Source organism: Neopusillimonas maritima (genome assembly GCF_003576595.1).
Lineage (GTDB): Bacteria > Pseudomonadota > Gammaproteobacteria > Burkholderiales > Burkholderiaceae_B > Neopusillimonas > Neopusillimonas maritima.
On record NZ_NQOU01000001.1, the window covers coordinates 414,693 to 472,363 of the forward strand.

Below are 57,671 nucleotides of genomic sequence, written 5' to 3' on the forward strand. Positions count from 1 at the left end.
CACTTGCCCGGGCCCTTCTGCAATCAATACGTTATAGCCACGACTCAACGCATCGGCGGCCGACTGAAAATACAGCTCTTCCCCGGTACCGTCGAACCCCGTCATGATAATGACGGTTCTGCCGTCGGCGGAGCCTGATACCGGCTGCATAAAGTAACCCGGCAAGTCATGCCCTTCGAACGGAATATCCACAGCCACAATATGATGCGCCAACATACCAGCAGCCCGAATAAAGGCATTACGGGACTCTTGCCCGAAGCGCAGCGCCGCATCACCGTAGGGATCGGAATAATATTCCGACGAACGATAATAATTGGCGGCCCGCAGCAAAGCGGATGCCGCCGCCGGCAAATGCCCTTGTTTCACGTTTTGATCGGCCATTTTGACCAAACGATCGGCCAAGGAGGAAAATGCACCGGGCCATTCGCGCGGGTCGTTGTTAACCATGTGTGCCCTGGCGGCAAACACCTCTCCTGCCGTACTGCCGCCGGTGCCGGCCGCTCCCAGCAAGCGCATCAGTTGGAAGTCCATTTCCGCTGATTTGAAACCGGTAATGCGTGTTGCTGTCCGCTCTACTCCAGCCATGATTTTCCTCTTAAGAAAGGCTCTTGCAACACAGGTTAACCCTGCTTAACCCTATGGCACTGAACCCACATAATATTGTTGCCACTTTTCACGCGTGTTGTTCGGCACTTCCTGAGGGTAATCCCCCTGAACAATCGCCTGCAAAATAGCCTCTCGTTCAGGCGTGATACGCGTTGCAAAACTGGCCGATTTGGTCACACCGCTAAGCACGCCCTGAACATAGTAGCGCTGCTGATTATCATCGTAAACCAGTACAGGCGACCCACTTTGCCCTTTGGTGGCAAAACATTCCGTACGATACAAAATACGTGCAAAAAGCCGAATGCGGCAGTCGGACTGGATATAGGCACCGTATAGTTCTTTATCGTTCGGATAACCCAGAGTAGTCATCACACCGGGTGTAGATCCATGGGCGGCGCGAAACGGAACAACGCCGGCCGCCTCGCTTATACGCTGACCCTTTCGATTCAAACCCACTTCAACCAAGGCAAGGTCATAGCGTAAATTACCGGCTGTTTTGCGGTCAAGCTGGTATTGAACCGGGCGATAGTAGCGTAAGACAGGAAAGGAACCAAAAGGCTCACCGTTATTGGCTCGCGCCCCAGGAAAAAAATCAATTTTCCCATAGGGCTCACCCAAATCGTTGAACAGGCAATGCACCACGGTTAGCACAAACTGAGGCGCCACTGCCGTTCCGGTGCAATGCCGGGTGCGGTCGACCCCCGTAGCCCGGATTTGCCCGACGGCTTTTTCATAATCTTTGACCGCTTCTGAAGTCAGCGCTCGCCGATTGTCGGTACGAGCGTCTGCGACAGGCGGACGCGCCAAAGCGGTTGAAAAAGCCAACAAAAATACAAGCGCTACTGCGGGTTTCGAAACTTGATAGGGCATAGTTCAACGCCGTGTTATACGATACCCGTCGCGACCGGCCTCTTTGGTTTCATACAAAGCCTCATCTGCGTAACGCAACAACGTTTTTGCCCGTTCAGCATGATCCGGATAAAGTGCAATTCCAATGCTGCAGCCTATTTCGACGGTGACGTCATTTAAGGCAAAAGGTTCGCGCAGGGCATCGACCACTTTTTGAGCGACACACTCAACCTGAGCGAGGCCGTCGATATCTTCCAGTACCAACACAAACTCATCCCCCCCAAAACGGGCCACAAAATCGCTCTTACGCAGCGTTCGCACCAGGCGAACCGCAATCTGCTTCAATAACTGATCGCCTGTTTCGTGCCCATACGTATCATTTACCGGCTTGAAGTGATCCAGATCCATAAAACACACGGCCAACTTCAACTGACGCCGGCTGGCGCGCTCGATTGCTTTTTCCAAATGATCAAGCAATAAAAAACGGTTCGGCAACGCCGTTAGCGGGTCGTACAACGCACGCCGTCGCAACCTTTCTTCTTGATCTTTCTGATCTGAAATGTCGTTGAACACGCCGACATAATGCGTGATTTGGTTGGCGGCGTTGCGAATGACACTAATACTCAATAGCTCGGGAAATTGCTCACCGTTCTTGCGCTGGGCCCAAACCTCGCCTTCCCAGTGACCGCTCATTAATAAACGGCCGGTTAATGCACGAAAGAAAGAGCCATCATGCTTACCGGTGGGCCAGTGGAGCAAGGCCGACATGCTTTTGCCCCTCACTTCTTCTTTGTTGTAGCCGGTAATTCGGGTGAAGGCGGGGTTTACCGACACAATATTGCCTTGCTGGTCCAAAATGACCATTGCCTCGGCCGCCTGCTCAACCGCCGCTGCGGTAAGCCTTAATTCCTGCTCGAGTGCGGCACGTTCGGTAATATCCTGCACCATGCCGATAATTTTCTTCAGGCGACCATGCCGGTCGGTACGCGCTTTCGCTCTTAAAACCAATAAACGCACCCCATCCTGGCTTGCAAAAGTATGCTCGAGCTCAATTTCATCTACGTCCAGATTCTGAACCGACGACAGCGTTTCTTGCAAACGCGTACGATCAGGCTCAGGCACGAAAGCAAGATAGGCCTGACAGTTCCTGGGCGTTTGTGAGGCGGGCAACCCAAGCGCCATAAGCGTTCCGTCATTTGTCCTGAGGCGGTCATCAGAGGGGCGCCATTCCCACACCCCCATCCGGGCAATCAGCTGTGCTTGTGCCAGCCGCGCATTCTTCTTCTCAAGCTCTTCCTCGTATCGCACCGACTCAATAAACCGGGCAATGTCGCGCCCCAGAATACGCAACAGCCCTTTCAGATCTTCCTCAAGGGGTTCACAATCGCGACGAACCAGCTCAATCACACCCAGCAACTTCTGGCCATGTTGCAAGGGAAACGCCACGGCGTTGCACCATCCGGTCTGCGTTGAAATTGCATGGCGGCTATGGCTCGTTTCAGTCCTGATGTCGGGCACCCAGACAATATCTTTCGCGCCCAACACCTGAGCCGGCAGATCATCTACCTGCTCCAGCGCCAATTCACGCGAAGCATCAATGTAATCGGATACGTCTTCATCAATCTCCGACCATTCATACAAATTAATTTGTTCATCGTCGAAAACCCACGCAAGCGCAAGATCCCAGCTTTTGTTACGTGCTATAGCCTGTAGCACCTGCGGCAGAGCTTCCTCCTCGGACTCGGACTCGGCAAGAATCGCGGACACGTCGTATTGCAAATACAATCGACGAACCAGGGCCGTCGAGTGCGCAAGCCGCGCCTCGAGCTCTTGCACAGAGGTCGGAACCGTCTTTACCACAATAAATATAAATACCTGAAACAGACCTGATCCGGTCTTTGAGTGCAATGCTACGCGGGCAAAAAAATCGGCCCGCCATTTAGACAGGCCGACTTATTTTAGCGCATGCTCAATCAGGATTGTGGTTTTTCTTCTTCAGGCTCTTCCATCTTCCACGGCAGAATACCCGGCGACACATGCAGGAAATGCATATACTTTTCGAACTGATCGAGAATATCGCTGATGATATCCTGACTGTCGTATCCGTATACATCGTAAGCCTGCCCACCCCTGCGCAAAAACACTTCCGCACGGTAGTAATGTTTATCGCCATCGACATCGCGCGACATTTCCGGGTAGGCGAAATCAGGCATCGCATAAGCACGCAAACGCACTTCGTAAACGAATTCAAGTTGCCCTTTCTTGAATACCTCGAAGCGGGCACGATATTGTTCCTGATCGAAAGCAACCGTTGCCTCCCAGCCTTGTTGCTCCAGCTCTTGCTCTACCCGCTGCATGCTGGGGTAAACCGTATTTGCAATAAACCGTGAGACGTCGGCCTTTGCCGGAAAATCCACCAGGTTGGCCAAACGCTTTTTCCAGAAACCCGGGCCTTCCTTGTGATGGCGACCTTGCATGGACTGTTGCAGGCTTACTTCATGATGACTTTCAATAACAAGGGCGCGCCACATACCCACCGCAGCAATCAGCATAATAATGGCAAACGGCAAAGCACTAACAATGGAAGCGGTTTGCAAGGCACTCAGCCCACCTGCAACGAGTAAGGTAATAGCTACAAGACCCGACAGCGAAGCCCAAAATACCCGCTGCCACACCGGGCTTTTCGCTGCACCACCCGACGCCAGCGAGTCGACCACCAGTGCGCCCGAATCAGCCGAAGTCACAAAGAAGGTGGAAATCAACACAACAGCCAAAAAAGAAACAATACCCGACAAGGGCAGCCTTTCAAGTAGTTGGAACAGCGCCACGGCATGATCGGCCTGTACCTGGTCGATAAGACTTGTGTAGCCTTCCACCATGATCATATGCAGAGCGGTGTCGCCAAAAACCGAAAACCACAAGAAGGTAAAGATAGTTGGCACGAACATGACGCCCACCACGAACTGGCGAATCGTGCGGCCACGGCTGATTTTCGCTATAAACAGCCCAACAAACGGCGCCCAGGCGATTGTCCAGGCAAAAATAAACAGCGTCCAGTTGCCGATCCAGCCGCTGGACGTATACGCTTGCAGGTTAAAAGTACGCTCGACAATGTTGCTGAGGTAACTGCCCGTGTTCTGCATGAACGTATTCAAGATGAAAACCGTGGGGCCGGTGACAAACACGAACAGCATTAATGACACCGCCAAAATCATGTTCAGCAGCGACAAACGTTTAATGCCTTTGTCCATCCCCGCCACCACCGAAATGGTAGCCAACGCCGTAATAACAATAATGCACGTTACCTGCACCCAGGTTGCAACAGGAATAGTCGGCCAAAGGTAATTCAAACCGGCATTAATTTGCGCCACTGACAAACCCAGTGTGGTGGCCAGGCCGAACGTGGTACCCAAAATGGCAAAGGTATCAACCGCATGCCCTGCCGGGCCGTAAATTTTGTCGCCGATAAGAGGGTAAAGCGTTGAACGCATGGAGAGTGGCAGGCCGTGGCGAAATGCAAAATACGCCAGTACGAGCCCGACCAGACCGTAAATGGCCCAAATATGAAAACCCCAGTGGAAAAAAGCAATTTGCATGGCCTGCTTGGCCGCATCCACCGTAAGTGCCGGGCCTTCCGGCGGCAAAGCATAATGCAACACTGGCTCGGCCACACCAAAAAACAGAAGCGCAATACCGTACCCCGCCGAAAACAACATGGCAAACCACGATGGAAAACTATATTCCGGTTCGGCGTGATCAGGCCCGAGCTTGATTAGCCCCCATTGCGTAAAACAGATGGAAACAATAAATACCAAAAAAATGGCAACGGCCAGCATGTAAAACCAGCCAAAATTCTGCGTAATATACGTTAGCGTGACGGAAAATAACTCGCCGGCTAAAGTTGGGTTGCTGATGGTACCGATGACCATCAAACCAATCACAATAACGGCGGGTATAAACACGGGGATCAACACCGTTGATCCGCGCAGAATTTGATTGTTGTTCTGCATAAATGGTTACCTTTGGCTATGGAGCAATTAGGGTAACATCATGCTACGCAGGTAGTGCAACCCGGTATTGCCCCCGGTTGCAACCCTTACGCGTTCACTGTAACGTGAAGTGCGTCCAATTGGCTGCGGCATCTTGCTCCATGGGCCGCGCGATATGAAAGCCCTGCGCGAAATTACAGCCAATTTCACGCAGGAACTGCAAAGTTTGCGCGTCTTCAACCCCTTCCGCCGTCGACTGGATCCCCAGGCTTTGCCCCAGGCTCACAATAGCCTGAATCACCTGACGCGACTCCGACGACGAAGCCGCTGTAATCACGAACGATTTATCCACCTTAAGCTCCGAAAATGGTAAACGAACCAGTTGCAGCAAAGAGGAGAAGCCCGTTCCCAAATCATCAATCGAAAGATGAAAGCCTTTCATGCGCATCCGGGTTAAGAGGTCAAGCGATGCAACCGGATCCTCCATGGCACTGGTTTCGGTTAACTCAAAAATGAGCTGGTCGGCCGGCACCCCCGCTTCAGTGCAGCGTGCCAGTAATTTGTCAACGAATGCATCATCGAGCCGTGAACGCGCCGACAAATTAATAGACAAACGCACCGACGAACGGGCATAGCGAGGTGCAAACCAACTGAGGCTAATATCCAGCATGCGCTCGGTCAGCGCATCGATCATGCCGGTGTTTTCAGCTGACGCGATAAACCGGTCGGGAGGAATAAAACCATGCTGAGAATGATTCCACCGCATCAGTGCCTCGAACCCCACCAGGTCGCCGCTAAAACAGGAAATTTTCGGTTGATACATGGCGAAAAACTGGTCTTGATCCAAAGCCGACTGCAAATCAGCGGCGTCGGGCGAATAAACCTGTGTACCCGCTCCACCCTTGCGTCCGCCCGTGGCGGTGATCACTAACGGTTCACTTAAGTCGAACAGCTTGCGCAATGCAGAGGGCATGAACGGCTTGGGCAACACCCCCACAATATTCAAGCCTCGCTCCGTGGCCGATCTTCCGGCGGCATCCAGTACCCGGTGATCCACGCCGCTGGTCACGATAATCCGTGCGTCGCACTGACGTTGAGCCAACCTGGCAAGCACTTCCACGCCATCCATTTCAGGCATGATCAAATCAATGGCTATGTGATCAGGCCGCCACTCGTCGACACCTTGAAAAAAATCGTCCGGGCTCGAGGTGAACCGGGTTTCAAACCCACTGGCACGAGCGATAAGCTCGATAGTTTGACCCACTCCCGGATCATCATCGAGGATCAACAAGCGACGCGTATTATTGGACATATCAGGGCTCCTGACCCGTTGGTTCACTTAAGGCCTGCCAAACTTTCTCAGCAAGCTCCACCCGACGATAAGGTTTATTCAGTAGTAGTACCCCGGCGTCCAACCGACCATGATGCACAATTGCATTCTCAGTGTAGCCGGAGGTATAGAGCACTTTTAGACCAGGCCGCAACAGCCTGGCCTGATCCGCCAATTGCCGGCCGCTTAGCCCCCCCGGCATGACCACATCGGTAAACAGCAAATCGCAGCGGGCGTCGGAACGAAGAATGTCCAACGCCCGTTTTCCATCTTCGGCGCACACCACGTTATAACCCAAGCCAAGTAATTGCGAGCGGGCATATTCACGCACCAAATGATCATCCTCGACCAGCAAGATGGTTTGCCCGCCGCCACGAGTGCTTTCAACCTCGGCGGCAATTGGTTCAACCCATTGCTCGGTGGTTCTGGGCAGATACATTTTTACGGTGGTTCCCTGACCAGGTTCGGAATAAACCGTCATGTGACCACCCGACTGTTTGAGAAAGCCGAATATCATGGGCAAACCCAAGCCTGTCCCTTGACCACGAGGCTTAGTCGTGAAAAAAGGCTCGAAGAGACGTTTCATGTTTTCAGGGGGTATCCCACAACCGGTATCGGAGACTGCAATCATGACATACTGGCCGGGGCTGAGGTCGGGGTGTTCACGGGCATAATCGCTGCTAAACCAAACGTTTCCGGTCTCAATGGTAAGGCGCCCTCCGCTCATCATGGCATCGCGTGCGTTAATGGCCAGGTTCAGCAGTGCGTCCTCCAACTGGGAGGGGTCGGCCATAGCAGACCACAAACCGGCCCCCATCACAAACTCCAGCTCAATGTGTTCGCCCAGGGTGCGTATCAACAGACTTTGCATGTCGGTGACCACCCGGCTTACATTCAGTGCCCGGGGCTCAAGCGGCTGACGACGTGCAAATGCCAGCAAACGCTTGGTGAGCTCGGCGCCTTTCGACCCCGCCTGTGCAATCATTTTGGCCGATGTTGACAGTTCCGGCCGGTCATCCAGACTTTCCACCAGCAATTCGGCATTACCGACCATGACTGTCAGCAAGTTATTAAAGTCATGCGCAACCCCGCCGGTTAACTGCCCGATTGCATCCATGCGTTGCAAATGACGCACACGATCCTCCAGCAACTTTCTTTCACTGATATCTCGCTCAACCGCGACCCAATGGGTATACCAACCGGTATCGTCGGCCATGGGCACGATGTCAATCTCAATCCAGTACTCGTCGCCTGCCTTGGTGTAGTTCAGCAATTCGGCTCGCACAGGGCGCCAATTTTGTATCGCCTGGCGAATGCGATCAAGCTCGGCCCTCGAGGTACCCGAACCCTGCAATATGCGGGGTGACTTGCCAATGACTTCCTCCCGGCTGTACCCCGTTCGACGAACAAATGCGTCGTTAACATAGACAATGCGCGGCCCAGGGTCATTAATCGGCTCGGCTTCGGTAATAATGACCACGTCGTTAAGGCGCGACACGGCCGTTTCAAGCAAACGCAAATGGGCCAGCGCATTATGACTGCTGGTCATGTCCTGAAAGTAAACAGCCAACCCTTCCTGGGAAGGATAGGCGTGAACCTGAAACCAGGTTTCAAGCGGCGGATAGAACTGCTCGAACACGACGGGCTGCCCCGTTTTCATCGCGCGACGATATTCCACTTCGAACGTCGTTCCCCGGGCCGGTGCAAACTCAACCCATATATTGCGGCCGATCAGTTCGTCGCGGTCGCGCTTGAGCAGTTTCTCGGCTTGCCCGTTCAAATAAGTAAAATTCCACTCGGTATCCACCGTAAAAAACGCATCGGTAATACTTTCCAATGTGTTAAACAACCGTGTGGCCAAATCGCGTGCTTGCTGCGCCACCCTGCGTTGCTCGTGGACCTCGGTCAGGGAGCCGAACCATTTAAGCGTGCCGTCGACTTGATCGCGAACCCGGACGGCCCGCGCCAAATGCCAGCGGTATTCGCCGTCGGCGCGGCGCAAACGCATTTCAACCTCATACGGTTCCCCAGTTTGCAAGGCACGTTGCCACACCTCAAGCACAAACGGCATATCGTCGGGGTGGACATAATGTTGCCATTGATCTTTCTCAAGACGCCGATGGGCAACGTTCGCATACTCAAAAAACAAGGGGGTGACATACTCGATATCGCCATTTTCAGCGGCCGTCCAGACAGTAATAGGCATGGATTCCGCCAATTGCTGGAAGCGCTGCAAGCTGACCCTTGAAGCCTGCTCTGCGATTTTTCTTGCCGTGATGTCCTGCAACGCGCCTTCGATTTTGACAACGTCGCCGTCGGCGTTCATAGCCGCCCGGCCTGATGCGTGAACCCATACGGTTTGGCCGTCTGACAAAACAATGCACGATTCAACGTTGAAGGGCTCTTTTGTGCTGAGGGTTCTTTGAACTGTGCTGCGTAAATACGCTTGCTCACTTTCCGCATAATACGAAAACGCTTCGTCAAGTGAAGCCGGGTTATAGCCGGGGGCCTTACCGTGTATGCGCGCCACCTCGTCAGACCAACTCACCACCCCCGTTTGCAAATCGACAGACCACCCCCCCAACCCGCCGGCTGAGGCCGCCACCTCAAGCAAATGACGTTGGTCGGAAAGGGTTTGTCGGGCATCGACCAATGCCTTGTGTGAGTCTGTTAACGCTTGCGTTGCCCGAACACGCACAACAGCCAGCCAGCCGGTAACCAAAATGGCTGCAATCGACATGATTCGGTTCAACCAGGCGAACTCTTGCGGATATCCCTCAACCACAGGAGGCGAAAACCACGCCCCCAGCAGAACCAGTAAGGCAGCCACCAGCGTGACCGCGAGGGTAAAACCGACCCGCCTGACCTGTATCGTGAATAACACGACCGGCGCATATAAAACACCCACTGTCAGGCCCAAATGCGTTATGGAATCCAGCCATAAAATGGCTGCCATCAGCACGGCGATCACAACCGCTGAAGTATTTTTTATTATCATCGATATTCTTTTTCAAACAGGCCTAACGCATTTTTGCCACGTGTGTCCGTCTAAAAAACCGACGGGTAATCCATTTTTCGAGTTCCGCAATAAAAAACACCATCACTCCTACGCATAACACCTTGAGCCAGTCTACCCAGGTTAAGGCCACCGAAGAAAACACAGTATGCATCAATGGTACATAGGTAAATACCATTTGCAACAAAATACAAAACAAAATGGCGACCAGGCAATGAGGACTTCCCAGTAGTCCATCGCGATTCAATACTGAAGAGTCGATGCGGCGGCTATTAATGAGATGGAACATTTCGCTAAATACCACGGCATTTACCGCCAGCGTGCGGGCTGTCATGATTCAGGCCCCCGTCAGAACCCGCAGTGTCTTGTTGGCGATGACCCACTCCTCATTCGTCGGCACAACCAAAACAGAAACGGCGGACTCGCCGGTCGCAATGCTTGAAGCGTTGCGTTGATTGGCCTGCCCATCGAGCGTCAGCCCCAACCACTCAAGATGCCGGCAAACCCGCGCTCTTATCTCCGGGCAGTTTTCACCAATACCGGCAGTGAATACAAGCGTCTCCAATCCGCCCAGCGCAACGCACAACCCGGCAATGCTTTCCGCTGTCCGATAAGCAAAGTAAGCCAGGGCCAACTCCGCCTGCGGCTGATCGCTTGCCAACAACTCGCGCATATCGGTTAGCCCCGATAACCCTTTCAAACCCGACTCATAATAAAGAACATGCTGTATGTCCTCATGGGTCATCCCCTGTTCCATCATCCAAAGCACAACCCCGGCATCCAGACGCCCGGGCCGTGTGCACATGGGCAAACCATCGAGCGCGGTAAAACCCATGGTTGTCTCAACGCTCAAGCCCGCCTTCATTGCGCAAGCCGAAGCACCCGACCCCAAATGCGCCACGATCACCCGTCCGTCAGCCTCTTGCGGATAATGCCGCTTCAAGTGGCCGGCAATGTATTCATAGGAAAGACCATGAAACCCATACCGGCGCACACCTCGTTGGAAAAAATGCTCAGGAATGGCGAAGCGCTCGACTACGTCGCGATGTCCGCGATGAAACGCGGTATCGAAACAAGCCACTTGCGGCAATAACGGGTGGCGTTGGCCAATAACATGTACCGGATGCAAATTATTGCGTTGATGCAAAGGTGCCAACGATGCAAGCCCCTCCAACTCCTGAAGCACCGCAGGCGTAACCAGAACGCTGTCGTGATAGTTTGGGCCGCCGTGCACAATGCGATGGCCGACTGCATCGGGGTCGCGCTTCAGGTTCTGTGTCAACCAGTCGGAGACCAAAGCCTGCGCCTGGTCGAGTGAAGACACCTCGTGCGTGTCAAGCTCCCGATCTACCAGTCGGGGACGATCAGAACTACGAACGCGAAAATGAGGCGTGGTCGAACCGATACCGGTAACCTGCCCCGAGTATGTCAAATCCAACATCTTGTTGCCGTCGCTCTCATAAACGCCAAATTTCAAACTGGAGCTACCGGCATTAACAACAAGTAATAGCGGATTCATGGCGTTATAAACCTGTTAAGTGGCGGGCAATTTCCTGCCCGACAACCAACGTGCGTAACACACCGCAACCGCGCACGAGGCCAACCGTGTTTGTTCGGAATCCGCCCGACTGGTGAGAATAATGGGCACCCGTGCGCCCACCACCACACCGGCGGCCAAGGCACCGGATAAGAAAGTCAGGTTTTTGGCCAGCATATTACCGGCTTCAAGATCGGGCACGACCAAAATCTGGGCATACCCTGCAACTTTGGAGTGAATGCCTTTGATACGCGCGGCATCAGGACTGATGGCATTATCAAGCGCCAAGGGGCCATCGATTACGCCCCCCTCAATTTGCCCCCGGTCGGCCATCTTGCACAGAGCGGCGGCATCAATTGTGCTGGGCATCCTGGGATTAATTTGCTCAACAGCCGCCAGAATCGCAACTTTGGGCCTGCCCAACCCCAGCGCATGATGCAGCTCAATGGCATTGCGCACAATATCGGCTTTGGTCTCAAGATCGGGAAAAATGTTAATGGCGGCATCGGTAATAAACAGCAATTCAGTGTGACCGGGCACATCCATCATGAACACATGGCTAAGCTTTCGGTTTGTGCGCAACCCGCTTTGTATTCCCAACACCGCATGCATCAATTCGTCGGTGTGCAAGCTGCCTTTCATGAGCAGCGCCGCCTGTCCCGATTTAACCAAATCAACAGCCACATCAGCCGACGCATGGCTATGGGGGGTGTCGCGCACCTGAAACTGGTCCAGGTCGAGACCAAGCCTCTTCGCTGCTTTGGCCAGACGGATTCTAGGCCCCACCAAAATCGGCTCAAAAATTCCCTGCTGTTTTGCTGAGGCCGCTGACGCCAAAGACACATCATCGCAAGGGTGCGCTACGGCACAAACCAGCGTGGTTCCTTCTGATACAGCACGATCTATAAAAACCTGATAACGGGAATTGCCTTGCTGCATCTGAGACCTTTCACAAAGATTATGCGGCGCAATGATCAATACATGTGTTGACCACCATTCATGGCGACATTCGCCCCAGTCATGAAAGCGGCGGGCTCGCTGCACATAAACGCAACCAATGCAGCAATTTCCGACGGCTTGCCCAGACGACCCATAGGAATTTGAGGCAACACCTGCGACTCAAGCACATCTTCGGGCACTTGAGCCACCATAGGTGTATCGAGGTATCCCGGCGACACGGCATTTACCGTAACACCTTTACGCGCCACTTCGAGGGCCAGGGCTTTGGTGAACCCAACGATACCTGCTTTGGCGGCCGAGTAATTGGTTTGGCCATACGCGCCTTTGCTGCCGTTAACCGACGAAATACTTACAATACGGCCCCAACCCCGTTCAACCATGGCGCCATATAACAACCCAGTCATGTTGAAAACCGAATCAAGGTTGGTTCGCAACACGGCATCCCAATTGCTCTTGCTCATTTTGCCCAACGATGAGTCGCGTGTAATACCGGCATTATTGATCAGCATATCAATTTTCACATCGTCGGCGGCAAGCTGCTCAGCGCATTGCCGGCAAGACTCATAATCAGACACATCGACGCCTACAGCCCGAAATTCGTACCCCTGCTCGCGTAAGCGGCCAAGCCATGGCTCAGGTTCCTCGTGCCCGGGAAAATACGTGACCCACACCGTATGCCCGGCATCATGGAGCGTTTTGGCAATTGCTTCGCCCAAACACCCCATACCCCCTGTTACCAGAGCCGTTCTTTTCGTCATACCTGATCCTTAGGAAAAGAGCTCAATTGCTTTCTTTACCACTGCGTAAAGTGTTGCCAAAAGGCCGATGCCCAGCAGCACCATGCCAGGATTGCGGTCACGCAGACCAAAACCGATAATCAGCAAAATCACACCGATTACAAAAACAATCAGTACGGTATTGTTATGAAAAAACATCACGCCCCTCCCGTCGCCTGCCATTGATCAGGCATGATGGTAACGTCAAATTGTGACATTGTGGCAAGCAAGCAAAACAAATCAGAGCACGCCCTGGAAGAGACGCTGCAAAAATTCCGTCAGCCCAACCATTTCGCCGTTCAACCGAATGGTGTCCTCCTCGTAGGAGGCATTCATTTTCAACGTGTTGTTTTCATACACGGCCAAGCCCGCACGACTCAGGCGCCCGGCATAAAGATCGAACACCATTCTTGCCATCGCCGACGCGCGTTGCCGCTCTTCGTCGCTTAACTGTATGAAAAGCTCCTCAAAGAACGGCTTTTCAATTTCGGCGTCCAGATGCAACCGACCTAATACAGCCAACAACAATTGATCGGCAGGTGCATCAAGCAAGGCCTGATCAGGTTCAACGAAATCGGCATCCAGTTGAATGCGTGCCTGGCCTTGTGAGTTGGTCCATACTAGCGGCCCCAGGACCAATGCGGGCTGATTGCCCAGGAACTCAAACAAATTTGCCCTGAGGCGGCGTGCCTGGTCGTCATCCAGCTGCGGCAACCCCTCCCCTGAGCCGGTGTCTTCCAACCGCATGGCGTCATATTCCTGTACCAGCTTAGTGAGTGCCGCCATGTTCAACTGGTCGGCCGACACTTGGGCAACGACAGACCCCAAAGGAGCGTCGCCAAACTCGACCGCGTCGGCGCCGTAGCTAACTTGACCGGTTAGCAACCCCTCGACTTGTGTTGCCTGCACTACCACCCGCGTCTGGCTCAGCACAATATTCTGCATTTCAGGCTCAATCAGACCAATGCGTTCCACCTTCACCGTACTGTCTACAGTGCGCTCGCCACTTTGTGAAAGGACATTTTCACTTTCAAGCGAGATCGCATCCAGCGCCATGACACTGCCATACACATCGGTCATCTCAAGCTTGTCGAAATCGCCGGAGGCAACATGCGACTGAAAATGATCGCTGAAACGAATATCGACCTGCCCGCCGCTGAAAAAGACTTTGCTGCCATCCGGCTCACTAAAATTCGCTTCGCGAAAAACCCAGTTTGAAACGCCTGTTCCACCAAAGCCGACAAAGGTGCGAACAACGATGGGCGCGGCGCCGTCAAGGCTGTTTACCCAGGTCTCGGTCGATTCGGTTTTTTGCAAACGCGCTTCGCTAAATGCCAACGCGGGCGCCCAGTGCCCCTGCTGCAAAGCAGCTAACGGGAAAGGGCCATGTTGCAAATTATCAGTGAATACATAACTGACAACATCCTCATCCTCGTCGCGCCACTGCATCTCATATTCGGCCTGCGACGTGAAAATGCCGCGATCATAGCTTCGGATACGGATCTGCACACCCTGTACACCGGTCTCCGGCCCCATTGCTTTTAATACCTGCTCATTTGCTTGCGCCAGTTCATGCTCAATCAACGCTTGTGCCTCGCGCCCCGTGTACCAGGACGACGCACCATACAGCGCAACGACAACAACCAAAAAAGCCAGGAAAAATTTGAAGACTTTCATCAGGATCCTTGTGTGGTTTTCAACGACAGCCCCTTGGGCAGAGGGAATGCCACGTTTTCCTCTACGCCGGGCAGCGTGCGAACGGAAACCGCCCCCAGCGTTTTTAATCTGGCCACCACACTTTCCACCAAAACTTCCGGCGCAGATGCCCCGGCTGTCAGGCCAACCCGCCGGGCATTTTTCAGCCATTCAGACTGGATCATATCGGGGTCGTCAATAAGATAGGCCTGCGCGCCGCCTCTTTCGGCCACCTCGCGCAACCGGTTCGAGTTTGAGCTATTCACACTCCCCACCACCAGCACGAGATCGCACTCGGGCGCCATGATTTTGACGGCATCCTGACGATTCTGAGTGGCATAACAAATATCACTTTTCTTGGGTTCTACAATACCGGGGAAACGCGAACGCAAAGCTTGGGCCACCTTTGCAGCATCATCAACCGACAAAGTCGTTTGCGTGACAAAAGCAAGATTTTCAGGATTCGAAACCTCCAGCGCCCAGACGTCCTCGGGCGTTTCCACCAGATACATGCCACCATCGGCCTGACCCAATGTACCTTCAACCTCAGGATGTCCGCGGTGTCCGATCATGATAATTTCACGCCCTGCCTGGCGCATACGGGCCACTTCCACGTGGACTTTGGTAACTAATGGGCATGTTGCATCAAAAACTTGCAAGCCCAGGTCCTGAGCTTGTTGGCGCACCTGCCGCGACACGCCGTGTGCGGAAAACACCACAATCGCGCCCTGGGGCGCCTGATCCAGCTCGTCGATGAAAATAGCGCCCTTCTCACGCAGATCATTCACAACGAACCGGTTATGCACTATTTCATGGCGCACATAGATCGGCGCGCCGTGAAGCTTGAGAGCACGCTCGACAATTTCAATTGCACGATCAACACCGGCACAAAAGCCACGCGGTTGCGCCAAAACAATTTCAGTTGCCGACAAATCCGGTTGCTCAATCATCACATTACCCCCAACAGCACAACATCCAGCCGCAGGTCGGCACCCGCCAGCGGATGGTTGAAATCAAACAAAGCAGCGTCATCCCGACCCTCTTTGCAAACGCCCGAATACTTCAACCCCTCGGGAGAGGTAAAAGTAACAATATCACCCGGCTCGTACTGCATGCCCGGCTCGGAGTGCTGATCGAGCAATTTGCGCCCCACCCATTGGATCAACTCGGGGTTGCGATCTCCGTAGGCTTGTGCCGCTGGTATCTCTGCAGAGAACTCGGCACCTTCGGCTCGCCCAACCAAAACCTGCTCCAGGCTGGGCGACCATTGCCCCATGCCTAATTGCAAGGTGGCGGGATTGCCGCTGAACGTATCGGCAAACACCGACCCCTTGCCCGGGCCGGAAATAATTGTGATTCGATAATGCAAGGTCAGGTAAGAGCCCGATTGGACAAAAACGTTCACTGAGTCAGAGGAGGAGGTCAAAATCTGTCACCGTTAAAGGTCTTCATTAATTTGACTATTTTAGAGCCTCCCATGACACATCGCCTAACCCGGCCCCGGCCGGTGCCAAACAGCGCCCCAAGCCGGGAGCGACCACGTGAACGTTTGCTTACCCACGGCGCCCATAGCCTGACCAACGCCGAACTGCTCGCCATTATTTTGCGTACAGGTATTCGCGGCTGTGATGCCGTTACGCTGGGTCAACAACTGATCGAACACTTTCGCGGATTACGCTGCTTATTAAGCGCCGACTCAAAATCCCTGCTTGAAATGACCGGACTGGGTCAGGCCAAAACCTGTGAGCTACTTGCAATCAACGAACTCAACCGACGCGCACTCCAGGAAGAGTTGCAGCATGGGCGGGCACTGGATCAGCCGGAACGCGTAAAACTCTATTGCACGGCTTCCATCGGCCATCGCAAAATAGAACATTGCATGGCACTGTACCTTGACAGCCAATTCCGCCTGATTGAAAGTGAAGAAGTCTCCCGAGGGACGTTAACGCAAGCCTCGGTTTACCCGCGCGAGATAGTTAAATCGGCACTGCATCATCACGCCGCCGCCTTGATCCTCGCACACAACCACCCATCAGGTGTAACCGAAGCAAGTCAAGCCGACCTTGCCCTGACACGACATTTGAAAAACGCACTTGCGTTGGTCGACATCCGCTTGCTTGATCACTTGATTGTGACGCCGACACAAGCAATTTCGCTGGCTGAACAAGGACAGGTATAAACCGTACCCCTTACATGATAGACACATCATAAAAGCGCTCGACCTAAAATAACGGCCATGCTAAAATTAATGGTTACCCTGGATACGTAGTTGGCTGCCCCTGAAAATAGGAGCAAGATCCATCTGGCGACCCGAAATTTTAATTATCAGGAATTTCATCATGAAAGAAGGCATTCATCCCGAATACCGCGAAGTTGTGTTTCTAGACCAACAAACGGGCAACAAATTTATTTCGCGCTCAACTTTGAACTCTCGTGAAACAACCGAGATCGACGGCAAAACCTATCCGCTGTTCAAGTGCGAAGTCACTTCGGAATCCCACCCTTTCTACACTGGCGCACAAACACGTATTGTGGAAACCGGCCGTGTCGAGAAATTCCGCGCCCGCTTTGCCCGCACTACCGGCACCCTGAAAAAAGGCGCCTGATATCAGCGGCAACGCAAAGCTACCCTCTCTGCCGCGCCCAATAGCGCGGCAGTTGGAAAAGGCAGCCAAACGGCTGCCTTTTTAATTTAAGATTCCCCTTTTAAGCATCGTCTTATTGTCAGAACGTGGCGCCTCATCATCCTCGATCCACTCCGGCACGACTCACCGCCCCGGCAACCGCAAAACTGCCGAGGCTCTATTTGCTATTGTTGGGCATTATTTACATTTTTGCCGGCCTGTTCTTTCGCGAACCGTGGAAAACCGACGATATCGTTGGCCTGGCCACAATGCTTACCGCACTGAACGGCCCCGACCAAGCTGCCTGGCTTCCCCAAATAGGCAGTTTTGCGCATGCTCAGGACGGCCCCCTGGCAATGTGGGTTGGCGCTGCGTTTATTAGCGTCTTTACCCCCATTTTTACGCTATTCACCCAAACACTCGACGCGCAGATTATTGCCTCACGCTTACCCAATTTACTTTGGTTCGGCCTAATGGTAGGCGCCGTGTGGTACGCCACCTACCTTTTAGGGCGACGACCCGAACCACAACCTCTGCGTTTACCGTTCGGTGGCGAGCCCACCGAGCGCGACTATGGCCGCATGATAGCCGACGCCTCACTGCTGCTGATTCTGGCAACTGCCGGCATTATGTGGCGCATGCACGAAACCTCGGAAGTGCCGGTCATTATTGCCGTACAAGCCGTAGCCTTTTACTCGATTGTTCGTATGCTCGACCGTCCATTGTCGGGCGCAATCACACTCGGTCTGGCTATCGGAGCCGCGCTTTTGGCGCGCGGCTGGATTGGCGCCCTGCCAATTTACCTTGCCATTGCCACTGCATTTTTACCGACTGCCGCTTTACGAGCCAGATTGAAATGGGTCGGCTTGTCGGTGTTGATCGGCACCCTGCTTTGCCTCGCGTGGTGGATTCCCGCGCAAAGCCTGAACCCATATTGGGCTCAATATTGGTGGTTATGGAATATTGAATCGTTCACATTCCCCAGTTGGCGCGAAGTATTCAGTATTTTCCGCGATCTGCCCTGGTTTCTTTGGCCCACCTGGCCTTTCGCACTGATGGCATTGTGGCAATGGCGATCATGGCTGCGCGCACCCCATGTATGGTTGCCCCTGATGTTTGCGCTCTGGCCCTTCATCACAATGCTGTTCCTGGCCGATTCCTTTGAACCGGAATACAGTTTAATGGCGGTACCTTTCGCCGTGATGGCCGCCTTCGCTCTGCCTACTTTACGTCGCGGCATGGTGAACTCCCTCGACTGGTTTGCCGTCATGTGTTTTTCTCTCACCATTGCAACCGTGTGGCTGGGATGGGTTGCACTACAGGCAGGATGGCCCGAGCAAATTTCCGACAACATCGCCCGGCAAACCGAGGGTTACGATGCGTATGTTTCCTGGCCCGCCGTAACCATTGCGCTGGCCGGTACCGTCGCCTGGCTGGTTCTTGTTCGCTGGCGCGTATTGCACCGCCCTGCGGCGTTATGGCGCGGTACGGTGCTGTCCGCCGGAGGTATCGTCACCACCTGGCTGTTACTCGTTACCCTCTGGATGCCGGCACTTGACTACGTCCGTAGCTACCGCGATGTATCAAACTCACTGAGCCAGGCAATCGAAACGCACCAACGTGATAACGAATGTGTGCAAGCCATTGATCTGGGGGTAGGACAACGCGCGGCATTTTATGTGTTTAATGGCCTGGACCCAACCAGCAACCGCAACTGTGCTCTGGCCATTATTCAAACCAGCCCACAAGCGCTGGACGCCGGGATACGCCCGCTGGGCAACCTGAACATCACATTGCTATGGGAAGGCAAACGCCGACCCGAACGCCGTGAACTCTTTCAGCTAGTTCGTATTCATGCACAATGAACAACGCCGGCACGCATTCTTTGTTTTTCTACATCAAGGAAACACTTAAACAAGCCTGGCCGGTTCTGATCAGTGCCTGGGCGGGCATCGCCTTCGGGGTGCTCGACACCACCATGGTCGGGCACGCGAGCGCCGCCGACCTTCAGGCCATGGCGTTGTCCGTCTCCATTTATTTAACAGTTTTTATTGGGCTGATGGGCGTAGTTCATGCGCTTATACCCATTATCGGCCAACATTTCGGTGCCCGTCAGCCTGCTCGGGTGGGGCACGCGTGGGGGCAAGGCGTTTGGCTTTCCTTCGGCCTGGCCGGTGTCGGCAGCATCGCGCTGTTTTTCCCCGACCTGTGGCTGATGTTCTCCGGCACGATCGAGCCCGAAGTGCGAAACGGCGTCACATGGTATCTGCGCATGTTAATTATTGCGCTGCCGGCCAGCCTGCTTTTCCGTACTATCTATTGCCTGGGTACTGCGGTGTCACGACCCAAAATTGTCATGACGATCAATCTGGTCAGTGTCGGTTTCAAAGCATTGTTTAACTGGATTTTCATCTTCGGCAAATTCGGAATGCCTGCGCTGGGCGCAGTCGGTGCAGGCCTGTCTTCAGCCATTGTCGCCTGGATGACTTTATTCATTGGTTTATGGGTCATCACACATGACCCGTTCTTCAAGCCCTTTCAATTAAGGCTGGGGCGCCCCGACTGGGCGGAACTTAAATCACTGTTGCGCCTGGGTTTACCTATGGGTGGCTCATACCTGGTTGAGGTCTGTGCCTTCACATTCATGGCTTTGCTTGTCGCCCGGGAAGGCATGTTCGTAACAGGAGGGCATCAGATTATGGCGAATCTGGCCGCGCTATGCTACATGCTGCCCATGGCGATCGGGATCGCCTCAGCGTCACTCACCGCTCAAGCGATCGGAGCACAAGCGCCGCAGCGGGCTCTGTTAACCGGGCGGGCGGGATTGGCGGTCGTTCTCGTGGGCGCCGGCCTAACTGTTGTCCTTATTCTCGTTTTCCGCGACTTGATTGTGTCGGCCTATACCGACGATACCGAAGTAGCCGCAGTCGCTTTAACCCTGTTAACGATACTGCCGCTATTTCTTTTCTGTGATGCCATGCAATGCATCATGACCTACTTGTTGCGAGCGTATAAGGTCGCGGTTGTGCCACTGATCATGCAAGTGGTGGCACTGACCGTGTTTGGTTTGGTTGGCGGCTGGCTGCTGGGCTTCGGCCCCTGGAAAGGCGCACTTCAACCCCTGCTGGATATTCTTATGCCCGGCGCCCCGGTTGGGGCCGGCAGCCTTTGGTTCATGGCCGCACTGGGGCTGGGCTTATCAGCAATCTTGCTGAAATTCTGGTATCGCCGTGTCGTACGTCAATACCAGAGCCAGTTTAAACATTGAATATTAACGATAAATATAATCGCGACGCCACGGATAGGCCTCATCGGCGGGATAATCAAGTTCGTCGTGACGCCCGGTCGCCTTATGCTTTAACAAAACCTGGTGCAAGGCGATCCAGCCTTGTTCAAAGCCCAGCGCGCAACCGGCCAGATAAATGCGATAAGCACGTAAAGACTTATCGCCCTGCTCGCCCGGCTTCAGGGTTTTACGCGCTGCATCCAGATTCGCCTCCAGCGTATCGCTCCAGTGCCACAAGGTACGCGCATAATGCGGGCGTAAATTTTCGACGTCGACATCCTCCAGGCCGCTTAACGCAATTTTGGCCAGCTCATTACTGATGTGTGTGAGCTCACCGCCAGGGAAAATATACTTTTCAATAAAACGTCCCATACCGGCGCCCACCTCGGCGTTGTATACGCCACCGGCGGTAATGCCATGATTCATAATCAAGCCGCCGGGCGCCAGCAAACGACGAAGTTTTGCAAAATATTCCTCCAGCTGCGCCCGCCCGACGTGTTCGAACATGCCAACGGACGCGATTTTGTCGTATGGCCGAGACTCGTCGAGGTCGCGGTAATCGAGCAAATTCATGCGCACGCGCCCACTCAAACCTTTTTCTTCTATCAAACGATTCACATGAGCATGTTGATTTTTCGATAACGTAATACCAGTGGCATCAACACCGTAATTCTCGGCCGCCCAAAGTAACAAACCACCCCAACCGGCACCGATATCGAGGAAACGCTCACCACTTTTCAAATCAAGTTTGCGGCAGATGTGGTCGAGTTTCGCCTCTTGGGCCTGCGCCAATGTCATATCGGGTTCGCGGAAATAGGCGCACGAATATACACGACGAGGATCCAGCCAAAGCGCGTAAAACTCGTCGGACAAATCATAATGGAATTGAATTTGCTCAGCGTCGCGGGTTGTGGAGTGGCGACGAATAGACACCAAGTGTCGGATCAGCGCCGTTAACCAATTCCCTTTGGCCGCGTCAACGGGGTTTTGATCCAGGATCGCCGCCGCAATTTTCATCAGGTTGCGCATACTGCCCTCAACCACGAAGCGGCCCTCTACATAATCCTCACCCAAATTTCCGGCCTGGCCGGTGGCAAAATTCACTAACGTCGCACGATCTTTGACGATTAGTTTCATTTCCGGGTTTGAGGCCCCAACTGTTTCACCACCCGGCAATTGCATTTGCACTGAGACAGGCAACGCCGCCAGTTTTTTTTCTACCATCGACAAAACCGAACTCACACTCCGCTCCCTATGTAAACAAACAAAAACAAGTCTAGATACATATCCTCGACGCGGCATTCTTCACCACGCTTCTTTTTTATGCCGTCAATTTAGCATTATTCCGTCATATCGAGTACGAAACGTGCCGCACGGCCATTTTCTTCATGTTAACTAAATTTCACTTACATTAGCATTTCAATTTCTATTACACTGACGACTTTTGAATGCACGTCCGCTCGCACGACCTGCCTTCAGTAAAGTTGAATTATGATGAATATTCCTGGATGGCTACTGCTCATGGGCGCCCTGACCGCCCTGGGGCCTCTTGCCATCGACATGTATCTCCCGGCGTTTCCCAACATCGCACAAGGGCTGGGTGCTTCCCAAGGCGAGGTGGAAAGAACACTGGCCAGTTACCTTTTCGGCCTTTCACTGGCGCAATTGGCCTACGGCCCGGTTGCCGATCGATTTGGCCGCAAAAAGCCCCTAATCTTCGGCGTTACCCTCTTCACCCTGGCATCCATTGGTTGCGCCTTCACAAACGATGTCACTCATCTCACTCTCTTACGCATTGTTCAGGCCTTTGGTGGGGCCGCCGGCATGGTCATTCCCCGCGCAGTCATTCGCGACAATCTGGAAACGCGTGATGCCTCAAAAGCGCTTTCCTTATTGATTTTGATCATGGGCGTCACCCCCATTCTGGGGCCCATTCTTGGTGCCCAAGTCATGTTTATCGGCGGCTGGCGTGGCATTTTCGTCATTATGGTGGTGTGCGGCGCTTTGCTTGTTTACGCCGCTGCGCGCCATATGCGGGAAACACTCCCCGTAGAAAAGCAGATCCCGCTTAACATTCGCAATATCGGGCGCAATTACTGGGCACTGCTGCAGCATCGACAGTTTATGTTTTACTCACTGGCGGGCGGGTTTGGCTCTGCCGGGTTGTTTACCTACATAGCAGGTTCACCCAGAGTGCTAATCGATGTTTATGGAGTCGACCCCGAATATTTCGGCTTTCTGTTCGGTCTGAACGCAGCGTCACTTATCGCCATGTCGCAACTTAGCGCGCGGCTGCTAAACCGCCACAGTCCTGAAAAATTGCTCAAACTGGCGCAAAACAGTATTGTTATTGTCGCGCTTATAGGGGTTGCGCTTACGTTGGCAGGGGTTTTGAACTTGTGGCTGTTCATGGTGTGCCTCATGGCATTTATGGCCAGCCAGGGTTTCGTTCTCCCGAATTCGGGGGCGCTTGCGCTGAATCACCAGGGCAAGCGACTGGGATCGGCATCGGCCTTAATGGGCACGATTCAAATGCTTTGCGGAACGATGGCCGGGCTTGCGATTAGTGCATGGCACACCGATACGGCATTACCCATGATGGGTCTCTTGTTGATCAGTGCGGCATTTTCCTGGCTTTCAGGTCGAATGGCGTTTAGTCCGCCCGCTAAAACCGCTTGATATAAATACACTTTTCGTATTAGAATAGCAGGCTTAGTTGAAATAACTTTCGAATTTTTCGGTTTTACTTAATTACTACTTTATTGCTACAAGCCTTGTAGAACGCAGTTGCCACGGCCTGAAAGTGCGGCCCGGTAAAAGAACAAGGTCAGGTAGAAAAGGGGCAAAATTATGGCACGCGTATGCCAAGTTACAGGCAAAGGCCCAATGGTGGGCAACAATGTTTCACACGCTAACAACAAAACCAAGCGTCGTTTTCTTCCCAACCTGCAAACACGTCGTTTCTGGGTTGAAAGTGAAAACCGCTGGGTGCGCCTGCGTGTCAGCACCAACGCCCTGCGCACTATCGACAAAAACGGCATCGACGCCGTTCTGGCCGACCTCCGCGCACGCGGCGAAGCGGTTTAACTTATTGCTAGCGTAAAGGAAACTTATCATGGCTAAAGGTATTCGCGAAAAGATCAAGCTCGAGTCCACCGCCGGCACGGGCCACTTCTATACCACCACCAAGAACAAGCGCAACATGCCCGAGAAAATGCTCATCAAGAAATTTGATCCGGTCGCGCGCAAACATGTGGACTACAAGGAAACCAAGCTTAAATAAGCCCTGAAGCTTGGCCCTGAAAACCCTGCCCCGGCAGGGTTTTTTTATATCCGGCAATGCCGGCCAATGCCTTTTGCACTCTTCTGAAACGCAAGCCCGACATGCACCCTATAATGTGGGGTTTGCACTTATACCAACCCATACAAAGACCATGCAGGAACGATACAACCCCACCGAAGTTGAAGCGGCCGCACAGGCAAAGTGGCAACAGCAAGACGCCTACCGTGTAACGGAACATGCCAAGAACAAGAATGGCAAACCCAAGCCAAAATTCTACGCCTGCTCCATGCTGCCCTACCCCAGCGGCAAACTCCACATGGGCCACGTACGTAACTACACCATCAACGACATGATGGCGCGGCAATTGCGTATGCGCGGTTACAACGTACTGATGCCAATGGGCTGGGACGCTTTCGGCATGCCGGCGGAAAACGCCGCGATGAAATCAGGGGTTCCCCCTGCAAAATGGACATACGACAACATTGCCTACATGAAGAAGCAAATGCAGGCAATGGGGCTGGCTATCGACTGGTCGCGCGAAATGTGTGCCTGCGACCCCAGCTACTACAAATGGAATCAATGGCTATTCCTGAAAATGCTGGAAAAAGGCATTGCGTATCGCAAAACACAAGTCGTGAACTGGGACCCGGTAGATCAAACGGTTTTAGCCAACGAGCAGGTGATCGATGGCCGTGGCTGGCGTTCGGGCGCACCGGTCGAAAAGCGCGAAATTCCCGGCTACTACCTGCGTATTACTGACTACGCCGACGAGCTGCTTGACCAGGTGAAGAATGGTTTGCCGGGCTGGCCCGAGCGCGTTCGCTTAATGCAGGAAAACTGGATCGGTAAAAGTGAAGGCGTGCGTTTCGCCTTTACGCACGATATTCGCAACGCAAATAACGAGTTGATTCAAGACGGCCGCATGTACGTGTTCACCACACGTGCCGATACCATCATGGGGGTAACTTTTTGCGCTGTTGCGCCCGAGCACCCTCTGGCCGAGCATGCCGCCGCTACCAACCCGAAGCTTGCTGCATTTATTGAATCCTGCCAACAAGGCGGTACAACGGAAGCTGAAATTGCAACGCGCGAAAAAGAGGGCATGCCAACCGGGCTAACGGTAAAGCATCCGCTTACCGGTGAGCCTGTCGATGTCTGGGTGGGAAATTACGTACTCATGAGCTACGGTGACGGCGCCGTCATGGGCGTACCGGCACACGACGAGCGCGATTTCGCCTTCGCCAAAAAGTACAACCTGCCCATTAAACCGGTCATTGAAGTCGAAGGGAAAGCGTATTCCACCGACAACTGGCAGGAATGGTATGGCGACAAACAACTGGGTATAACGGTTAATTCAGCGCCTTATAACGGACTTGGCCACGCGCAAGCGGTGGATGCCATTGCCAAAGACCTTTCAGCAAAAGGCCTGGGCGAAAAACAAACCACCTGGCGTCTGCGCGATTGGGGCATTTCCCGCCAGCGCTACTGGGGTACGCCCATTCCCATTATCCACTGCGATACTTGCGGCCCAGTTCCCGTACCCGAACAAGACCTGCCTGTTGTTTTGCCCGACGACCTCATCCCCGACGGCACGGGTAATCCGCTGGCCAAGAACGAGGCCTTCCTGTCGTGCTCATGCCCGAAATGCGGTGCGCCCGCGCGACGCGAAACCGACACCATGGACACCTTTGTCGATTCATCATGGTATTTCATGCGCTACACCTCACCCGGTAACGATCAAGCCATGGTCGACGAGCGCAATGATTACTGGATGCCGATGGACCAATACATTGGCGGCATCGAGCACGCGGTGTTGCACTTGCTGTATGCACGTTTCTGGACGCGTGTCATGCGCGACCTGGGGCTGGTGAAATTCAGCGAACCCTTTACCCGGCTGCTCTGCCAGGGCATGGTGCTCAATCACATCTATTCCCGCAAGAATGCGCAAGGCGGCATCGAATACTTCTGGCCCGACGAGGTCGAGAACCAGTACGACGAAAAAGGCGCCATCACCGGCGCACGCCTTAAGACCGATAATTCAGCCATTGAGTACGGCGGAATCGGCACGATGTCGAAATCGAAAAACAACGGTGTCGACCCCCAATCCTTAATTGACACCATGGGTGCAGACACTGCACGTTTATTCGTGATGTTTGCCAGCCCGCCTGAACAAACTCTTGAATGGTCCGATTCGGGTGTCGACGGCGCACACCGGTTTCTTCGCAGGCTGTGGCTTTTTGCCCACGCACAGCACAATTCGGTTAAAGCAGGCTTGCAAGCCGGCCAACCGAACTGGTCAAACGCCGACGAAACCAGCCAAACGCTGCGACGCGAAATTCATGGCCTTTTGAAACAGGCTGATTACGATTACCAACGCATCCAGTACAACACGGTGGTATCGGCCTGCATGAAAATGCTGAACACACTGGAAAGCGCCAAGCTGCCCGACACACCCGCAGCGCAACAGGCTTTGGCAGAAACACTGGGCATATTATTGCGTGTTCTCTATCCGGTTGTACCCCATATTACCTGGCAACTTTGGCAGGAGCTGGGTTACAGTGCGAACTTTGGCGACCTGCTCGATGCCCCTTGGCCGGAAGTGGATGAACAAGCGCTGATTGCCGATGAAATCGAACTGATGGTGCAAATTAACGGCAAGCTTCGGGGCAGCCTGAAGGTTGCAAATGGCGCCCCTAAAGCCGAAATCGAACAACTGGCTTCGCAGCACGATGCCGTCAGTCGCTTTCTCGAAGGCCGCCCTGTAAAACGAATCATTGTTGTACCTGGAAAACTGGTCAATATTGTTGGATAACACCACTATGCATCATGCCGCCCTGCCCGCTTCGTCCGTCTTTACCGCGCGACACTCGTTGCGCTGGCTCGTTGCAGTAGGGCTGTTGGCGCTTTTAACCGCCTGCGGCTTTCGCCTTAAGGGCCAAACGCCTCTGCCGTTTCAAACGATGTACACCAATATTGCCGAGAACTCTGCTTTCGGTGCGCAACTGCGCCGTGTCATTCGCGCCACGTCACCCAACACCCGTTTTGTGGAAGACCCGAAAGAAGCACAAGTGCGCTTAACGCAACTTTCGCTTACACGCGATCTCGAAGAGGTTTCAATCAGTGTTGAAGGGCAAGTAGAAGTATATGAGCTCAGTGTCACCATTGTCTTCCAGCTCACCGACGCCGAAGGTCATATTTTGCTGGCACCCACCACGCTCGGCACAACACGTGAGATTCCCTACGACTCCGGCGCACTGCAGGCGAAACAAGGTGAAATTGGCTCGTTGTATGTTGAAATGCAACAAAGTCTCATTGATCGTATGGTGCGCCGTATCACTTCACCCGAGGTCATGAAGGCGTACGAAAATGCAGACACCTTGCCTATTGATGAAAGCCAGGTACAAAATGACAATGCGCCCGTACAGGATGACGACTTAGGCATCGATCGCGATTTGCTGCGTATGCCGAACATGAATCCAACCAGTTCTTTTTATTAACGGTCAAAGATTTTCGCCATGCCCCGCAGGCTTGACCCCGACACTTTTTCCAAAAGTCTGGAGAAAGCAAACGCACTCGACGCACTCTACGTCATTTCCGGCGACGAGCCTTTGCTTGTAACCGAGGCAACCGATGCCTTGCGTCAGGCCGCGCGCAACGCCCTTTATACTGAGCGCAGCAGTTTTGTCATGGACGCCCGCAGCGATTGGGCGGAAGTTGATGGTGCCATGCAGAATCTTTCACTATTTGGTGACCGTCGCCTGATTGAAATTCAGATTCCAACCGGCAAACCGGGAAAGAGTGGTGCCGAAGCTTTAATAAGCTTGGCAAAACGCCAAAACGACGCCGGAGCCGAGGAGGTTTCCTGCGTTGTGTCCTTGCCTCGGCTCGACAAAGCTGGCCGAGCCTCAAAATGGGCCACCGCATTATGGCAATCAGCCACCGTGGTTGAAATACCCCTTGTTCAACGTCACGACTTGCCCCAATGGATTGGTCGACGCCTGGCACGCCAGAATCAATCAACCGACACCGCAACGGAACACTGGATTGCCGATCGTGTGGAAGGTAACTTGCTGGCCGCACATCAGGAAATCATGAAGCTCGGTTTGTTGTATCCGGAAGGCCGGCTTGACCCTTCTGAAGTGGAACGTGCCGTTTTAAACGTCGCACGCTATGACGTTTTCAGCCTGCGCGACTCAATGCTTTCAGGACAGTCGGCGCGGGCGCTTAAAGTATTGTCAGGCCTGAAAGCCGAAGGAGAAGCCTTGCCTTTGGTATTATGGGCTGTTGCCGACGAGATACGGATCCTTTCACGACTTTCGCTTGCCGTACGACAAGGCCACCCCTTAAGTGAGCTTATGCGTACCCATCGGTTGTTCGGGCAACGCGAAACGATCGCCCGGAGGGCTCTTGAAACAGTCAAGCCGGCGGTATGGGCCGCATCGATTCAACACGCGCACGACATCGACCGCCTGATCAAGGGCTTGAACGTAAGCGGCCGCTTGCCGGATCCATGGGAAGAGCTGGCCCGACTCGTGTTACGTATCTCATTGGCAACCTCGAAAAAACCTAATCAATCACCCCGGCAAGCAGCATGAAAGATCAAGATATCGCCAACCTCGTCAATCTTCTGGGCCAACAGGCACGAAAAGCATCGCGCATACTTATGGTCGCCTCCGATCAAGCAAAAGCGCACGCGTTACGCAGTATGGCAACCCAGTTGGAAAGCCGAAAAACGTGGCTGCAAGACGAGAATGCAAAAGACCTCGAAACAGCTCGTCGAAATCAATTGTCACCCGCGCTGCTCGATCGCCTTACGCTGTCCGACAAAGCGCTGCAAACAATGATCACGGGTTTGCGTCAAATAGCCGACATGCCGGATCCCGTAGGAAGCCAGACAGCCACGGTCACGCGTCCAAACGGCATGCGTGTGAGCCAAATGCGGGTTCCTTTGGGGGTCATCGGCATCATTTATGAATCGCGCCCTAACGTAACCATTGATGCTGCGGCACTTTGCCTGAAATCAGGCAACGCCACCATCTTGCGCGGCGGCAGTGAAGCATTTCATAGTAACCGTGCGCTGGGTCAAATTATTCAAGCCGGCCTCAAAGAGGCCGGCTTGCCTGAACAAGCTGTACAGGTTGTTGATACAACTGATCGCGCCGCAGTCGGCTGTTTAATCACCTTAACCGACTATATCGACGTTATTATTCCCCGTGGCGGAAAAGGGCTTATTACCCGCTTGGCGGCGGAAGCCAAAGTACCGCTGCTCAAGCACCTGGACGGAAACTGCCACGTATATATCGACCGAGCCGCCGACCCGGATAAAGCCCACGATATTGCTGTAAACGCAAAAACGTATCGTTATGGGGTGTGCGGGGCAATGGAAACACTTTTGGTGCACGAAGATATCGCCCCGGCCGTTTTGCCGCGTATTGCGAACACGCTCACCAGCAAAGGCGTTGAACTGCGAGGTTGCGATAAAACACGAGCGTTGGTGCCACAGGCCTCGGCAGCTACCGAAGAAGACTGGCAAACCGAGTACCTTGCCCCTATCCTGGCCATTCGCGTCGTTAACACGCTAGATGAGGCAATAAACCATATAGCCCACTACAGTTCAGGCCATACGGAAGCCATTGTCACCGAACATATCGGCGCGGCAACCCAATTCCAGCGCTATGTGGATTCCAGCTCTGTTTACGTTAACCTGCCCACTTGCTTTGCTGACGGCTTTGAGTACGGATTGGGGGCGGAAATTGGCATTTCAACCAACCGGATGCATGCGCGCGGCCCGGTTGGGCTGGAAGGCTTAACCACATTGAAATGGGTGTTAACCGGAGACGGCCAGCTACGCGGCTAATACAAATGATGCTTTGGATTAAAACCTTCCATGTTCTATTTGTCATCTCCTGGTTTGCCGGCTTGTTTTATTTGCCACGTATTTATGTCAACCTTGCGCAACACAATTCACCGGATACCCACACCCGATTAATCGGTATGGCTGGTCGGCTGTTTCGCTTCATGACGATTCTGGCGATTCCGGCGGTGGTATTGGGGTTGTGGCTTTACCTGGGTTATGGCCTGGGGCGCGGCCAGGGCTGGATGCATGCGAAACTGGGACTCGTCGTTCTGCTGCTCGCGTATCACGGCGTCTGCTACCGCTATCTGCAGCTTTTCCAGCAAAACCGCAATTCCCATTCGGAAAAATTTTATCGCTGGTTTAATGAAATACCGGTGCTTTTGCTTACCCTGGTTCTCATCATGGTATTCATTCGTCCCTTCTAGCCTCGGGCTGACCCATGACCGACACGTCAAAAAAGAAAACATTAACGCTACAACGCAAACCCGCTCAGCACCAGGAAGATGCAGGCAAACCCCGCAGGCGCAGTGGTGCGCGGGCGCGCCATGTGGCGCAACAGGAAATCACAAAACAGAAATATGCGGCGCCTGCGCCGGTGGTGCCGCACGCAAAAGAGAAAGCCCCTTCACGCAAGCATGAACGTAAACCCGTCGTGAAACAGGCCCAGGTCTATCAGGTTTTTGTTCCTTGCCCGCACGGTCTTGAGTTGCCCTTGTCTATGGAGCTGCAAGCCCTGGGTTTCGAGTCGGCTGAGGCCGACCGCGCCGGCTGCCGGTTAAAAACCGACTGGACGGGCGTCATGCGCATTAACCTCTTTTCCCGGCTGGCCACACGCGTTTTGGTTCAACTTTCCCATGCGCCGGTTCGCCACGAGGAAGATATCTTCGATCTGGCCTACCACACGCCGTGGGAACGCTGGTTTGGCGCTGAACAAACACTTCGGGTGGACACCTCGGCTATTCGAAGCCCGATGAAAAGCCTGCAATTTTGCAACCTGCGCACAAAAGATGGCATTTGCGACCGACTGCGTGATCAGGAAGGGGAGCGACCCAGTATTGATACCGTCCGTCCCGACGCCCGCGTCCACCTTTTCCTCGACGAAACTTCGGCCACCCTCTATTTGGACACATCAGGCGAATCGTTGTTCAAGCGAGGCTGGCGACTGGATAAAGGCGAAGCCCCCATTCGCGAAAACCTGGCTGCCGGCCTGCTTGCACTATCGGGCTGGAATCCGGATGCTCCCTTGTTGGACCCATTCTGCGGCAGCGGCACGATTATGATCGAAGCGGCGTGGATTGCCTTGGGTGTGCCGCCCGGCATCTGGCGCCCCTTTGCTTTTGAACGACTGCGCGACCATCCGTACCGGCACTGGCGAGACATCAAAGACGAAGCCCGTGACGCCATTCGTACGCATCTTGAAACGCCTCTTGTGGGAACGGATGTCGATCCGCAAGCCATTGCCGCAGCGCAGCAAAATCAAGACCGGGCCCGACTGGCACCCGATACAATTCGATTTGAGGTGGCCGACGCACGCAATGTCATTCCTCCATCAGGCAACGGTTGGTTGGTCACCAACCCACCTTACGGTGAGCGCCTTCCGGACGAAGCATTAACGCTCTGGCAGGAATGGGCGAGCAACCTGAAGCAGCATTACGATGGGTGGCATGTACACATTATTTCAAATGACCTCGCCCTGCCACAGAAAATGCGGCTCAAGCCTCTTAAGCGCTACCCGCTCCATAATGGAGCACTGGATTGCCGCTTATTCGGTTTTGATATTGTGAAAGACCAATACCGAACCTAAAGAAGCGCATACACTGTAGTTTTAAAAACACAAATTGCACCTCGGAACGCCGTTTTTATGCAACGCAACAATTAGGCTTGCATTTAACTAGGGTTTTCCCTATAATAGGGTTAACCCTGAACGAAACGTTCAATTTTTACGAAAGAGAGGCCAGTTATGAACAAACTACACAGCGATATCCGTCTTACCGATGAACTTGAGCGCCAACTGATGCAAGCCGCCATTGAGGAGCAAAACCGCTTCCGCCCCGGCCGTGCACTGAAAAAGCTGTTCACCAAGCTGGGTGGTAATGTTAACAAGGCAACGACGGTAAATGTTGCTCCTAGCCGCAACGTTGAATCGGCTGCTTAATTAGGCCCCAACGTATTGCAAGAACCCGCTGCGAAACGAAGCAGGTTCCAAAAAGCCGCGCAAGCGGCTTTTTTTATAACTTAACAACACATTCCAGGCAATTTATTGGGTGATAATGACGTTTTCCTGAACGTTTGAACTACTTATTTAGTTGCGCAATGCAAAAAACATCCCGCGAATCACACTACCCCAATAGCATGAACACGCCCAGTCGTTGGCGCCGTTTTTCCAGCATGATGTACGAAGGCGTGTTGCTTTTTGCCGTGGTTTTTCTGGCCAGTTATCTATTCGACACGTTAACCCAGAGCCGAAGCGGGCTTATGTTCCGGCACGAAAGACAAGTCGCGCTTTTTCTCGCTATCGGTATTTACTTTGTATTGTCTTGGAAATACAAAGGCCAGACCTTGCCGATGAAAACCTGGAATATCCGCCTAATCGACAAAAACGGCCTGCCTCCTACCGTCGGACGATTGATACTCCGTTATGTTTTGGCCTGGCCAATTCCCCTTATTGCAATCCTTCTTATTCAAGGGCTAAGCCGCATTACCGGCTACCCCTCCACCGATCTACTGATTGTATTTGCACCTTTTACCCTTTTCATCTGGACGTGGTTCGACCCGGACCGCCAGTTCCTTCACGATCGAATACTTGGAACACGTCTTATATCAGTGTAAACCCTAGCCTTTGAGGCTTTGTAACAATAAATCGTTGCATAGATAGCCTGCTTCGTTCATGCTTGCACCGGTAACACAGCTACCGCGCCAATAGTGCGCGCCGTTGATTTATCGGACACCTATGAACGACCAGTATCCGGAGCTGTACTCATCATTCCGTTGGCTTGTTCCATCACAGTTTAATATTGCGCAATATTGCCTTTTGCGATGGGCATCCAACACCCTGGAAGGGCGTCGCCCAGCGGTATTTGCCGAAAACGAGTTCGGCGAGACAACCGTGCGTACTTTTGGCCAACTGGCCGAAACCACGGGCAAACTGGCTAATGGCCTGCTGAAAATGGGTATCGGCCGCGGTGACCGGGTTGCAGTGGCCATGGGCCAATCACCCGAATACATTACCGCCTGCATGGCAATTCTTGCAGTTGGTGCAATTGTTGTACCGATTCCCGCTATTCTTAACGCCAAACAGGTCACCGAGCGTCTGAGTCACGCCCAGGTCCGGGCTGCCATCATAGATATGCCTCATGCACCCGGCATCCTTCAAGCATATGGTCAGTATCCAGGACTCAGCCAGATTATCAGTTTCGGTTTCCAGCACGAGTTAACACTATCGTGGAGCAGCCTCCTGGCCCGTCAGAACAGCGACTTGCACGTCGCCCCCACGCTCTCCTCAAGCCCCGCCTTTTTGCTCTATCCCATCGGCCCCACACCCACCCTGAAGGGGGTTGTTTTACCGCATAGCGCATTAATTGGCGTCTTGCCCGGGTTCGTCGCATCGCAGAATTGGTTTCCGCAGTCCAAAGATATTTTCTGGACGCAACACTACTGGACCCATACCGACGGTCTTTTAGGGGGGTTGCTGCCCTGCCTGTATTTCGGTCGCCCGATTGTCGCCCTTGACGGCCATTTGTCCACCCGACAAACCATTGAATGTCTGCATAAATACAAAGTAACTAATGTTAGCCTGCCTTATTCATCTTTACGGGCCGTCATGGAAGAGCCTAATGTCGATTTCAGCGGTCTGTCGGTACGGGCCATTATGTCAACAGGCGAACACCCCTCTGAACAAGTCCATGAATGGTGTAAAAGTATGCTGGGGTTAACGCCAAATCATGTATACGGGCAAACCGAAGCGCCTTATATTATCGGCCATAGCCATGTTCGCTGGCCCGCGCGCCCAGGCAGTATAGGCAAAGCTTTTCCAGGCCATTTGGTCACCGTACTCGACGACGCCGGGCGCCCGTGTCCGGCCGGCGTCAGCGGGCAAATAGCCGTCAACCGATACGACATCCATGGTTTTCCCGATCCGGCATTATTTCTGGGTTACTGGCAAGATGACACATCGACCCAGCAAACATTTCTACGCGACTGGTATCTTACGGGCGAATGCGCGAGTATCGATCGCGATGGGTATTTCTGGTATGTTGGGCATCACTCAACCAATGACAGCCAGGTAACTGCCCAGAGCAATGGTTCGGTATCATTAAGCCTTTGACACCTTTTCCATTGTTGTAACCATGCCTATCTACCAATTCAAAAACCTGACACCCAACATTGACCCGGACACGTTCATTTTCGACAGCGCCGATATCATCGGCGACGTTCACCTGGCCGCCGGCGTCAGCATCTGGTCGAACGTTGCCATTCGCGGCGACAATGCCCGCATTACCATTGGCGAGGGAAGCAATGTCCAGGAAAGCAGCGTACTGCACGTTGATGAAGGCGTCCCCCTGAATATCGGGCGCCGTGTTACGGTCGGGCATCAAGCCATGTTGCACGGCTGCACAATACAAGATGGGGCGCTTATCGGCATGCAGGCCATCGTATTGAACCATGCTGTTGTGGGGCGAAACTGCCTGATTGGCGCCGGCGCTATTATTCCAGAAGGCCGCGAAATTCCCGATGGCTCACTGGTTGTGGGTGTCGGGAAAATCCTACGCCAACTGAGCGACGAAGAAATCCAGACAATGCATGCCAACACGCAGCACTATATCGATCGCGGCCATGAGTACAAGCGCGATCTGGTCAGGCTGGCGTAAAGCCTGCTCAACGCCCCAATAAGCTAAAATGGTCGGCATGAGCGACCTTCTTAAAAAATACCTGTTTCAAGACAACAGCACCCGCATTCAGGCGGTTCGGTTAACCCAGGCCTGGCAAACCGGCATGGCCCATCAGCATCTGCCCGATTGCGTTCGTAACTTATTGGGCGAGCTCATGTCGGCGGCCGTCTTATTGGCATCGAACATCAAGTTCAATGGGTCGCTGGTACTGCAATTACAGGGCGACGGCCCTGTTTCGCTCATCGTCGTCGAGTGCAACGCCGATCTCACAATTCGGGCGACGGCCACATTGCGTGAAGGGGCCGAGATCCCCGACAATGGATCACTGCAAAGTTTGTTGAACACCCAAGGTGAGGGGCGTTTCAGCGTTATTTTGGATCCAGACAAGAACACAACCGACTTGCAACCTTACCAAGGAATTGTGCCGCTTGAAGGCGAAACCGTTGCACAAGTGCTCGAACACTATATGCAACACTCCGAGCAGCTTGACACCCGCCTGTGGCTGGCTGCCGACGAAAACAGCAGTAGTGGCTTGCTGTTGCAAAAACTGCCCGATCACGGAGGCCACGCAGATACCTCATCAGAAGAGTCATGGAACCGCGCGGTTACGCTGGCCGATACCTTAAAACCCGAAGAGCTGCGCGAACTGGGTGTCGACACAATAATCAAACGTCTCTTCTGGGAAGAAACGTTACTGACTTTTGAACCGCAATCAATACGGTGGCATTGCCCTTGTACCCGTGAACGGGTCGGCAATATGCTGCGTATGCTTGGGCGTGATGAAGTGGAAAGTATTCTGACTGAGCGTGAGACGGTCGACGTTTCGTGCAATTTTTGCGGGAAACCCTATCAATTCGATGCGGTTGATTGCGCAAGCTTGTTTACACACAATCCCGACAGCGCTCATGCGCACCCTCGCTCAATTCATTAAACGCCTACCGTAGAAGTCGCAATCGACAAACGATCTCGGGCAAAGCCAAAATAAGGGTATGACAAAAATCAACCCGGCTGTGGCCACACCTTCAAGTCGATGCCTCCCGAAAACAACTGGCAGTGCCGTGTTACACCGCGCATACGCGCAATATGAAAAAGGCGCAAGCATGGTTGAATTTTCGCTCATTACGTTACCCATGATCCTCGCCGGGGTTGGCGCAGTCGAACTAACACATTGGATTTACACACGTCAGGCTGTCGGGGCGGCACTTATCAGCGCCGCCAAAGCGGGCAGCATCCACCACGCTCATCCCTCTGCCATGGCCCTCGCCTTCAAACAAAGCACGCTTCCCTTGCATGGGAATAGGCCAAGTACGGAAGCGTCTCCCTGGCATATTCAGATTCGTTCGCCATCGGTCGCCGTGTTCAGCGACTTCCCGGCAAACTTGCCCGGCAACACGCTCAATTACCGGGCTATCCGCAATAGTTATCAACGTGAACAACACTTGAAGGCCATGGAAAACGGCTGGGGAGACGGTATCGGTCCGAAATCAGGCGAAACCATTTTTCAGGCCAATACCTTATCGTTGTTGCTAACCTATCAATACACGCCGCTGGTGCCGGGCTTATCTGCTCTAGCGCCGGGCCCACTTATTATTCGTCGGGAAGCACAGGTAGTAATGCAATCCAACCCCATACTCTGGCCGGACACCATCCATACACGGGTTAGCCGCAAACCCTGGCAAGGGACCTCACCGGAAATAAACGCTGAAACCAAGCTGGAAACAGCCCCGCATACCCCGCAACACAAACCAATTGAAGGCTTTCCAGAAACCAACCCCAACGCCCCGAACACCAATAATGGGCCCATTGAGCCTGAGCCCGATTCAGACCTAAGCTGCGTCAACGGGGAGCTGTATCGGAACGCAAAATACGCACAAAAACGTCACCCTCTTTCACCATACCCAATTCCGACCGCGCACGCTCTTCAACAGCCGTCGTTCCGGCGCGCAAATCATGCACCTCGGCTGCCAAAGCGTTGTTACGCATCGTGAGGGCTTCGTTTTCGGCTTGCTGCTCGGCCACTCTGGCCTCAAGTTCCGCCACCCGGCTCCAACTGTCTTTACCCCACCACAACGGATATTGAATCGCCAGGGTCAGTATCACCAGCACCAGCAGAAGCAATCGCATGCCCGCTCCCTGTCAGCCCCCGGGGTTCGGGGGCATACCTGTTGTTTAACGCAAGTTGTAGAAAGCCTCGCGACCGGGGAACGATGCCACTTCAGCGAGCTCTTCCTCGATGCGAAGCAACTGGTTGTACTTGGCCATGCGGTCGGAGCGTGACAATGATCCTGTTTTGATTTGCATGGCGTTAGTTGCCACTGCAATATCGGCAATGGTAGCGTCTTCCGTTTCACCCGAACGATGAGAAATGACTGCGGTATAACCTGCACGCTTGGCCATTTCAATCGCGGCGAAAGTTTCGGTCAGTGTCCCGATCTGGTTGATTTTGATCAGAATGGAATTGGCAACGCCTTGCTCGATACCCTGCTTCAAAATGGCGGTGTTGGTCACGAAAAGGTCATCACCCACCAGTTGCACTTTCTTGCCCAACTGATCCGTTAAGATTTTCCAACCATCCCAATCATTCTCGGCCATACCATCTTCAATGGTAATAATGGGATATTTATCGCACCAGGTTGCCAACAGGTTCGCGAAATCGGCAGCCTCGAGAGACACGCCTCCTTCACCGGCCAAATGGTATTTACCATCGCGATAAAACTCGGAGCTGGCGCAATCAAGACCCAAGGCAATTTGAGAACCCGCCTCGTAGCCGGCCGCATCAATCGCCTGGAGAATCAACTGAATTGCCGCCTCATGATTGGCGACATTCGGCGCAAAACCACCTTCATCGCCCACCGCGGTCGACATGCCCTGGTCGTGAATCAGTTTTTTAAGCGCATGAAAAACCTCGGCGCCCATGCGTAGCGACTCACGGAAGCTGCTCGCACCCACCGGGAGAATCATGAACTCCTGCATATCGAGCGTATTGTTCGCGTGCGCGCCGCCATTAATAACGTTCATCATCGGCACCGGCATTTGCATCGGGCCACTCCCACCGAAATACCGATACAGTGAAAGACCTGAATCGTCAGCGGCGGCACGTGCAACCGCCATACTGGCTGCCAAAATCGCATTAGCGCCCAGACGACCTTTTGATTCCGTTCCATCGAGGTCGATTAATGTGCGATCAACAAACGTCTGCTCTTGGGCATCCAAACCCATCAGCGCTTCGGATATCTCGGTATTCAAATGTTCAACGGCTTTCAATACGCCTTTGCCCAGATAACGGGTTTGATCGCCGTCACGCAACTCAATGGCTTCGCGCGCCCCGGTTGATGCACCCGAAGGAACCGCAGCTCGACCCATTGCACCGGACTCCAGCAATACATCACACTCAACGGTTGGGTTCCCGCGCGAATCCAGAATCTCGCGCCCGATGATATCTACAATAGCACTCATGATTTGAAATACCCTGCCTGAATTTAAAAAGTCATTGAATTAGAAAAGCATTGTACTGCGATGCCCGGCTATGCCCATTACCTTCGCTCGTGATGCGTCAAGTCTACTTTTTCAAGATGCTCAACGGCTCTCACACGCCAGCCCAGCTCGTCTTTAATACGACAACGTAAGGCGTCCGCCGCCTCGGGTTCGCCATGCACCAGGAAAGTATGCGAAGGCGCCTGGCGAAAACCACCTAACCAACGCAGAATTTCATTCGCATCGGCATGGGCGGAAAGCATAGAAAGATTATCGAGCTCGGCTTTCACCGGAATATACTCACCGTGAATTTTAATTGTTTGAGCCCCAGCCAGCATTTTAGCGCCGCGCGTTCCGGCCGCCTGATAACCGGCGAACAAAACTGACGAACGGGGGTCGGGTGCATAGCGTTTCAAATGATGAATAACGCGCCCCCCCGTCGCCATTCCACTTGCCGAAATAATAATTTTCGGCATCACTGACGTATCCAAAGCCTTGGACTCTTCCACACTTTCAATACGGGTTGCCACGGCATTAACATCGCGCACTTGTGCTTTAGTTAATTTCTGTTCGCCCGGATAGTCGCAATGAATTTCCTGAGCCCTGACCGACATGGGGCTGTCGAGATAAATAGGCATGTTCTGCGGCAACCGGTTTTGCGAGCGCAAACGATGCAAATAATAAAGCAGCAGTTGCACTCGCCCGACTGCAAACGCAGGAATTACAACCGTCCCGCCCCGTTCTGCAGTGCGCACTATCAACGCTTCCAAAACGCTCTCTGGCGGGCTTGTATCGTGGGAGCGATCACCGTACGTGGACTCCAAAACCAGATAATCGGCTTGCTCGATAAGATCGGGATCAGGCATAACCGGATCGTTATAACGACCCAAGTCACCGGAAAATACCAGGGTACGGCCATCCCACTTCACTTCCACAATGGACGCGCCCAATATGTGTCCGGCCCGATGCAGCTTGATCTTTATATTTCCGGCTATCGGGTGAAACGAACCACGCTCAAGAGGCTGAAACAAGTCAATGGCACGTTGCGCGTCCTTTCTTGTGTAAAGCGGCAGGGCCGGCTCATGAGAAGACAGTTTATGCCTGTTGGCGAACTCGGCGTCGGACTCCTGAATGTGTGCACTGTCGAGCAGCAGCACCTCGGCCAGCTCCAGCGTGGCCGGTGACGCATAAATTGGCCCTTTGAACCCATCGCGCACCAGGCGTGGCAAATAACCGGAGTGATCAAGATGTGCATGAGTTAGCACAACCGCATCGATGGCGGCTGGGTTAACCGGGAAAGGAGCCCAATTGCGTTGACGTAAAAACTTCAACCCCTGAAACAGTCCGCAATCGACCAGGACACGTTTACCGCCGGATTCGAGCAAATGACGCGAGCCGGTAACAGTGCCTGCCGCCCCAAGGAACGATAATTCCATAGCCTTTCCGCCTAATAGGGTCAATCGAACGCAAACAGGCCGTTTTCCTTAACGCAACGATCGATACTGACCAACGATTTCAATAAACTGGGCATTAAATGCAACGGCACTGCGTTGGGCCCGTCGGACAACGCCTTCTCGGGTTCAGGGTGTGTTTCCATAAACAGGCCCGCAATACCCACTGCAACTGCAGCCCTTGCCAACACCGGAACGAACTCTCGTTGCCCGCCGGACGCATTTCCCAACCCACCCGGCAGTTGTACGGAATGCGTTGCATCGAACACGACCGGACACCCGGTTTCACGCATGATAGCCAACGAACGCATATCCGACACTAAATTGTTGTAGCCGAACGAAACACCGCGTTCGCACACCAGTATGTTATTGCCGTCGTGGCCCGCGTCCAAAGATGCTTCACGCGCTTTGTTCACAACCTGTGTCATGTCATGCGGTGCCAGAAACTGGCCTTTCTTGATATTGACCGGTTTCCCTGTTGCGGCGCAAGCCTGGATAAAGTCGGTTTGCCGACACAGAAACGCCGGGGTTTGCATAATATCAACCACCTGCGCAACTTCGTTCACCTGGCTGATCTCATGCACATCGGTTAAAACCGGCACGCCCAATTGCGCCCGAACGTCGGCCAGAATTTGCAGGCCCTCTTGCATGCCGGGCCCCCGAAACGACTTGCCCGAGCTGCGATTGGCCTTATCAAACGAACTTTTGTAAATAAACGGAATTCCAAGGGCGGCGGTCATTTCCTTGAGTTGGCCGGCCGTATCAAAGGCCATTTGGCGCGACTCAATAACACAGGGACCCGCAATAAGGAAAAAAGGGTTTTCTAGCGCCGCTTCGAATCCGCACAATTTCATACAAGTGCCTTTTGCTTGCGCTGCGCCTGATGCGCAAGCGCCGCTTTGATGTAACTCGTAAACAGCGGGTGGCCGCTACGCGGCGTTGATGTGAATTCGGGGTGAAACTGCACGCCCATAAACCAGGGGTGATCAGGTAACTCCATAATTTCAGGCAATTGCTCGGTGGGTGTACGGGCACTAATAACCAACCCCGACTCTTCCAGGCGTGATACATACACGTTATTCACCTCGTAACGGTGACGATGCCGCTCATAAACCTCGTCTCCGTATATGCGTTGCGCCCTGGTTCCCGGTTTAACGGGGCAGCGTTGCGCGCCTTTACGCATAGTACCGCCCAGGTCGGATGACTCATCGCGCTTTTCAACCCGCCCTTCGCGGTCCTGCCATTCCGTAATAAGCGCCACCACCGGATGCGGAGTGGAAGGGTCGAACTCGGTACTGTTCGCGCCACCCAGCTGCGCCACGTTACGGGCGAACTCAACGACGGCAAGCTGCATACCTAAACAGATGCCAAGATAAGGCACATTATTTTCACGGGCATAACGAATGGCGGCAATTTTGCCTTCGGTACCCCGCTTGCCGAAACCACCCGGCACCAAAATGGCATCGAGATGAGCGAGACATTCCGGCCCTTGCGTTTCTATTACCTCGGAATCGATATATTCAATGGAAACATGCGACTCGGTATGAATCCCGGCGTGAATCAGTGCTTCGGTTAATGATTTATATGATTCGGTTAAATCAACGTATTTGCCAACCATGCCGATACGAATCTCGTTGCGTGGGTTTTCAATAGCCGCAACCAGCTGATTCCATTCCGACAAATCAGCCGGAGGGGCGGTAAGGGCCAATGCTTCACAAACAAGATTGTCCAGCCCCTGTGCATGCAGCATGGCCGGGATTTTGTAAATTGAGTCGACATCCCAAACCGAGATGACGGCATCAAGCGGCACATTTGAAAACAGTGAAATTTTTGCACGCTCATCGTCGGGAATCCGACGGTCGGCGCGGCACAACAAAGCATGCGGATAGATACCGATTTCACGCAGTTTTTGCACCGAGTGCTGGGTGGGCTTGGTTTTCAGTTCGCCGGCCGATGGAATATAAGGCACCAAAGTAAGATGCACAAACGCAGCCTGATTGCGCCCCAGGCGCAGGCTCATTTGACGCGCCGCTTCCAGGAAAGGCAAAGATTCGATGTCGCCCACCGTACCGCCAATTTCCACAATGGCGATATCGGCATTTCCGTCGTAAGCCGCCTTGGCGCCACGTGCGATGAAGTCCTGGATTTCGTTGGTGATGTGCGGAATGACCTGAACCGTTTTACCGAGGTAATCGCCACGGCGCTCTTTGCGCAAGACGGACTCATAAATTTGCCCGGTGGTGAAATTATTCACCTTGCGCATGCGCGTGGAAATAAAGCGCTCGTAGTGGCCCAGGTCGAGATCGGTTTCGGCTCCATCTTCAGTCACGAAGACCTCTCCGTGCTGGAAAGGGCTCATGGTACCTGGATCCACATTAATGTAGGGATCCAGTTTCAACATGGTGACGCGCAAACCGCGCGATTCAAGAATGGCAGCCAGAGAAGCAGCAGCGATGCCTTTGCCTAGCGAAGACACCACCCCACCCGTTACAAATACATATTTTGTCATCGGTTTTCAGCACCCGGGATCACCAGGCGGTAGCGGGAAATTGAAATTATAGCCGACACACCCCAACCTTACAGGGGCTCGGTACGAGTGATCAACCAATTCTTGGCTGCGCCGCTCACATGCGGCAATAAACGTTGCCGTACTTGCCCATGATAATGGTTCAACCACTGTCTGTCGGTATCCGTCATGAGTGTGGGCTCAATGCAACGTGTATCAATCGGGCACAGCGTAAGCGTTTCAAACTGCAGGAAATCACCAAAATCAGTTTGTCGGGCCGGTTGGCAGGCAATTAAATTCTCGATACGAATGCCCCATTGGCCCGGACGATACAACCCCGGTTCATTTGACGTCACCATACCCACCTGCATGGGCACGGCGCGTGGAGCGCGATAGGAAATGGATTGCGGCCCCTCATGCACATTCAGGAAGTACCCCACACCATGCCCCGTACCGTGGCCAAACTCCAACCCTGACTGCCAAAGAGGCATGCGTGCAAGCACATCGAGCGTCGAGCCGGCCACCCCTTTCGGAAACACCGCCTGAGACAAAGCAATCATCCCTTTAAGCACTAAAGTGTAATCATGTTTCTGGGATGCGCTGAGCGTGCCGATGGGAACAACCCGGGTGATATCTGTTGTACCTCCCAGGTACTGCCCTCCCGAGTCGATCAGCAGCAAGCCATCCCCCTCTATCCAGGCGTGAGACTGCTCAGTAGCCTGATAGTGCGGCATGGCGCCATTGGCGTTAAACGCAGCAATCGTGGAAAAGCTGGGGCAGACGAAATGCGGCCGACGGGCACGCGCGGCGGTAATGCGCTCATCCACCATGAGCTCAGACACTCTTTCCTTCCCAACGTGTTCTTCGAACCAGGCAAAAAACTCACACAACGCCGCACCATCCATTTCCATGGTCTCGCGAATGTGGGCCAGTTCCGCTTCGGTCTTGCATGCCTTCATTATTTGCGAAGGATTGTCAGCCTCGCATTGTTTAACAAACGCTGCCGACGACAAGAGCCCCGCCGTCGTTCGAGCCGGATCGAACAACAAAGTATCCGACTCCGGCAAGCAGGCAAGTACACCGGCCAAAGCGTCGTAAGACTCCAGCACAATGCCATCCATCTCAAGATCACGTCGCAATTCATCCGCAATTTTGGATTGGTCGATAAAAAGACGGGCGTCGTGCTCCCCAATTAAGAAATGACTGAGAAAAACCGGGTTATAAGCCACATCCTGCCCACGCAGATTCAATATCCAGGCAATATCGTCGAGCGACGACAACCAATGCCACTGCGCTTTCTTTTCGCTCATTTCCTTGCGAACCGCCGCCAGCTTGTCGGCACGACTTCGACCCGCAAAGTGTGATGCGTGAGCATAAACCGGCGCATACGGCAACGCAGGGCGATCCGCCCAAACCTCGCCCGGCAAATCGAGATCGGTTTGCAGACGAATCGCTGAACCAGACAAGACCTGCAACCACTGCCGATGAGCGGCAACGCTGAGCGTATCACCATCGACGGCCACGCAGTCTCCGGCCGCCAGATTCAAAACGAGCCAATCTGGAGGCGACGGCACACCCTCTTGCCCGGCCCGCATAAGCTCAATGTCAGTACCGGCAAGATCAACAATCGCTTGCTCCCAATAGCGGCTGTCGGTCCATAATCCCGCAAACTCGGGCGTTACCAGCAGTGTGCCGGCCGACCCCTGAAATCCACTTAACCAGGCACGAGCCTGCCAATGCTCGGGCAGGTACTCAGACAAATGCGGATCGGCCGAGAGAACCACACAAGCCTTCACCCCCCGGGAAAACATCAATTCACGCAAGTGCTGAATCCGCTTTTTGATGACAAATTGAGTTTCAGACATTCACACCTTCTTGTTCGTCAAGCCGACCGTGCACACGCTTCAAACGCGCAGGCAGGCCATATCGGAAGTACAATGCACAAAGTATACGCCCACAGAAAACATATAACGGAGGTCAACATCCATGGCTGAACGCGAATCGATGGAATACGACGTAGTGGTGGTCGGCGCCGGGCCGGCCGGCTTGTCTGCCGCCATCCGCCTGAAACAACTCGCCAACGATAAAGGTCAAGACATCAATGTCTGTGTCCTGGAAAAGGCATCGGAAGTCGGCGCCCATATTTTGTCGGGCGCGGTCATGGATCCGAAAGCACTCACCGAGCTGATCCCCGACTGGAAAGAAAAAGGTGCACCGCTGAATACCGAAGTCAAGGAGGACAAATTCCTCTTCCTGACGCAAAAAGGCGCACGGGCAACCCCAAACTGGCTATTGCCTGAATGTTTTCAAAACCACGGCAACTATGTTGTCCGCCTGGGCGAAGTAACCCAATGGCTGGGCGAACAAGCTGAGGCGCTGGGCGTGGAAATTTTCCCCGGCTTTTCGGCCGCTGAAGTGCTGTACGACGAAAATGGCGCTGTAAAAGGGGTGGCCACCGGCGATATGGGTGTGGCGCGCGACGGCTCTGAAACACCTAATTACCAGCCCGGCATGGAACTGCATGCGCGGTACACCATTTTTGCCGAAGGCTCGCGCGGCCAACTGGGGCGCCAGTTAATCGAACGCTTTAAACTCGATCAAGGTAAAGATCCGCAAAGCTACGCAATCGGCATCAAGGAAATGTGGGAGGTCGACCCTTCACAATCCAAACCCGGTCTGGTCGTTCACACTGCCGGATGGCCGCTCGATGCCGATACCTACGGCGGCTCTTTCCTGTATCACCTCGACAACAATCTGGTTGTGGTGGGGCTGGTCGTTGGTCTGGACTACGCCAACCCGTGGCTCTCTCCTTACGAAGAGTTCCAACGGTATAAAACGCACCCGGCCATTCGTTCAACGTTTGAAGGGGGCAAGCGCATTGCCTATGGTGCCCGCTCGCTTACTGCCGGCGGCCTGCTATCTCTACCAAAGCTTTGTTTCCCCGGGGGAGTACTGGTGGGCTGTGAGGCGGGCACTCTGAACGCATCACGCATCAAAGGAAGCCATGCGGCCATTAAAACCGGCGCCCTGGCAGCCGAAGCCGCGTTCGACGCGCTGGCCGCCGAGCGTAGCCGCGACGAACTAACCGCTTACCCACAGGCATTCGAAAAATCGTGGCTTTATGAAGAGCTCAACAAGTCACGTAACTTCAAACAATGGTTCAAGAAAGGCCGTACAGTCGCCACCGTCATGACAGGCGTAGAACAGTGGTTGCTGAAAGGCAAAATGCCCTGGACAATCCACCGTACCAAACCCGACCACGCCTGTTTGCAGCCGGCCGCGGAATGCGCCCGTATCGACTACCCCAAACCCGACGGCAAGCTCACCTTCGACAAACTCAGCTCAGTATTTTTGTCGAACACCAACCACGAGGAAAACCAGCCGATTCATTTAACGTTGAAAGACGCTTCGGTTCCGGTGGCCGTGAATCTGGCAAAGTATGGTGGGCCGGAAGCGCGCTATTGCCCGGCAGGCGTATATGAATTCGTGAAAACGGAAAACGGTGAAGATCAATTACAGATTAACGCGCAGAACTGTGTGCATTGCAAAACCTGCGATATAAAGGACCCTACACAAAACATTGTTTGGGTAACACCCCAAGGGGGCGAAGGACCGGTTTACAACGGCATGTAAAAAGCCGCATAAAAAAGGGGCGCCTCATGTTCGCAGAGGCGCCCCTTTTTTTACCTAAACCACATCCGATCCGGCTTTAAACCGACTGCGATAACTGGTCGAGAATTGTTGGGTTTTCAAGCGTGGAAACGTCTTGCGTAATTTCCTCGCCCCGGGCTACGTTGCGCAACAAACGCCGCATAATTTTGCCTGACCGGGTTTTCGGTAAATTTTCACCGAAACGGATATCTTTCGGCTTGGCAATCGGGCCAATTTCCTTGGCCACCCAATCGCGCAGCTCTTTGGCAATTTTTGCTGCCTCGTCACCCTCAGGCAAACTCCGTTTCAACACAACAAACGCCACAATAGCCTCGCCCGTCGTATCATCCGGCCGCCCTACTACCGCCGCCTCCGCCACCAACGAATGGGACACCAGGGCAGACTCAATTTCCATCGTACCCAAGCGATGGCCTGATACATTTAACACGTCGTCGACGCGACCCATAATCCAGAAGTACCCATCGGTATCACGTTGCGCGCCATCGCCGGCAAGGTAATAACCTTTCATTTCCGGCGGGAAATAATTTTTCTTGAAACGCTCTGGGTCACCCCAAATGGTTCGAATCATAGCGGGCCAGGGGCGCTTCACAACCAAAAAACCCCCGGTGCCGGACTTAACATCGGTGCCGGTCTCATCAACAATAGCCATCTCGATACCCGGCAACGGCAAGGTGCACGAGCCCGGTTTCAGCGGTGTCACGCCCGGCAAAGGCGTGATCATGTGACCCCCGGTTTCAGTTTGCCACCACGTATCCAGAATGGGGCAGCGTTCTCGACCCACCTCCTTGAAATACCACATCCAGGCTTCGGGGTTAATGGGCTCGCCTACCGAACCGATGATGCGCAAACTGTTCAAATCGTATTTGCGCGGGTGACATTCCGGCTGTGCTTCCGCCGCTTTGATAAGCGAACGAATCGCCGTCGGCGCCGTATAAAAGATGCTCACTTCGTGTCGTTGAATCATCTCCCAAAAACGGCCCGCATTGGGATAAGTAGGTACGCCCTCGAACATCACCTGGGTAACACCTGCCGCCAAAGGCCCATACACAATATAAGTATGACCTGTAATCCAGCCAACGTCGGCGGTACACCAGTAAACATCGGACTCTTTGGCATCGAAGGCCCATTTCACCGTAAGAGAAGCCCACAACAAATAGCCCGCCGAAGCATGCTGAACGCCCTTGGGCTTGCCTGTTGAGCCCGAGGTATAGAGAATGAACAACGGATGCTCGGCATTAACCGGCACCGGCTCACACGGCCCGGCCTGGCCCTGGCATACATCATGCATCCAAAGGTCGCGCCCTTCATGCCACTGCACGTTGCCTCCGGTGCGTCTATAAACGACGACGTGGCGTACGGCCTGGCAACCACCCGTGGCTATGGCTTCATCAACCGCCGGCTTTAATGCAATGGTTTTTCCACCCCGCATTTGCTCATCGGCGGTAATCACCAGCGACGCTCCTACATCCACCAAACGCTCATGAATACTTTTGGAAGAGAAGCCACCGAATACAACCGAATGGATCATGCCCAACCGGACGCATGCCTGCATGGCCACCACCGCCTCGATCGACATCGGCAGATAAATAATGGCACGATCGCCCTTTTTATAGCCCAACGCTTTCAAGCCGTTGGCAAACTCACATACCCGATCGTAGAGTTCACGATAGGTAACTCGCAGCACCTTGCCGTCGTCGGTTTCAAAAATAATGGCGGTTTTATTTTCGGTTGGCGTTCCCAGATGGCGGTCAAGGCAATTAGCCGACACATTCAACTCACCGTCGGAAAACCATTTATAGAACGGCGCCTCAGACTCATCGAGCACCTGCGTGAAGGGGGTGGTCCAATTAAGATGTTCTTTGGCCAGACGCCCCCAAAACTCATTCGGATCTTGCTGTGCTTCCTTTACCAGATCGTCGTAAGCCTGCATACCGGAAATGGTTGCGTTTTTCTCTATGTCGGCAAACGGTGGAAACACACGATTTTCAACCAGCACCGATTTAATATCTGTAGATGCCATTCTCATTACTCCTCGTTCAATGAATTTTCATGGCCTGACAGAGAGTAAGTATCGCGCACCTTGATGCCGCGCGCAAAATCAAGCCTTTGTAACACCACCAAACCCGCAACAAAAAACAAACCGGTTACCAAGAGCGCCTGCCGATGGTTGCCATCGGTTAGCCAGGTAACCAGGCCGTAAGTGAACGGACCCACGACAGCCGCCAACTGTATGGCGAACGTCCAAAGCGAATAAAATTCCGCCAACCGACCCTGTGGCGCCAACGCGCCCACCATGGCGCGCCCGGCGCTCTGACTTGTACCCATGCATAAGCCGGCCAATCCGGCAGCGACCCAGAATATCCATTCACTGACTGCGGCATAGGCGACCAACACCATCAGAATCCAACCCATCAGGGTCAAAGCAAGCGCTTTTTTATGACCCGCCCGATCCTGAAAGTGTCCAAACGTCAGGGCTCCTGCCGCCGCAGCGATATTCACCACAAAAACCAGTAACATTGTTTTGGCCATGGTAAACCCCATGGCCTGATTGGCATACACTGCGGCAAGTGTCACCACTACGGCGATCCCTGCTTGATAAAACGCCCCACATATCAGCAACAGGCGAAAATCGGGGAAAAAGCTGGATGTTTCCCGCCAGGCTTGCTTCAATTGTTTAAGCGGGGCGGAACGTGGGCGCCGATTCGGCAACGAGCGGTCGTGCAACAAAAGGAACGATGGCAGGGCTGACAACGCAAACAGACCAGCCGTGAACAGCATGACGATTGCGACATACTGAGGGGCTTCAAACCCTCCGGCGGCAAGTGACGTAACGATATATAACGACAACCCCAAAGCCAGCATACCGCCAAAGTAACCAAACCCCCAGCCCCAGCCTGAGACACGACCCAACGCATTAGGCTGTGCAATTTCCGGCAGAAACGCGGCAATAACCGACTCACCCACACAGTAACAATAATTCGATACGGCCAAAATCACCAGCCCCAGCAACACAGCGCCAGGCCCAACCACTGCCAACATGGCCGTGGCCGCCACACAACCAAGCGTGCTCAAGAATAAAACACGACGCTTCTTCCCATTTGCATCGGCATACGCACCCAAAGACGGCATGGTGAACATGACCAGTAAATACGATACTGACAAGGCCGCTGTGAGCGCGAGAGTGCCCCACGACTGCCCCTGGGCGACCACCGACACAAAATAGCTGTTGAACACCGTGGTCAGAACAACTGTGGTGTAGCCTGAGTTGGCGAAATCGTACATCGCCCAAGCCCACAACTCCCGACGACGCACGCCGGGACGCAGCGCGTTCGTAAATGCTGAGGACTCAGGGGTTGTTTTGACTGACCCCGTCATGTATCGCAGTACAGCACGTTGCTTAAAACTGGTTGGAATTAAAGCTTAAGCGCGGCAATCCCGGCACGCGCAATTTCGGCGTCATCAGACGATTTCACGCCGGAAACACCGACGGCGCCAATGACCTGGCCATCTGCCATTACAGGCACACCGCCTTCCAACAAACCATCGAGATTGGGCGCCGACAGGAACGCAACACGCCCTTGAGCAATAATATCTTCGAAGATTTTTGTTTCCCGACGCCCCATTGCCGCTGTTCTGGCTTTCGCTTCCGACATTTTGGCTGTCATGGGCGCAGCGCCGTCGAGACGCACCATACCTAGCAGATGGCCGCCATCGTCGGTCACTGAAATCGCCACCGCCCAATTATTGGTTTTGGCAAAATCAGTCGCCGCATACAAAATTTTTGTGACGTCGCTCGCGCCGAGTACAGGTTTGGTATTCATCGGACTGTCTCCTTTGGTATGTGATGCGTTATTCAACGATGAAACCGCATAATGCCATAAGTTCCCCATCACAACCCGAACGGCGCAACACGTGCGATTTGTAACATTTGAGGCTTTACCTGACACAAAGTTTTAGTTAAACTCGGGCACGCAAAAAACGCCAACCAGCAACAGGCCAAAATACTTAGGCCTTTTATCGGGGAACCATGTCGGATAACGTGCCAGTTTTATCTGGGAGTCAACGTCGCACGCCAATCATCTCGGTTGGTGTAAAAGTATTCGTCCTCGCTGCGGCCACTTTTTTGGCAGGGTGCGCGTCTACCGACCCAGGTTCTCAAGCCGGTGCCGGCCGCGAAGCTTATCAGGCACATTTGCGCTCCGATCCGCTGGGGGCTTATTTGGCCAAAAACGATTTCGGCCTTAGTCGGGCCTCTGAAACGTATTACAACGATTCGCGCGCGCTTGCCAGCGCCGCGTTGGAACATTTAGGGGTCGACTACAAATTCGGCGGCGATGAGCCCGACACCGGCTTCGACTGCAGTGGCCTGGTTATTTACGCTGCCGAAAAATCGCTCGGCTTGAAATTGCCCCGTCGCTCAGCCGACATCGCCCGCCAGGGTATCGCGGTTAAACAATCGGAACTGCGCAAAGGTGATTTGGTGTTTTTTAACACCTTGGGCAGTCGCTTCTCACATGTAGGCATTTACCTGGGAAATAAAGAATTCGTCCATGCGCCCCGCCGGGGCGCCCAGGTAAGGGTGGAAAGCATGGACATTGCATACTGGAAGAAGCGCTATAACGGCGCGCGCCGGCTCGGGCCTGAAACCTTGCACTCAGCTTCGCTGCAATAGCCGCATTGCATCAGCGCCTTCTGCATACAACACACCGATCTGCGGCAAGCCACAACCCTTACACCAGAACGCTGGGCTGCCATCCGGAACGTTTTCATTACGTTATGGCCCAGAAAATCAGTTAACAAAATTAATAAATCCGTGCCTGAGGGCAATTGCAGATTTTTCTTCTGATGGGCGGGATCCCGGCCACTGATATGCCGGTGAATAGAAATATTATGGCCCTTCAACAAATCAGGAATATTGCCTAAGCGATCGGCACCCACAATTACCGCATTTACACACGTCGTCATAATGATCCCTTTGTCTTCAAATTAAGACAAACGATAATCATTCTTATTTGTATTGTCAATCAGTATCAACAACAACAGTAAAATTATTTATTCGGGTGCAGGCGTTTTCTCCAAGGCCTGTTGCACGACTTCGCGTGTGAGCTCGGGTGCCAGCATTTCCAGCAAAGCATAAACATAATCACGTAAAAATACACCCTGCTTCATCGCTACGCGGGTTACATGGGTTCCGAACAAATGCCCAACGGGAATACCCACCAAACCTTTGTCTCGGCGCGGGTCATAGGCAATACCCGCGATAATGCCGATTCCCAGGCCGACGTCGACATAAGTTTTAATAACGTCGGCATCAATTGCTTCCAGAACGATGTCGGGGGTGATATGACGAGATTCAAAAACTTCATCGATGACACGACGCCCGGAAAACTGGCGATCATACGTAACGATGGGATATTGCGCCAGTTGTTCCAGCGTTAAATTGCGCGCCTGCGACGACGTCAGCTCCGTTAAAGGATGATCCGGTTTCACCACAACAACGTGCTCCCATGAAACAACCGGCAAGGCAACCAGGCCCGGCGTGTGTGCCAGCGACTCGGTAGCAATGGCAAGATCGGCTTGTTCATGCAGCACCATTTGCGCCAAAGTGGGAGGGTTTCCTTCCGCCAACGACATTCTGACCTTGGGGAAACGGGCCCGAAACGCGGGAATCACCTTGGGCAACAAATACCGCGCTTGGGCGTGAGTACAACCAATAACCAAGCCACCTTCGTCTTTCTGAGCAAACTCGTCACTGACCTTTTTTAGGTTATCCACCTCGCGCATGATGCGTTCAATAACCTGAGCTACGACAGCGCCCGGTTTGGTCAAACCTTTAATACGTTTCCCATGACGCTCGAATATTTTGACGCCCAGCTCCTCCTCGAATTCAATAATCGACTTCGACACTCCTGGCTGGGACGTGTACAAAGAGCGGGCGGCTTCCGTTAAATTATAGTTGCGTCGAATGGTTTCTCGCACGAAGCGAAATTGCTGAAGATTCATTTTTTACCCCGTATAGGGGCAAAATTATACGTAATATAGAAACAAATTCAAATAATATTCAGTAATAAGACTATACACAAAAAGCAGGTTGATCAGGATGCGGGCTTGGGAGGCTTCGGCGCGCGAATACGTAACTTGCGCCACATCATGAACACCATTAAAGCAAGAAAAATGGCGTGAACCAGCCAAATACCCACATAAAAGTTCAGTTGGCCTGTGCCGATCCAGCCACGCGACAGGTTAATCAAGTTCATGTACAGCAAGCCCACCAAACCCGCAATCAAGACATCACCGGAGCGCCCCAGGCGCGGATTCACCGCGCCTAATGGAATCGCCAGCAAAGCCAGATTCAATGCAGCAAGCGGTAAAGCGAGACGCCACATGATTTGAGAGTCGGCGTTATCGTTATCGTCACTGAACAATTGTTGCGTGGGACGCGCCTTTATCTGACTCTCTGCCTGTGCACGCAACGCTTCGGGGGTGGTATCGCTCTCCCCTTCAAGGCGAAAACCATAGCGTTGAAAATCAAGCAAACGGAATTCAGTTTGACCCGGCTTCAAATCGTAACGGTGCCCTTCCGACAAAACCAAAAAACGATCACCGTTATCCTGGGTTTCAACCCGAGCGCTATTGGCGGTTACCACGCTCAGCCAGCCATCATCTTTAATCCGGGCCACAACCTTACCCAGCTCATCGCCTTCATTCACAGGCTCTTCTGCAAAAAACACCCGCGCGCCGTTCTCTGTTTCAATAAATTGCCCGGCCGTCACTTTGGACAAATCAGATCGCTGCTCATAACGCTGACGATACTCAGCAATTTGCCGATAGGCCCACGGCGACGCGAACAAGGTAAGAAAAGCAATAAGCATGGCCGCCGGCACGGCAATACGCATCACCGGCCCAATCCAGTCTTTTAACGACAGGCCGCTGGCGAACCACACTACCATTTCAGACTCACGAAAATTACGTGTTACGGTGGTAAGAACAGCAATAAACAATGAAACCGACAAAATAACCGGCAAGGCGGTAATACTTGAAAACGTCGCCAGGCCGAACACAACGTCGGCACCAATGCTGCCGCTGGCCGCGTCGCCCAACAACCGAACCAGCAGGACACTAAGCCAAACCACCAATAACGTGGAAAAAACCACGCCGGCATGACTCATGATTTCGGATACGACAGATCGTTTGAATAGAGACATAAACAAAAATGCGAGATAATCAACAACACTCTGCCGATCAACTACGGAAAGCTTATATGGAATTCAGCACACAAACCAACGCAGCACCGAACCAAATTAAAACCGCGGCACTGGCTGTCGGCGTTTTTGCCGAAGGCCAGCTTACACAACCTGCGCAACTGCTCGATCAAGCCTGCAACGGCGCACTATCGCGTGTTGTTAAAAGCGAATTTCCCGGCAAGGCCGGGACCCAAACCCTGCTTAGAAACCTCGACGGCATTGCCGCCGAGCGGATCATTTTAATCGGGTTAGGCAAACAAGACAGCTACAACAGCAAAATTCATGCAAATGCCGAACTGGCATTTGCAAAATATTGTATTCAGGCCCAGGTCGCAGAAGGTGTGTCCACCCTTGCAAGCCTCGATTACCAGGAAACGGGAATTCGGCAGCGCGCCCAAATTGCCGCAACCGCAGCCGGCCAGGCCACTTATCACTATGATGCCACGCTGGGGAAAGAAAACCGCAACAAACCCGCCAAATTAAAAAAAATAGCGCAATGGGTCAGTCGTGGCGACGCCGCCCAGGCAAAACTGGGCCTGCAAGCCGGACAGGCAATCGGCAACGGTATGCAGCTCACCCGTTTGCTGGGCGATTTGCCGGGCAATGTTTGTACCCCCACCTACCTGGGCCAAACCGCGAAGAAACTGTCAAAAGAGTTCAAAACGTTGAAAGCTGAAGTCTTAGGGCTAAAACAGATTCAGGATCTCAAGATGAATGCGTTCCTGTCGGTTGCCAAAGGCTCAGACGAACCTCCCGCATTTATTGTCCTGAAGTACACCCCTCCCGCCGGAAAAACGAAAACGGCGCGCGGCAAGAAGCCCTACGTACTTGTCGGTAAAGGCATTACGTTCGACTCGGGAGGGATATCCATTAAACCCGGCGCAAACATGGACGAGATGAAATACGACATGTGCGGTGCGGCAAGTGTGCTGGGCGCCATGCGGGCGGTTGCCGAGTTGGAACTGAACCATTCAGTGATTGGCGTCATCCCCGCATGCGAAAACCTGCCCAGTGGGCGCGCAAACAAACCTGGCGATGTGGTTACCAGCATGTCAGGGCAAACAATTGAAATTCTTAATACCGACGCCGAAGGTCGCCTGGTTTTGTGTGATGCGCTCACTTATGTTGAGCGGTTCAAACCCCAGGCAGTGATCGATATCGCCACGCTTACCGGTGCATGTGTTGTCGCGCTGGGCCATGTCAATACGGGCCTTTTCTCACCGAACGATGAGCTTGCAACACAATTGCAAACAGCCGGGCGGCAAACCAATGATCCCGCATGGCGCCTTCCACTTGATGAAGCCTATCAGGAGCAATTACGGTCTAATTTTGCCGACATGGCCAATATTGGTGGGCCACCCGCTGGGTCGGTGACTGCGGCGTGTTTCTTGTCACGCTATACCAAAGCCTATGACTGGGCTCACCTCGACATTGCCGGTACGGCATGGCGCAGCGGCAAAGAAAAAGGTGCTTCAGGCCGCCCTGTACCACTGCTCATTCAATTTCTGCTTAACCAGAATTGAGCGTAATGGCACGAATCGATTTTGCATTCGGTGCCCAGGATCGTTTGCGAACCGCCTGCGAGGTGGTTCGCAAACACCACCAGCAGGGCCGTCTTTTACTGATTTACTGCAGTCAAGCCGAATTTTTGGGGCAATTCGACCAGTTGTTATGGTCGTTTGAGCCGGATGCATTTATCCCTCATGTCGATGCGGACGACCCCCTGGCTTCATGCACGCCGGTGTTACTGACCACAAGGCCGCCTGAACCGGCCATGCACACGCAGGCTGACACTCAGCCCGTATGGCTGCTCAACCTTGATGCGGCATGCCCCCCCACCGCACATCAATTTGAACGTATTCTTGAAATTGTCAGTTTGCAACAAGGCGACATTGAGCCGGCACGACAACGCTGGCTTGATTACAAAAATGACGGCCACGAGCTCCATGCACATGACCTTTCCGCACGCAAACCCACTTGATGTTCAGCATGGTGTCAGTTAAGCTTCCAACTAGGAACTCTTGGTGTATTTGCAGGTCAGATACACTGCGATCAAAAAATTTTTTTACGATCACGACACTCAATTAAAAGGATTCACTATGAGCGACTCCCGTCAACCCTCTTTCCCTGGCCGGGAAACCTACGGTGCGGCCTCCCAAGAGGTTGTACGTAATCGTGTTTTGCGTAATACGTACTGGCTCCTGGCGTTGTCCTTGATTCCTACTGTTTTGGGCGCCTGGGTGGGTGTTGCCACCGGCATTAACTCGGCGATGGCATCCAGCCCCGGTATGAGTCTCATCTTGTTCTTTGTAGGTGCATTTGGCCTTATGTACCTGGTTGAAAAGAACAAGAACAGCAGTATAGGGGTTGCGTTTCTACTTGCCTTCACGTTTTTCATGGGCCTGATGCTCTCCCGACTCATTGGGTTTATATTAGGCATGGGTAACGGCACCCAGTTAATCATGATGGCTTTCGGCGGCACAGCTGTTGTATTTGGCGCAATGGCCAGTATTGCCACCACAACAAAGCGTGATTTCACTCACCTGCAAAAATTCCTGTTCATCGGCGTCATTCTGTTGATCGTGGCGGCGGTCGCTAACGTTTTCCTGCAACTGCCGGCCTTAATGCTGACTATTTCAGTGATCGCCATCGGGCTATTTTCCGTCCTGCTACTGGTCGACTTGCAGCGCATTGTGAACGGAGGCGAAACCAATTACGTCTCTGCAACAATGGCGGTTTATCTCGACCTATACAACATATTCGCCAACTTGCTCATGTTATTGGGCATTTTTGGTGGCGACGGCGATTAGGCGGTTTAAACGGAACAAGCGTTCCCGCTTTAGCATTTCAATCAGCGGCTCGTCATAACGGCGAGCCGTTTTTTTATCTCCCAGAAGCGCACTCAAGGCTTCATATACAAGCTCGCCGTGTGTTTGAAAACATAACGCCAGGAACGCATCGGGCTCCCACCGCTGGATACCCAGCCGACGTAACTCACTGCGGTTGAAATCTTTCATATTTCGGGTCAGGATGCCCACTGGGCAGCCTGCGTGCTGCTCCTGAACAGCGCGGGCCACTGCAATAACATGCCAATCTTTAGGGTCGCTGTATTTCAAACCCGCTTTATATGCCGACACATCCCCCTGATCTGCATTAGGAAAATCTGATTGTAAGGCTAACCACTGAGCACGAATAACCTCATTCGGCACAGACCAAAGACGTTCAGCTGTGCGGCACCATTCATCAGCGATTACCGGACTCCAGGCTACGCAAAAAACATTTTCAGCAGCCAGGCGCAACAGCACAGGGCGTAGAACATTGGAAATGAGCACACAGGTATCGAGCACCACAAAACGAGGCAGTGTAGACATCACAACCTTTGCAGCGCCATTAACACCGCCCGCGTACGCAACGGTCGGCCTACCAGCAAGGAATCAATGCGTTCGCGAAGACTACGCCGCAGTTCCGGCTCAGAGGCGGGATCGTCGAAATCAGGAGGGGCACCCTCCAGGCCATAACCGGTCTCATGTAAAAGAATCCATTCGAACCGACGCAGTGCCGACGCAGCAGCGGATCCCGCAGCCAGTTGTATCAGCGCGGCATCATAAGCCTCGAATAATGCGGGATGCGGATCTTCGCGCGGTAAAAGCGAGAGCAGCAACTCGTTCATATACCACGCCGACATGAGCGTTCGCCCCGACAATGGCCTGAGCCCTGCGTTATCAGCACGTGTGAGGGTCTTTACATCCCCACCACCCGACCACGACAAATGCAAAGGCTGAAACCCGGCCAATACACTGCGTAACGACGAGTAAGGGCGTTTTGCCCCTTTGGCGACCATCGCAACAATGCCGTGATCACGCGAAAACACCTGAATCAATAAAGACGTTTCACGCCAGGGAACAGCATGAAGCAGATAGGCCAAGCTATGCGTAACCCGGATAACCCGTTTACTCATATCCCAAATCGCGCAGTGAAGACTCGCGCGCCGACCACCCTTTTCGGACCTTTATATACACCTCAAGATGTACCGGCTTTTCAAGTAGTTTTTCAATATCCTGACGAGCTTCGGTGGCAATACGTTTCATATGCATGCCCTGAGCTCCCAGCAAAATCGGACGATGCGTTTCGCGCTCAACAACAATGCACGCTGCAATCCGGGCACCGCGCTCGTGCTCCTCCCATTGCTCTATCACAACGGTACAAGCGTAAGGCAGTTCATCACCCACCAGGCGAAATACTTTCTCACGGATCAGTTCGGCCACAATGAAGCGCATCGGGCGGTCGGTAAGTGTATCGGCTTCGAACATCGGTTCGCCCTCGGGCAAACGCGCAGCAATTTCATCGAGCAGCACGTTAAGTTGCATGTCCTTGACCGCGCTAACCGGAACGACTGCTGCATAAGGATGCTTAGCCATCAAATCGTTTACAAACCCAAAAAGACTGTTTTTGTCTTTCAACTGGTCGACCTTGCTAAGCACAAGAATAGTTTTCTGCGACGTCGGCAACAGCGGTAACAACTCTTCATCGCCCTTGGACCACTTGCCGGCCTCAACCACATGCAACACAACATCAACATCGGCCAACGCCTGGGTAACGACACGATTCATCATACGGTTCATCGTAC

53 protein-coding genes and 1 pseudogene (2 of these 54 cut by a window edge) are annotated in these 57,671 nt (G+C 53.4%); 24 read left to right on the forward strand and 30 right to left on the reverse strand.

Annotation, left to right across the window (positions count from 1 at the left end; genetic code table 11):
• From CJO09_RS02075 to CJO09_RS02135, 14 genes are all read right to left on the reverse strand, one after another.
• Positions 1 to 585, reverse strand: the 5' portion of a protein-coding gene (locus CJO09_RS02075) for an alpha/beta hydrolase family protein (protein ID WP_119440867.1). Its footprint begins 636 nt before the window's first position; 585 of the gene's 1,221 nt are visible here — the first part of the coding sequence; its start codon is at positions 583 to 585; its stop codon lies off the left edge, out of view.
• A 51-nt stretch (positions 586 to 636) separates the two neighbouring features.
• Positions 637 to 1,476 (reverse strand): trypsin-like serine peptidase, encoded by an 840-nt coding sequence (locus CJO09_RS02080; RefSeq protein WP_119440868.1) that lies wholly within the window; start codon positions 1,474 to 1,476, stop codon positions 637 to 639.
• Positions 1,477 to 1,479: 3 nt separating this feature from the next.
• Entirely contained in the window at positions 1,480 to 3,291 is a 1,812-nt protein-coding gene (locus CJO09_RS02085; RefSeq protein WP_147404889.1) for a sensor domain-containing diguanylate cyclase, read from the reverse strand.
• A 137-nt stretch (positions 3,292 to 3,428) separates the two neighbouring features.
• Complete coding sequence (locus tag CJO09_RS02090) at positions 3,429 to 5,465, reverse strand: BCCT family transporter (protein ID WP_119440870.1); 2,037 nt, start codon at positions 5,463 to 5,465, stop codon at positions 3,429 to 3,431.
• A 94-nt stretch (positions 5,466 to 5,559) separates the two neighbouring features.
• On the reverse strand, positions 5,560 to 6,756 hold the full coding sequence (locus tag CJO09_RS02095; protein WP_119440871.1) for an EAL domain-containing response regulator: 1,197 nt from the start codon (positions 6,754 to 6,756) through the stop codon (positions 5,560 to 5,562).
• A 1-nt stretch (position 6,757) separates the two neighbouring features.
• Entirely contained in the window at positions 6,758 to 9,772 is a 3,015-nt protein-coding gene (locus tag CJO09_RS02100; RefSeq protein WP_119440872.1) for a hybrid sensor histidine kinase/response regulator, read from the reverse strand.
• A 22-nt stretch (positions 9,773 to 9,794) separates the two neighbouring features.
• Positions 9,795 to 10,124: a cation transporting ATPase C-terminal domain-containing protein gene (locus CJO09_RS02105; RefSeq protein ID WP_119440873.1), complete on the reverse strand. Its 330-nt coding sequence runs from the start codon at positions 10,122 to 10,124 to the stop codon at positions 9,795 to 9,797.
• Positions 10,125 to 10,127: 3 nt separating this feature from the next.
• A complete protein-coding gene (locus CJO09_RS02110) occupies positions 10,128 to 11,309 on the reverse strand; it encodes an acetate/propionate family kinase (protein WP_119440874.1) in 1,182 nt (393 codons plus the stop codon).
• A 15-nt stretch (positions 11,310 to 11,324) separates the two neighbouring features.
• Positions 11,325 to 12,266, reverse strand: coding sequence for a phosphate acetyltransferase (locus tag CJO09_RS02115; RefSeq protein ID WP_119440875.1), 942 nt, complete (start codon positions 12,264 to 12,266; stop codon positions 11,325 to 11,327).
• Between the two features lie 35 nt (positions 12,267 to 12,301).
• A complete protein-coding gene (gene phbB / locus CJO09_RS02120) occupies positions 12,302 to 13,045 on the reverse strand; it encodes an acetoacetyl-CoA reductase (RefSeq protein WP_119440876.1) in 744 nt (247 codons plus the stop codon).
• 9 nt (positions 13,046 to 13,054) lie between these two features.
• Complete coding sequence (locus CJO09_RS15625; RefSeq protein ID WP_174233142.1) at positions 13,055 to 13,222, reverse strand: hypothetical protein; 168 nt, start codon at positions 13,220 to 13,222, stop codon at positions 13,055 to 13,057.
• A gap of 81 nt (positions 13,223 to 13,303) precedes the next feature.
• A complete protein-coding gene (locus CJO09_RS02125; RefSeq protein ID WP_119440877.1) occupies positions 13,304 to 14,740 on the reverse strand; it encodes a YdgA family protein in 1,437 nt (478 codons plus the stop codon).
• Positions 14,740 to 15,708 carry a 4-hydroxy-3-methylbut-2-enyl diphosphate reductase gene (gene ispH, locus CJO09_RS02130; RefSeq protein ID WP_119440878.1) on the reverse strand — a complete coding sequence of 323 codons (969 nt, stop codon included), beginning with the start codon at positions 15,706 to 15,708 and terminating at the stop codon, positions 14,740 to 14,742. Before ispH ends, CJO09_RS02125 begins: the two co-directional genes overlap by 1 nt.
• Entirely contained in the window at positions 15,708 to 16,184 is a 477-nt protein-coding gene (locus CJO09_RS02135; protein ID WP_119440879.1) for an FKBP-type peptidyl-prolyl cis-trans isomerase, read from the reverse strand. The genes ispH and CJO09_RS02135 overlap by 1 nt, the downstream gene beginning before the upstream one ends.
• 51 nt (positions 16,185 to 16,235) lie before the next feature.
• Between CJO09_RS02135 and radC the strand changes: the two genes are divergently transcribed.
• The 4 genes from radC (at position 16,236) to CJO09_RS02155 (ending at position 20,650) form a co-directional block, all read left to right on the forward strand.
• Positions 16,236 to 16,937: a RadC family protein gene (gene radC / locus CJO09_RS02140; RefSeq protein ID WP_119440880.1), complete on the forward strand. Its 702-nt coding sequence runs from the start codon at positions 16,236 to 16,238 to the stop codon at positions 16,935 to 16,937.
• Positions 16,938 to 17,097: 160 nt separating this feature from the next.
• The gene (locus CJO09_RS02145) at positions 17,098 to 17,364 is read left to right on the forward strand and encodes a type B 50S ribosomal protein L31 (protein WP_114419726.1); all 267 of its coding nucleotides are present in this window, start codon (positions 17,098 to 17,100) and stop codon (positions 17,362 to 17,364) included.
• A gap of 125 nt (positions 17,365 to 17,489) precedes the next feature.
• Positions 17,490 to 19,247, forward strand: coding sequence for an ArnT family glycosyltransferase (locus CJO09_RS02150; protein WP_119440881.1), 1,758 nt, complete (start codon positions 17,490 to 17,492; stop codon positions 19,245 to 19,247).
• Entirely contained in the window at positions 19,244 to 20,650 is a 1,407-nt protein-coding gene (locus CJO09_RS02155) for an MATE family efflux transporter (RefSeq protein ID WP_119440882.1), read from the forward strand. Before CJO09_RS02150 ends, CJO09_RS02155 begins: the two co-directional genes overlap by 4 nt.
• Before the next feature lie 3 nt (positions 20,651 to 20,653).
• Here the strand turns inward: CJO09_RS02155 and CJO09_RS02160 are convergent, their stop codons facing one another.
• Positions 20,654 to 21,970: a class I SAM-dependent methyltransferase gene (locus CJO09_RS02160; protein WP_425454086.1), complete on the reverse strand. Its 1,317-nt coding sequence runs from the start codon at positions 21,968 to 21,970 to the stop codon at positions 20,654 to 20,656.
• Between the two features lie 189 nt (positions 21,971 to 22,159).
• Here CJO09_RS02160 and CJO09_RS02165 point away from each other — a divergent pair, with 189 nt between their 5' ends.
• From CJO09_RS02165 to CJO09_RS15915, 15 genes and pseudogenes are all read left to right on the forward strand, one after another.
• Positions 22,160 to 23,347: a multidrug effflux MFS transporter gene (locus CJO09_RS02165; RefSeq protein WP_228276082.1), complete on the forward strand. Its 1,188-nt coding sequence runs from the start codon at positions 22,160 to 22,162 to the stop codon at positions 23,345 to 23,347.
• A gap of 171 nt (positions 23,348 to 23,518) precedes the next feature.
• Positions 23,519 to 23,755, forward strand: a complete 237-nt coding sequence (gene rpmB / locus CJO09_RS02170) for a 50S ribosomal protein L28 (RefSeq protein WP_114419731.1) — start codon at positions 23,519 to 23,521, stop codon at positions 23,753 to 23,755.
• Between the two features lie 28 nt (positions 23,756 to 23,783).
• On the forward strand, positions 23,784 to 23,951 hold the full coding sequence (gene rpmG / locus CJO09_RS02175) for a 50S ribosomal protein L33 (protein ID WP_003810296.1): 168 nt from the start codon (positions 23,784 to 23,786) through the stop codon (positions 23,949 to 23,951).
• Positions 23,952 to 24,102: 151 nt separating this feature from the next.
• Positions 24,103 to 26,763, forward strand: coding sequence for a leucine--tRNA ligase (gene leuS / locus CJO09_RS02180; RefSeq protein WP_119441349.1), 2,661 nt, complete (start codon positions 24,103 to 24,105; stop codon positions 26,761 to 26,763).
• Positions 26,764 to 26,770: 7 nt separating this feature from the next.
• Entirely contained in the window at positions 26,771 to 27,448 is a 678-nt protein-coding gene (locus CJO09_RS02185; RefSeq protein WP_119440885.1) for an LPS-assembly lipoprotein LptE, read from the forward strand.
• Positions 27,449 to 27,466: 18 nt separating this feature from the next.
• Positions 27,467 to 28,546 carry a DNA polymerase III subunit delta gene (gene holA, locus CJO09_RS02190; protein WP_119440886.1) on the forward strand — a complete coding sequence of 360 codons (1,080 nt, stop codon included), beginning with the start codon at positions 27,467 to 27,469 and terminating at the stop codon, positions 28,544 to 28,546.
• Positions 28,543 to 29,808 (forward strand): glutamate-5-semialdehyde dehydrogenase, encoded by a 1,266-nt coding sequence (locus tag CJO09_RS02195; RefSeq protein ID WP_119440887.1) that lies wholly within the window; start codon positions 28,543 to 28,545, stop codon positions 29,806 to 29,808. The genes holA and CJO09_RS02195 overlap by 4 nt, the downstream gene beginning before the upstream one ends.
• A gap of 8 nt (positions 29,809 to 29,816) precedes the next feature.
• Positions 29,817 to 30,233, forward strand: coding sequence for a CopD family protein (locus CJO09_RS02200; protein ID WP_119441350.1), 417 nt, complete (start codon positions 29,817 to 29,819; stop codon positions 30,231 to 30,233).
• 14 nt (positions 30,234 to 30,247) lie between these two features.
• Positions 30,248 to 31,612: a THUMP domain-containing class I SAM-dependent RNA methyltransferase gene (locus CJO09_RS02205; RefSeq protein WP_119440888.1), complete on the forward strand. Its 1,365-nt coding sequence runs from the start codon at positions 30,248 to 30,250 to the stop codon at positions 31,610 to 31,612.
• Between the two features lie 156 nt (positions 31,613 to 31,768).
• Entirely contained in the window at positions 31,769 to 31,963 is a 195-nt protein-coding gene (locus CJO09_RS02210; RefSeq protein WP_114419737.1) for a hypothetical protein, read from the forward strand.
• 158 nt (positions 31,964 to 32,121) lie between these two features.
• Entirely contained in the window at positions 32,122 to 32,637 is a 516-nt protein-coding gene (locus CJO09_RS02215; RefSeq protein ID WP_166129781.1) for an RDD family protein, read from the forward strand.
• Positions 32,638 to 32,758: 121 nt separating this feature from the next.
• Positions 32,759 to 34,132, forward strand: a complete 1,374-nt coding sequence (locus CJO09_RS02220) for an AMP-binding protein (RefSeq protein WP_119440889.1) — start codon at positions 32,759 to 32,761, stop codon at positions 34,130 to 34,132.
• Between the two features lie 22 nt (positions 34,133 to 34,154).
• A complete protein-coding gene (locus CJO09_RS02225; RefSeq protein WP_119440890.1) occupies positions 34,155 to 34,676 on the forward strand; it encodes a gamma carbonic anhydrase family protein in 522 nt (173 codons plus the stop codon).
• Between the two features lie 37 nt (positions 34,677 to 34,713).
• Positions 34,714 to 35,628 (forward strand): Hsp33 family molecular chaperone HslO, encoded by a 915-nt coding sequence (gene hslO, locus CJO09_RS02230; RefSeq protein ID WP_119441352.1) that lies wholly within the window; start codon positions 34,714 to 34,716, stop codon positions 35,626 to 35,628.
• A gap of 169 nt (positions 35,629 to 35,797) precedes the next feature.
• Positions 35,798 to 35,902 (forward strand): annotated as a pseudogene (locus CJO09_RS15915) (TadE/TadG family type IV pilus assembly protein); the annotation flags it as partial.
• Between the two features lie 631 nt (positions 35,903 to 36,533).
• Here CJO09_RS15915 and ftsB read toward each other — a convergent pair.
• The 6 genes from ftsB to CJO09_RS02265 all read right to left on the reverse strand — a co-directional run bounded on the left by ftsB (position 36,534) and on the right by CJO09_RS02265 (position 43,993).
• Positions 36,534 to 36,821 carry a cell division protein FtsB gene (gene ftsB / locus CJO09_RS02240; protein WP_119440892.1) on the reverse strand — a complete coding sequence of 96 codons (288 nt, stop codon included), beginning with the start codon at positions 36,819 to 36,821 and terminating at the stop codon, positions 36,534 to 36,536.
• A gap of 45 nt (positions 36,822 to 36,866) precedes the next feature.
• Positions 36,867 to 38,153, reverse strand: coding sequence for a phosphopyruvate hydratase (gene eno / locus CJO09_RS02245; protein WP_114419742.1), 1,287 nt, complete (start codon positions 38,151 to 38,153; stop codon positions 36,867 to 36,869).
• A gap of 77 nt (positions 38,154 to 38,230) precedes the next feature.
• Positions 38,231 to 39,607, reverse strand: a complete 1,377-nt coding sequence (locus CJO09_RS02250) for an MBL fold metallo-hydrolase RNA specificity domain-containing protein (RefSeq protein WP_119440893.1) — start codon at positions 39,605 to 39,607, stop codon at positions 38,231 to 38,233.
• A gap of 20 nt (positions 39,608 to 39,627) precedes the next feature.
• Positions 39,628 to 40,476, reverse strand: coding sequence for a 3-deoxy-8-phosphooctulonate synthase (gene kdsA, locus CJO09_RS02255; RefSeq protein ID WP_119440894.1), 849 nt, complete (start codon positions 40,474 to 40,476; stop codon positions 39,628 to 39,630).
• A complete protein-coding gene (locus CJO09_RS02260; protein ID WP_119440895.1) occupies positions 40,473 to 42,131 on the reverse strand; it encodes a CTP synthase in 1,659 nt (552 codons plus the stop codon). The genes kdsA and CJO09_RS02260 overlap by 4 nt, the downstream gene beginning before the upstream one ends.
• Positions 42,132 to 42,199: 68 nt before the next feature.
• A complete protein-coding gene (locus CJO09_RS02265) occupies positions 42,200 to 43,993 on the reverse strand; it encodes an aminopeptidase P family protein (protein ID WP_119440896.1) in 1,794 nt (597 codons plus the stop codon).
• Positions 43,994 to 44,114: 121 nt separating this feature from the next.
• Between CJO09_RS02265 and CJO09_RS02270 the strand changes: the two genes are divergently transcribed.
• A complete protein-coding gene (locus CJO09_RS02270; protein WP_174233141.1) occupies positions 44,115 to 45,761 on the forward strand; it encodes an electron transfer flavoprotein-ubiquinone oxidoreductase in 1,647 nt (548 codons plus the stop codon).
• 76 nt (positions 45,762 to 45,837) lie between these two features.
• On the opposite strand, the gene acs is transcribed toward CJO09_RS02270, so the two are convergent.
• Genes acs through CJO09_RS02285 form a run of 3 tightly spaced genes read right to left on the reverse strand, consistent with a single transcriptional unit; the run spans position 45,838 to position 49,621 of the window.
• On the reverse strand, positions 45,838 to 47,820 hold the full coding sequence (acs, locus tag CJO09_RS02275; RefSeq protein ID WP_174233140.1) for an acetate--CoA ligase: 1,983 nt from the start codon (positions 47,818 to 47,820) through the stop codon (positions 45,838 to 45,840).
• A 5-nt stretch (positions 47,821 to 47,825) separates the two neighbouring features.
• Positions 47,826 to 49,175 carry an MFS transporter gene (locus CJO09_RS02280; RefSeq protein ID WP_119440898.1) on the reverse strand — a complete coding sequence of 450 codons (1,350 nt, stop codon included), beginning with the start codon at positions 49,173 to 49,175 and terminating at the stop codon, positions 47,826 to 47,828.
• A 38-nt stretch (positions 49,176 to 49,213) separates the two neighbouring features.
• A complete protein-coding gene (locus CJO09_RS02285; RefSeq protein WP_119440899.1) occupies positions 49,214 to 49,621 on the reverse strand; it encodes a GlcG/HbpS family heme-binding protein in 408 nt (135 codons plus the stop codon).
• 218 nt (positions 49,622 to 49,839) lie between these two features.
• On the opposite strand from CJO09_RS02285, the gene CJO09_RS02290 reads away from it, so the two are divergent.
• Positions 49,840 to 50,472, forward strand: coding sequence for a C40 family peptidase (locus tag CJO09_RS02290; RefSeq protein ID WP_245961199.1), 633 nt, complete (start codon positions 49,840 to 49,842; stop codon positions 50,470 to 50,472).
• Here CJO09_RS02290 and CJO09_RS02295 read toward each other — a convergent pair.
• The 3 genes from CJO09_RS02295 to lptF all read right to left on the reverse strand — a co-directional run bounded on the left by CJO09_RS02295 (position 50,415) and on the right by lptF (position 53,005).
• On the reverse strand, positions 50,415 to 50,765 hold the full coding sequence (locus CJO09_RS02295; protein WP_119440901.1) for a DUF2325 domain-containing protein: 351 nt from the start codon (positions 50,763 to 50,765) through the stop codon (positions 50,415 to 50,417). The two genes, CJO09_RS02290 and CJO09_RS02295, sit on opposite strands and share 58 nt — an antisense overlap.
• Before the next feature lie 87 nt (positions 50,766 to 50,852).
• On the reverse strand, positions 50,853 to 51,803 hold the full coding sequence (locus CJO09_RS02300) for a CysB family HTH-type transcriptional regulator (protein ID WP_114419752.1): 951 nt from the start codon (positions 51,801 to 51,803) through the stop codon (positions 50,853 to 50,855).
• A gap of 92 nt (positions 51,804 to 51,895) precedes the next feature.
• Entirely contained in the window at positions 51,896 to 53,005 is a 1,110-nt protein-coding gene (lptF, locus tag CJO09_RS02305; RefSeq protein WP_119440902.1) for an LPS export ABC transporter permease LptF, read from the reverse strand.
• 56 nt (positions 53,006 to 53,061) lie between these two features.
• Here lptF and CJO09_RS02310 point away from each other — a divergent pair, with 56 nt between their 5' ends.
• The 3 genes from CJO09_RS02310 (at position 53,062) to CJO09_RS02320 (ending at position 55,854) form a co-directional block, all read left to right on the forward strand.
• A complete protein-coding gene (locus tag CJO09_RS02310) occupies positions 53,062 to 54,567 on the forward strand; it encodes a leucyl aminopeptidase (RefSeq protein ID WP_119440903.1) in 1,506 nt (501 codons plus the stop codon).
• 5 nt (positions 54,568 to 54,572) lie between these two features.
• Entirely contained in the window at positions 54,573 to 55,025 is a 453-nt protein-coding gene (locus CJO09_RS02315; protein WP_119440904.1) for a DNA polymerase III subunit chi, read from the forward strand.
• A 118-nt stretch (positions 55,026 to 55,143) separates the two neighbouring features.
• Complete coding sequence (locus CJO09_RS02320; protein ID WP_114419756.1) at positions 55,144 to 55,854, forward strand: Bax inhibitor-1/YccA family protein; 711 nt, start codon at positions 55,144 to 55,146, stop codon at positions 55,852 to 55,854.
• Here CJO09_RS02320 and CJO09_RS02325 read toward each other — a convergent pair.
• The 3 genes in view from CJO09_RS02325 to era are tightly spaced (each overlapping or abutting the next) and all read right to left on the reverse strand, a layout consistent with a single transcriptional unit that may run on beyond the window.
• Positions 55,822 to 56,415, reverse strand: a complete 594-nt coding sequence (locus tag CJO09_RS02325) for a PIN domain-containing protein (RefSeq protein WP_245961200.1) — start codon at positions 56,413 to 56,415, stop codon at positions 55,822 to 55,824. The genes CJO09_RS02320 and CJO09_RS02325 overlap by 33 nt on opposite strands.
• Positions 56,415 to 57,002, reverse strand: a complete 588-nt coding sequence (recO, locus tag CJO09_RS02330) for a DNA repair protein RecO (RefSeq protein WP_119440906.1) — start codon at positions 57,000 to 57,002, stop codon at positions 56,415 to 56,417. The genes CJO09_RS02325 and recO overlap by 1 nt, the downstream gene beginning before the upstream one ends.
• On the reverse strand, positions 56,995 to 57,671 hold the 3' portion of the coding sequence (era, locus tag CJO09_RS02335; protein ID WP_119440907.1) for a GTPase Era. 211 nt of this gene lie beyond the right edge of the window; 677 of the gene's 888 nt are visible here — the last part of the coding sequence; the start codon falls outside the window, past its right edge; the stop codon is at positions 56,995 to 56,997. The genes recO and era overlap by 8 nt, the downstream gene beginning before the upstream one ends.

Bases quoted from the DNA above. Each gene is read 5' to 3' on its own strand.
- CJO09_RS02220 (WP_119440889.1), top strand. From the start codon at position 32,759: ATGAACGACCAGTATCCGGAGCTGTACTCATCATTCCGTTGGCTTGTT.
- acs (WP_174233140.1), bottom strand. From the start codon at position 47,820: ATGGCATCTACAGATATTAAATCGGTGCTGGTTGAAAATCGTGTGTTT.
- CJO09_RS02210 (WP_114419737.1), top strand. From the start codon at position 31,769: ATGAACAAACTACACAGCGATATCCGTCTTACCGATGAACTTGAGCGC.
- CJO09_RS02160 (WP_425454086.1), bottom strand. From the start codon at position 21,970: ATGCCGCGTCGAGGATATGTATCTAGACTTGTTTTTGTTTGTTTACAT.
- ispH (WP_119440878.1), bottom strand. From the start codon at position 15,708: ATGATTGAGCAACCGGATTTGTCGGCAACTGAAATTGTTTTGGCGCAA.
- CJO09_RS02185 (WP_119440885.1), top strand. From the start codon at position 26,771: ATGCATCATGCCGCCCTGCCCGCTTCGTCCGTCTTTACCGCGCGACAC.
- CJO09_RS15625 (WP_174233142.1), bottom strand. From the start codon at position 13,222: ATGTTTTTTCATAACAATACCGTACTGATTGTTTTTGTAATCGGTGTG.
- CJO09_RS02295 (WP_119440901.1), bottom strand. From the start codon at position 50,765: ATGACGACGTGTGTAAATGCGGTAATTGTGGGTGCCGATCGCTTAGGC.
- CJO09_RS02155 (WP_119440882.1), top strand. From the start codon at position 19,244: ATGAACAACGCCGGCACGCATTCTTTGTTTTTCTACATCAAGGAAACA.
- radC (WP_119440880.1), top strand. From the start codon at position 16,236: ATGACACATCGCCTAACCCGGCCCCGGCCGGTGCCAAACAGCGCCCCA.
- CJO09_RS02205 (WP_119440888.1), top strand. From the start codon at position 30,248: ATGACCGACACGTCAAAAAAGAAAACATTAACGCTACAACGCAAACCC.
- CJO09_RS02080 (WP_119440868.1), bottom strand. From the start codon at position 1,476: ATGCCCTATCAAGTTTCGAAACCCGCAGTAGCGCTTGTATTTTTGTTG.
- phbB (WP_119440876.1), bottom strand. From the start codon at position 13,045: ATGACGAAAAGAACGGCTCTGGTAACAGGGGGTATGGGGTGTTTGGGC.
- CJO09_RS02300 (WP_114419752.1), bottom strand. From the start codon at position 51,803: ATGAATCTTCAGCAATTTCGCTTCGTGCGAGAAACCATTCGACGCAAC.
- CJO09_RS02145 (WP_114419726.1), top strand. From the start codon at position 17,098: ATGAAAGAAGGCATTCATCCCGAATACCGCGAAGTTGTGTTTCTAGAC.
- CJO09_RS02315 (WP_119440904.1), top strand. From the start codon at position 54,573: ATGGCACGAATCGATTTTGCATTCGGTGCCCAGGATCGTTTGCGAACC.
- CJO09_RS02200 (WP_119441350.1), top strand. From the start codon at position 29,817: ATGCTTTGGATTAAAACCTTCCATGTTCTATTTGTCATCTCCTGGTTT.
- CJO09_RS02310 (WP_119440903.1), top strand. From the start codon at position 53,062: ATGGAATTCAGCACACAAACCAACGCAGCACCGAACCAAATTAAAACC.
- CJO09_RS02110 (WP_119440874.1), bottom strand. From the start codon at position 11,309: ATGAATCCGCTATTACTTGTTGTTAATGCCGGTAGCTCCAGTTTGAAA.
- holA (WP_119440886.1), top strand. From the start codon at position 27,467: ATGCCCCGCAGGCTTGACCCCGACACTTTTTCCAAAAGTCTGGAGAAA.
- recO (WP_119440906.1), bottom strand. From the start codon at position 57,002: ATGAGTAAACGGGTTATCCGGGTTACGCATAGCTTGGCCTATCTGCTT.
- CJO09_RS02195 (WP_119440887.1), top strand. From the start codon at position 28,543: ATGAAAGATCAAGATATCGCCAACCTCGTCAATCTTCTGGGCCAACAG.
- rpmB (WP_114419731.1), top strand. From the start codon at position 23,519: ATGGCACGCGTATGCCAAGTTACAGGCAAAGGCCCAATGGTGGGCAAC.
- CJO09_RS02285 (WP_119440899.1), bottom strand. From the start codon at position 49,621: ATGAATACCAAACCTGTACTCGGCGCGAGCGACGTCACAAAAATTTTG.
- CJO09_RS02095 (WP_119440871.1), bottom strand. From the start codon at position 6,756: ATGTCCAATAATACGCGTCGCTTGTTGATCCTCGATGATGATCCGGGA.
- CJO09_RS02280 (WP_119440898.1), bottom strand. From the start codon at position 49,175: ATGACGGGGTCAGTCAAAACAACCCCTGAGTCCTCAGCATTTACGAAC.
- kdsA (WP_119440894.1), bottom strand. From the start codon at position 40,476: ATGAAATTGTGCGGATTCGAAGCGGCGCTAGAAAACCCTTTTTTCCTT.
- CJO09_RS02105 (WP_119440873.1), bottom strand. From the start codon at position 10,124: ATGACAGCCCGCACGCTGGCGGTAAATGCCGTGGTATTTAGCGAAATG.
- ftsB (WP_119440892.1), bottom strand. From the start codon at position 36,821: ATGCGATTGCTTCTGCTGGTGCTGGTGATACTGACCCTGGCGATTCAA.
- CJO09_RS02100 (WP_119440872.1), bottom strand. From the start codon at position 9,772: ATGATAATAAAAAATACTTCAGCGGTTGTGATCGCCGTGCTGATGGCA.
- hslO (WP_119441352.1), top strand. From the start codon at position 34,714: ATGAGCGACCTTCTTAAAAAATACCTGTTTCAAGACAACAGCACCCGC.
- rpmG (WP_003810296.1), top strand. From the start codon at position 23,784: ATGGCTAAAGGTATTCGCGAAAAGATCAAGCTCGAGTCCACCGCCGGC.
- CJO09_RS02320 (WP_114419756.1), top strand. From the start codon at position 55,144: ATGAGCGACTCCCGTCAACCCTCTTTCCCTGGCCGGGAAACCTACGGT.
- CJO09_RS02260 (WP_119440895.1), bottom strand. From the start codon at position 42,131: ATGACAAAATATGTATTTGTAACGGGTGGGGTGGTGTCTTCGCTAGGC.
- CJO09_RS02325 (WP_245961200.1), bottom strand. From the start codon at position 56,415: ATGTCTACACTGCCTCGTTTTGTGGTGCTCGATACCTGTGTGCTCATT.
- CJO09_RS02215 (WP_166129781.1), top strand. From the start codon at position 32,122: ATGCAAAAAACATCCCGCGAATCACACTACCCCAATAGCATGAACACG.
- CJO09_RS02165 (WP_228276082.1), top strand. From the start codon at position 22,160: ATGATGAATATTCCTGGATGGCTACTGCTCATGGGCGCCCTGACCGCC.
- CJO09_RS02250 (WP_119440893.1), bottom strand. From the start codon at position 39,607: ATGGAATTATCGTTCCTTGGGGCGGCAGGCACTGTTACCGGCTCGCGT.
- CJO09_RS02090 (WP_119440870.1), bottom strand. From the start codon at position 5,465: ATGCAGAACAACAATCAAATTCTGCGCGGATCAACGGTGTTGATCCCC.
- CJO09_RS02115 (WP_119440875.1), bottom strand. From the start codon at position 12,266: ATGCAGCAAGGCAATTCCCGTTATCAGGTTTTTATAGATCGTGCTGTA.
- CJO09_RS02270 (WP_174233141.1), top strand. From the start codon at position 44,115: ATGGCTGAACGCGAATCGATGGAATACGACGTAGTGGTGGTCGGCGCC.
- CJO09_RS02125 (WP_119440877.1), bottom strand. From the start codon at position 14,740: ATGAAAGTCTTCAAATTTTTCCTGGCTTTTTTGGTTGTTGTCGTTGCG.
- eno (WP_114419742.1), bottom strand. From the start codon at position 38,153: ATGAGTGCTATTGTAGATATCATCGGGCGCGAGATTCTGGATTCGCGC.
- lptF (WP_119440902.1), bottom strand. From the start codon at position 53,005: ATGTCTCTATTCAAACGATCTGTCGTATCCGAAATCATGAGTCATGCC.
- CJO09_RS02225 (WP_119440890.1), top strand. From the start codon at position 34,155: ATGCCTATCTACCAATTCAAAAACCTGACACCCAACATTGACCCGGAC.
- CJO09_RS02265 (WP_119440896.1), bottom strand. From the start codon at position 43,993: ATGTCTGAAACTCAATTTGTCATCAAAAAGCGGATTCAGCACTTGCGT.
- leuS (WP_119441349.1), top strand. From the start codon at position 24,103: ATGCAGGAACGATACAACCCCACCGAAGTTGAAGCGGCCGCACAGGCA.